Source organism: Flavobacterium omnivorum, assembly GCF_900099915.1.
Taxonomy (GTDB): domain Bacteria; phylum Bacteroidota; class Bacteroidia; order Flavobacteriales; family Flavobacteriaceae; genus Flavobacterium; species Flavobacterium omnivorum.
Genome location: NZ_FNDB01000020.1, coordinates 1 through 57,671 on the forward strand (window position 1 = coordinate 1; position 57,671 = coordinate 57,671).

52 protein-coding genes and 1 pseudogene (1 of these 53 running past the window's edge) are annotated in these 57,671 nt (G+C 34.8%); 15 read left to right on the forward strand and 38 right to left on the reverse strand.

Going from position 1 to position 57,671, the window contains the following annotated elements; translation table 11 throughout:
• The 5 genes from BLS90_RS14445 to BLS90_RS14470 form a co-directional block, all read left to right on the forward strand.
• Window positions 1–298, forward strand: a 298-nt coding sequence (locus BLS90_RS14445; RefSeq protein ID WP_139171439.1) for an IS30 family transposase, incomplete at its 5' end; no start/stop codon positions are given.
• Between the two features lie 35 nt (window positions 299–333).
• Window positions 334–576 (forward strand): transposase, encoded by a 243-nt coding sequence (locus BLS90_RS14450; protein WP_220083884.1) that lies wholly within the window; start codon window positions 334–336, stop codon window positions 574–576.
• 929 nt (window positions 577–1,505) lie between these two features.
• On the forward strand, window positions 1,506–2,261 hold the full coding sequence (locus BLS90_RS14460; protein ID WP_091258881.1) for a hypothetical protein: 756 nt from the start codon (window positions 1,506–1,508) through the stop codon (window positions 2,259–2,261).
• A 1-nt stretch (window position 2,262) separates the two neighbouring features.
• The gene (locus BLS90_RS14465) at window positions 2,263–2,658 is read left to right on the forward strand and encodes a DUF5675 family protein (protein ID WP_091258884.1); all 396 of its coding nucleotides are present in this window, start codon (window positions 2,263–2,265) and stop codon (window positions 2,656–2,658) included.
• 10 nt (window positions 2,659–2,668) lie between these two features.
• Entirely contained in the window at window positions 2,669–2,893 is a 225-nt protein-coding gene (locus BLS90_RS14470) for a hypothetical protein (protein WP_091258984.1), read from the forward strand.
• On the opposite strand, the gene BLS90_RS16935 is transcribed toward BLS90_RS14470, so the two are convergent.
• The 11 genes and pseudogenes from BLS90_RS16935 to dinB form a co-directional block, all read right to left on the reverse strand.
• Window positions 2,894–3,121: a hypothetical protein gene (locus tag BLS90_RS16935; RefSeq protein WP_175455498.1), complete on the reverse strand. Its 228-nt coding sequence runs from the start codon at window positions 3,119–3,121 to the stop codon at window positions 2,894–2,896.
• Between the two features lie 28 nt (window positions 3,122–3,149).
• A complete protein-coding gene (locus tag BLS90_RS14480; protein WP_091258886.1) occupies window positions 3,150–3,671 on the reverse strand; it encodes a 3'-5' exonuclease in 522 nt (173 codons plus the stop codon).
• 226 nt (window positions 3,672–3,897) lie between these two features.
• Window positions 3,898–4,152 (reverse strand): annotated as a pseudogene (gene rhuM / locus BLS90_RS17375) (RhuM family protein); the annotation flags it as partial.
• 108 nt (window positions 4,153–4,260) lie between these two features.
• Window positions 4,261–4,683, reverse strand: a complete 423-nt coding sequence (locus tag BLS90_RS14490; RefSeq protein WP_091258891.1) for a DUF6943 family protein — start codon at window positions 4,681–4,683, stop codon at window positions 4,261–4,263.
• A 1,274-nt stretch (window positions 4,684–5,957) separates the two neighbouring features.
• Window positions 5,958–6,908, reverse strand: a complete 951-nt coding sequence (locus BLS90_RS14500; RefSeq protein WP_091258894.1) for a nucleotidyl transferase AbiEii/AbiGii toxin family protein — start codon at window positions 6,906–6,908, stop codon at window positions 5,958–5,960.
• Window position 6,909: 1 nt separating this feature from the next.
• Window positions 6,910–7,485 (reverse strand): hypothetical protein, encoded by a 576-nt coding sequence (locus tag BLS90_RS14505; protein WP_091258896.1) that lies wholly within the window; start codon window positions 7,483–7,485, stop codon window positions 6,910–6,912.
• Window positions 7,486–7,656: 171 nt separating this feature from the next.
• Window positions 7,657–8,415 carry a metallophosphoesterase gene (locus BLS90_RS14510; protein ID WP_091258898.1) on the reverse strand — a complete coding sequence of 253 codons (759 nt, stop codon included), beginning with the start codon at window positions 8,413–8,415 and terminating at the stop codon, window positions 7,657–7,659.
• Window positions 8,416–8,590: 175 nt separating this feature from the next.
• Window positions 8,591–9,031, reverse strand: a complete 441-nt coding sequence (locus BLS90_RS14515) for a DUF1810 domain-containing protein (protein WP_091258900.1) — start codon at window positions 9,029–9,031, stop codon at window positions 8,591–8,593.
• A 320-nt stretch (window positions 9,032–9,351) separates the two neighbouring features.
• Window positions 9,352–9,978 carry an alpha-ketoglutarate-dependent dioxygenase AlkB family protein gene (locus tag BLS90_RS14520; RefSeq protein ID WP_091258902.1) on the reverse strand — a complete coding sequence of 209 codons (627 nt, stop codon included), beginning with the start codon at window positions 9,976–9,978 and terminating at the stop codon, window positions 9,352–9,354.
• 308 nt (window positions 9,979–10,286) lie between these two features.
• The gene (locus BLS90_RS14525; protein ID WP_091258906.1) at window positions 10,287–13,343 is read right to left on the reverse strand and encodes a DNA polymerase III subunit alpha; all 3,057 of its coding nucleotides are present in this window, start codon (window positions 13,341–13,343) and stop codon (window positions 10,287–10,289) included.
• A 4-nt stretch (window positions 13,344–13,347) separates the two neighbouring features.
• The gene (gene dinB / locus BLS90_RS14530) at window positions 13,348–14,529 is read right to left on the reverse strand and encodes a DNA polymerase IV (RefSeq protein WP_091258908.1); all 1,182 of its coding nucleotides are present in this window, start codon (window positions 14,527–14,529) and stop codon (window positions 13,348–13,350) included.
• Window positions 14,530–14,617: 88 nt separating this feature from the next.
• Between dinB and BLS90_RS14535 the strand changes: the two genes are divergently transcribed.
• On the forward strand, window positions 14,618–15,382 hold the full coding sequence (locus tag BLS90_RS14535) for an XRE family transcriptional regulator (protein ID WP_091258988.1): 765 nt from the start codon (window positions 14,618–14,620) through the stop codon (window positions 15,380–15,382).
• On the opposite strand, the gene BLS90_RS14540 is transcribed toward BLS90_RS14535, so the two are convergent.
• From BLS90_RS14540 to BLS90_RS14660, 24 genes are all read right to left on the reverse strand, one after another.
• Window positions 15,379–15,603, reverse strand: a complete 225-nt coding sequence (locus BLS90_RS14540) for a metallophosphoesterase family protein (RefSeq protein WP_091258910.1) — start codon at window positions 15,601–15,603, stop codon at window positions 15,379–15,381. The two genes, BLS90_RS14535 and BLS90_RS14540, sit on opposite strands and share 4 nt — an antisense overlap.
• A gap of 71 nt (window positions 15,604–15,674) precedes the next feature.
• Window positions 15,675–15,962, reverse strand: a complete 288-nt coding sequence (locus BLS90_RS14545) for a DUF6922 domain-containing protein (protein WP_091258912.1) — start codon at window positions 15,960–15,962, stop codon at window positions 15,675–15,677.
• A gap of 246 nt (window positions 15,963–16,208) precedes the next feature.
• Window positions 16,209–16,814, reverse strand: a complete 606-nt coding sequence (locus tag BLS90_RS14550; protein ID WP_139171440.1) for a hypothetical protein — start codon at window positions 16,812–16,814, stop codon at window positions 16,209–16,211.
• Between the two features lie 185 nt (window positions 16,815–16,999).
• A complete protein-coding gene (locus tag BLS90_RS14555; RefSeq protein WP_091258916.1) occupies window positions 17,000–17,845 on the reverse strand; it encodes an SMODS-associated NUDIX domain-containing protein in 846 nt (281 codons plus the stop codon).
• Window positions 17,842–18,726, reverse strand: coding sequence for an ATP-binding protein (locus tag BLS90_RS14560; RefSeq protein ID WP_091258918.1), 885 nt, complete (start codon window positions 18,724–18,726; stop codon window positions 17,842–17,844). The genes BLS90_RS14555 and BLS90_RS14560 overlap by 4 nt, the downstream gene beginning before the upstream one ends.
• On the reverse strand, window positions 18,726–19,241 hold the full coding sequence (locus BLS90_RS14565) for an HORMA-1 domain-containing protein (RefSeq protein ID WP_091258920.1): 516 nt from the start codon (window positions 19,239–19,241) through the stop codon (window positions 18,726–18,728). Before BLS90_RS14565 ends, BLS90_RS14560 begins: the two co-directional genes overlap by 1 nt.
• 1 nt (window position 19,242) lies before the next feature.
• A complete protein-coding gene (locus BLS90_RS14570) occupies window positions 19,243–20,223 on the reverse strand; it encodes a CBASS oligonucleotide cyclase (RefSeq protein ID WP_091258922.1) in 981 nt (326 codons plus the stop codon).
• A 111-nt stretch (window positions 20,224–20,334) separates the two neighbouring features.
• Window positions 20,335–23,829, reverse strand: coding sequence for a DEAD/DEAH box helicase family protein (locus tag BLS90_RS14575; RefSeq protein ID WP_091258925.1), 3,495 nt, complete (start codon window positions 23,827–23,829; stop codon window positions 20,335–20,337).
• Between the two features lie 100 nt (window positions 23,830–23,929).
• Window positions 23,930–24,478, reverse strand: coding sequence for a GIY-YIG nuclease family protein (locus BLS90_RS14580; RefSeq protein WP_091258927.1), 549 nt, complete (start codon window positions 24,476–24,478; stop codon window positions 23,930–23,932).
• Complete coding sequence (locus BLS90_RS14585; RefSeq protein ID WP_091258929.1) at window positions 24,478–25,764, reverse strand: hypothetical protein; 1,287 nt, start codon at window positions 25,762–25,764, stop codon at window positions 24,478–24,480. Before BLS90_RS14585 ends, BLS90_RS14580 begins: the two co-directional genes overlap by 1 nt.
• A gap of 30 nt (window positions 25,765–25,794) precedes the next feature.
• On the reverse strand, window positions 25,795–26,397 hold the full coding sequence (locus BLS90_RS14590) for a hypothetical protein (protein ID WP_091258931.1): 603 nt from the start codon (window positions 26,395–26,397) through the stop codon (window positions 25,795–25,797).
• Complete coding sequence (locus BLS90_RS14595) at window positions 26,394–27,590, reverse strand: restriction endonuclease subunit S (RefSeq protein WP_317039424.1); 1,197 nt, start codon at window positions 27,588–27,590, stop codon at window positions 26,394–26,396. The genes BLS90_RS14590 and BLS90_RS14595 overlap by 4 nt, the downstream gene beginning before the upstream one ends.
• Entirely contained in the window at window positions 27,569–29,227 is a 1,659-nt protein-coding gene (locus tag BLS90_RS14600; protein WP_091258935.1) for a type I restriction-modification system subunit M, read from the reverse strand. The genes BLS90_RS14595 and BLS90_RS14600 overlap by 22 nt, the downstream gene beginning before the upstream one ends.
• 71 nt (window positions 29,228–29,298) lie before the next feature.
• A complete protein-coding gene (locus tag BLS90_RS14605; RefSeq protein WP_091258937.1) occupies window positions 29,299–30,480 on the reverse strand; it encodes a hypothetical protein in 1,182 nt (393 codons plus the stop codon).
• 1 nt (window position 30,481) lies between these two features.
• Window positions 30,482–32,974 carry an N-6 DNA methylase gene (locus BLS90_RS14610; RefSeq protein WP_091258939.1) on the reverse strand — a complete coding sequence of 831 codons (2,493 nt, stop codon included), beginning with the start codon at window positions 32,972–32,974 and terminating at the stop codon, window positions 30,482–30,484.
• Between the two features lie 66 nt (window positions 32,975–33,040).
• Entirely contained in the window at window positions 33,041–34,051 is a 1,011-nt protein-coding gene (locus BLS90_RS14615; RefSeq protein ID WP_091258941.1) for a helix-turn-helix transcriptional regulator, read from the reverse strand.
• A gap of 431 nt (window positions 34,052–34,482) precedes the next feature.
• A complete protein-coding gene (locus tag BLS90_RS14625; RefSeq protein WP_091258945.1) occupies window positions 34,483–35,106 on the reverse strand; it encodes a P-loop NTPase family protein in 624 nt (207 codons plus the stop codon).
• Between the two features lie 129 nt (window positions 35,107–35,235).
• Entirely contained in the window at window positions 35,236–36,069 is an 834-nt protein-coding gene (locus BLS90_RS14630) for a transcriptional regulator (RefSeq protein ID WP_091258947.1), read from the reverse strand.
• A gap of 115 nt (window positions 36,070–36,184) precedes the next feature.
• Entirely contained in the window at window positions 36,185–36,475 is a 291-nt protein-coding gene (locus BLS90_RS14635; RefSeq protein ID WP_091258948.1) for a helix-turn-helix domain-containing protein, read from the reverse strand.
• 320 nt (window positions 36,476–36,795) lie between these two features.
• Window positions 36,796–37,014, reverse strand: a complete 219-nt coding sequence (locus BLS90_RS14640) for a hypothetical protein (protein WP_091258950.1) — start codon at window positions 37,012–37,014, stop codon at window positions 36,796–36,798.
• 165 nt (window positions 37,015–37,179) lie between these two features.
• Window positions 37,180–37,551 carry a hypothetical protein gene (locus BLS90_RS14645; RefSeq protein WP_091258953.1) on the reverse strand — a complete coding sequence of 124 codons (372 nt, stop codon included), beginning with the start codon at window positions 37,549–37,551 and terminating at the stop codon, window positions 37,180–37,182.
• A 362-nt stretch (window positions 37,552–37,913) separates the two neighbouring features.
• Window positions 37,914–38,744 carry an RteC domain-containing protein gene (locus tag BLS90_RS14650; RefSeq protein ID WP_091258955.1) on the reverse strand — a complete coding sequence of 277 codons (831 nt, stop codon included), beginning with the start codon at window positions 38,742–38,744 and terminating at the stop codon, window positions 37,914–37,916.
• A gap of 70 nt (window positions 38,745–38,814) precedes the next feature.
• Window positions 38,815–39,006 (reverse strand): hypothetical protein, encoded by a 192-nt coding sequence (locus tag BLS90_RS14655; RefSeq protein WP_091258957.1) that lies wholly within the window; start codon window positions 39,004–39,006, stop codon window positions 38,815–38,817.
• Entirely contained in the window at window positions 38,987–41,410 is a 2,424-nt protein-coding gene (locus BLS90_RS14660; protein ID WP_091258959.1) for an aminotransferase class I/II-fold pyridoxal phosphate-dependent enzyme, read from the reverse strand. The genes BLS90_RS14655 and BLS90_RS14660 overlap by 20 nt, the downstream gene beginning before the upstream one ends.
• Window positions 41,411–41,655: 245 nt before the next feature.
• Between BLS90_RS14660 and BLS90_RS14665 the strand changes: the two genes are divergently transcribed.
• The 4 genes from BLS90_RS14665 to BLS90_RS16690 all read left to right on the forward strand — a co-directional run bounded on the left by BLS90_RS14665 (window position 41,656) and on the right by BLS90_RS16690 (window position 45,037).
• Window positions 41,656–42,033 carry a DUF7793 family protein gene (locus BLS90_RS14665; RefSeq protein WP_091258961.1) on the forward strand — a complete coding sequence of 126 codons (378 nt, stop codon included), beginning with the start codon at window positions 41,656–41,658 and terminating at the stop codon, window positions 42,031–42,033.
• A 51-nt stretch (window positions 42,034–42,084) separates the two neighbouring features.
• Entirely contained in the window at window positions 42,085–43,002 is a 918-nt protein-coding gene (locus BLS90_RS14670; protein ID WP_091258963.1) for a helix-turn-helix domain-containing protein, read from the forward strand.
• Between the two features lie 183 nt (window positions 43,003–43,185).
• Window positions 43,186–44,688 (forward strand): MauE/DoxX family redox-associated membrane protein, encoded by a 1,503-nt coding sequence (locus tag BLS90_RS14675; protein ID WP_091258965.1) that lies wholly within the window; start codon window positions 43,186–43,188, stop codon window positions 44,686–44,688.
• Window positions 44,689–44,770: 82 nt separating this feature from the next.
• Complete coding sequence (locus BLS90_RS16690) at window positions 44,771–45,037, forward strand: DUF6520 family protein (RefSeq protein ID WP_262488582.1); 267 nt, start codon at window positions 44,771–44,773, stop codon at window positions 45,035–45,037.
• Between the two features lie 76 nt (window positions 45,038–45,113).
• On the opposite strand, the gene BLS90_RS14685 is transcribed toward BLS90_RS16690, so the two are convergent.
• The 3 genes from BLS90_RS14685 to BLS90_RS14695 are packed head-to-tail and all read right to left on the reverse strand — an operon-like array spanning window position 45,114 to window position 52,204.
• Complete coding sequence (locus tag BLS90_RS14685; protein WP_175455499.1) at window positions 45,114–47,741, reverse strand: S9 family peptidase; 2,628 nt, start codon at window positions 47,739–47,741, stop codon at window positions 45,114–45,116.
• Window positions 47,742–47,765: 24 nt separating this feature from the next.
• Window positions 47,766–49,160: a RagB/SusD family nutrient uptake outer membrane protein gene (locus BLS90_RS14690; RefSeq protein ID WP_245705122.1), complete on the reverse strand. Its 1,395-nt coding sequence runs from the start codon at window positions 49,158–49,160 to the stop codon at window positions 47,766–47,768.
• Between the two features lie 17 nt (window positions 49,161–49,177).
• The gene (locus tag BLS90_RS14695; protein WP_091258970.1) at window positions 49,178–52,204 is read right to left on the reverse strand and encodes a SusC/RagA family TonB-linked outer membrane protein; all 3,027 of its coding nucleotides are present in this window, start codon (window positions 52,202–52,204) and stop codon (window positions 49,178–49,180) included.
• Between the two features lie 1,291 nt (window positions 52,205–53,495).
• Between BLS90_RS14695 and BLS90_RS14700 the strand changes: the two genes are divergently transcribed.
• From BLS90_RS14700 to BLS90_RS14720, 5 genes are all read left to right on the forward strand, one after another.
• Window positions 53,496–53,726, forward strand: coding sequence for a helix-turn-helix transcriptional regulator (locus BLS90_RS14700; RefSeq protein ID WP_091258972.1), 231 nt, complete (start codon window positions 53,496–53,498; stop codon window positions 53,724–53,726).
• A gap of 531 nt (window positions 53,727–54,257) precedes the next feature.
• Window positions 54,258–55,193, forward strand: coding sequence for an ABC-three component system protein (locus BLS90_RS14705; protein ID WP_091258973.1), 936 nt, complete (start codon window positions 54,258–54,260; stop codon window positions 55,191–55,193).
• Window positions 55,190–55,432 (forward strand): ABC-three component system middle component 8, encoded by a 243-nt coding sequence (locus BLS90_RS17380; protein WP_091258975.1) that lies wholly within the window; start codon window positions 55,190–55,192, stop codon window positions 55,430–55,432. Before BLS90_RS14705 ends, BLS90_RS17380 begins: the two co-directional genes overlap by 4 nt.
• The gene (locus tag BLS90_RS14715) at window positions 55,419–57,233 is read left to right on the forward strand and encodes a DUF2326 domain-containing protein (protein ID WP_091258976.1); all 1,815 of its coding nucleotides are present in this window, start codon (window positions 55,419–55,421) and stop codon (window positions 57,231–57,233) included. Before BLS90_RS17380 ends, BLS90_RS14715 begins: the two co-directional genes overlap by 14 nt.
• A gap of 285 nt (window positions 57,234–57,518) precedes the next feature.
• Window positions 57,519–57,671: the 5' portion of a GNAT family N-acetyltransferase gene (locus BLS90_RS14720; RefSeq protein WP_091258978.1), read on the forward strand. It continues 666 nt past the right edge of the window; 153 of the gene's 819 nt are visible here — the first part of the coding sequence; it begins with the start codon at window positions 57,519–57,521; its stop codon lies off the right edge, out of view.

Consider the following 57,671-nt stretch of genomic DNA (forward strand, 5'->3'; position numbering starts at 1 on the left):
GTATTTGTTTACATTAACATCCGACAATGGAAAAGAGTTTGCAATGCATCAAGAAATCGCAACAGCATTAGAAATCGACTTCTATTTTGCAAATCCTTACAGTCCTTGGGAACGTGGGGCAAATGAAAATCTAAATGGACTTATAAGGCAGTATATACCCAAATCGACCTCTTTTGAAGAAATAACCATCGAAAGAATTATAGAAATACAAGAAAAATTAAATAACCGTCCGAGAAAAAGATTTAATTTTGAAACACCAAATTATATGTTTAACCAAAAAGTTGCATTAGTAACTTGAATCCAGCTAATTAAAAAAAAACAACGGATAAAATTATTGGACTTTCAAGACTAGCCAAATGGCATGAGAAAGTAAATCAAGCAGGGTTTAAATCTTTCAATACGATCTCCAGATCCATAATGAATCATTCCAAAACAATATTGAACTATTTTGATAATAGAAGCACAAATGCCTCAACGGAATCATTCAATGCAAAAATAAAAGCATTTAGAAGTCAATTCAGGGGTGTGAGAAACGTTGCATTTTTCCTTTTTAGGCTGACTAATATTTATGCGTAATTTTTGCTACTCCACAGGTTTTGGGATTGATCCGTACCAAATAGGGTATCTGTCGAATCCGATTTAAAGTGTAAAATGAAAATAGACTTCATTGAACAATTTAATAAGGTTTAACTCTTAGATGCAGAAAAATAAGGGATTTTGTAAATATAGGAAAGTACTGAAATGTAAAAAGCCCCTCTTTGAGGGGCTTTTGGCGGAGAAAGAGGGATTTGTTTCTCTTTCCTTATGCCAATGTCTATAAGGGTTTACGCTGTACTATGTTTCGATAGGGCTTTAAATAGGTCACTATCAAAAATGAATAAAGAACATTAAATTATATTCAATGTAAAAATAGTCATTAATTACTGATTATGCAATAGTTAGGATTATTATTTGAACTGCTTATTGAACAAGTATTGTTACATTATAGAGGTACATGAAGACTTTTAATTGCCTTAAATCCTATCCGACTATACAACGTAAAACATGTTCTATTTGAAGCCCTGAATATCCACAAAATTCCTCTATTGAAATTAATTGATGTGGCTCTTTATTCAAGTTGTCTTTAATCTTATTTAGATATAACCTTGCTTGTCTATATGTTTTACCAGTAATACGTTGTACATCTTTTGGATAAATACATACCCTGATGTTACTTGCTATCACCTTTTTATTTTTAATACATTATCTATACCGATGCTATGCCTTTGAGATACCTCATCTTAGGATCTAATTACCATATCCTTTCACAAAGTTATGAAAACTACTTACTTAATAAGTGATTAAAATGGGTAATTATATACCCTTTAGTACCACTATTGACATTTACTTTTTGAAATGTGCTTTAATTGATGGAAACTTTGTTTGAAATCATTCGAGATTTAGTTGCAACGAATATTCGGGATGGAGGAGTAGTTAGATTATTTCAAACTTAAATTTTAGAAATTATGGCAAGACAGAAAGGTATAATTAAATTGAAAGGTACTATCGGGGATATTACTTTTTACAAAACCAAAGATGGCCACTTGGCGCGTGAGAAAGGCGGCGTCGATGCGAGCAGAATTGCGAACGATCCGGCATTCCAGAGAACGCGTGAGAATGGTTCCGAATTTGGAAGGGCAGGGAAGGCGGGAAAAACTTTGAGAACGGCATTGAGAACCTTGCTTTTAAATTCTGCTGACAACAGAATGGTGAGCCGACTTACCCAAGCCATGGTCAAAGTGATCCAAGCGGATTTGGTTAATGAACGTGGATTGCGTAATGTGATTGATGGTGAAGCGGAATTACTTGTGGGCTTTGAGTTCAACATCGGTGGAAAATTGGGAACCAGTTTGTTTGCTCCTTTTGTGGGAGCGATTGACAGAGTTACAGGGGAAATCTCCGTTGATTTGGCTTCATTTGTTCCAGCAAATATGATTGCAGCCCCAAGTGGAACTACTCATTTTAAAATTATTTCAGCTGGAGCTGAAATTAATTTTGAAGCAGAAACTTTCGTTGTTGCCAGTTCAGAAACTGCCATTCTCCCATGGGATTTTGCGCCAACGGTTGCCATCAACCATTTGAATACGGTAACACCAAACAGCGTAAGTCCTTTGTTTTTGGCTCTTGGAGTTGAGTATTATCAAGAGGTCAATGGTAGGATGTATCCTTTGAAAAATGGTTCATATAATCCATTATCATTGGTTCAAGTAAGCGGATTGTAGGATGGTTTTGGTACTATCTAGAACTTATTTCCCCGATGGAACTAACGGAAAACTCGAATGTGAGGGCAAATTCATCTGTTGTACAATTGAATTACCCTGGATAAATAATGAGAAAAGGGTTTCCTGCATTCCGGAAGGGAAATATTTATTGAAAAAGCGTTACAGTCGGAAATTTCAATGGCATATTGAGGTGGTTGCTGTAAAAAACAGAAGTTTTATTTTGTTTCATCCTGCCAATAATGCTCAAAAAGAATTAAATGGTTGTATTGCTCCCGTAACTAAATTCTCCGGGCCGGGTTTAGGTCTTCAATCGCGACAAGCTTTTGTTAAATTGAAAAATTTAGTTTACAAAACTCTGGAGCGAGAAGAAAAGGTTTTATTAATTGTTCAATCTTAAAATTCTAATTATGAATATAGTAAAAAGAGCAAAAGCTCCAACTCCGAAATTTTTTAAAGTGCTTCGAAATATAGGATTGGCATTGGCTGCAGTTGGCGGAACTATTTTGGCCGCGCCAATTGCTTTGCCAATTGTTGTTAGTTCAATAGGAGGATATTTGGCTGTTGCTGGTGGCGTATTATCGGCTGTAAGTCAATTGACTACAACTCAGGAAAAAAGTAATGCAAGCAGGTAATCATACATTAATAGGTACCGCTGGCGGTACATTTTTAAGTGTATTGCCGAATTTGCATTCGGAAGATGTTATAAAAACGGTTGTACTAGCATCTGTTGGTGCGTTTGTTAGTTTTACAATATCTTTAGTACTCAAATTTTTCATTAAGAAGCACAAAAAATAGTCTAATTCCAGTTGTTGTGACCTAGGATTAGACATTAAAATGCCCATTCCGATTGGATTGGGCATTTTTTATAAAAGTCTCGTTCCTTTGTTATTATTTTAAAGATATTTTAAGTCCCATCTCATTTCTCAAATGAAGTAATACCTCTGCGTTCCCTTTCGCATCATCTATTGGATTGTGAGTGGGTGCCGTTTTTCTTAAATGTTTCCATTGTGCAAAAGTGTCTTTTACTAATCCACAATATAAATCTGAAATTCTTCTTGATGAATAACCAAATGGATTTCTTTTGATAAAGTGATGAAAATACCAACATATAAACATCCAATCAAATCCGTTATTATCACTAATAAAGATTGGTTTTCCTTTGGAATTATTTTGAATCCATTCTTCAAACTCCAGCATCACATTAACGGGGTCGTTGAATTCTAAGGTCTCATTTCTGCTAAATCCTGAAATTGCTAGCGCATCAGGATTAAAATTCTCGGAAATTGGTTTTAACTTACCATAAAAGGTTTTGTCTAGATTTTCATCAACTATAACAGCTCCAAAGCAAATCATCGAATAATCTCCTGGTATTGGTCCGTCTGCTTCTATATCAACTACAATATAACTCATGTTTTTTTTCTTTTATTAAACTTATTGAAAGCCATATTTTACTTAGTTTTATGATAATTTCAGAAGCTTATAATTTACCTTTTAAATCCAAAATTAAGATTTTCAGAGAGACCAAAAATAACAAAATGTCTTTATTATTTTTATGTGGGTAGTTTTATTTTTTAATTATTTTTTGCAATATCGGAGCAAAACAACTCTTCTCATTTCATTTATTAGGGCAATATCTTCAATAATTATTTTCAGTCCATTCCCTTTTATTTTTAATCATTTCAGATATTTGCATAATATAATAACATACGCACAGCGTAATATGATAGTCAACAATTTTTCCTTTTTGGTATTTAATAATTCTGGTATTTACAGCATATCCTTTTATTAAATAGATCTTTAGCTGTCTGTTGGTCCATTTTCTAAATCCAATACCTATAGGGGACTTAACTCTATATCTTATAGAAATTATCATATCCAAATTTACGTTGCCGTTTTTCTTTCTACCGCGCTTCTTCCTTCAAGCTGAACTTGGCGGAATTGTCGCCAAGTTGATTTTTTGTCTGATTATCCGTCATTATAAATAATGTAAATTGTATATTTATTTGCCACAATACCGTTTCAAAATCACTTTCTTCATTTCGTTTATAAGGACAATATTCTGATGCAATTGATCTTCTTTTTGTTCCAACAACCTCAACGCCTGAACTTGTTTTTTGTGCAGTTCGTGTTCCTCCAGCATTTTATTTACTTTTGAATTAAACCCTTTTTTAAAATCATAAATACGTAAAAAAGGAATTACGGATCCGATCAGAGATTGGTGCCAGAATTTTGCTTTCCAAAGACTGTAGGCCAACCAATACACTGTTTCTGTATCTTCTGGATTTGAAAATTGGATTACAAAGCTGTTCGTAAATGGCTCTTTTTGAGGTTTTCCGCTATTCATCCCTTTATTGAGAATAAAGATGTGGTTTCCTCTGTAAACAGTGTCTTTTTGGTGGGTTTTGATAATGAAACTTAGCATGGTTTCGGAATTTAAAAGTTAGTTTTTCTTCTGTTTTTCCGTTTTTTATGAATGCTGAATTTGTAGAAACCGCCTTTCCTAAAATATTTCAAAAAAGAAAAAAGAAAAAAAGAAAGTCGTCACTCAAGTAGAGGTTTTTAAAAAATCTAGTTTTTTAGAAAAAATACTACCCGACTTATAATCGAAAAAGTGTTGAGAATCGGAGATTGGTTTATAAAAAAGAACCTGAAATGAATTCAGGTTAAAGGGTGGAGATTTTTTCTAAAACCCGGAGGGCTTGAACTTGCATTTTTTATAAAACCGGAACTTACCTTTACTTTCTTTTTTTATTTTTTTTCGAAGACTGATGTTGTTGTTACCCCTTTTTCGGGAGAGTTGTTTTGGAAACGGGAATCAAACACCCCCAAGCACCGCAGAAAATAATGATTGTAGCGATAGCGGAAATTATTATTTTTCGAGGAGCGCAGTGGCGGGGTTGCGGCAATCGAACAGCCACCGCAGGACGGGAACGAAGCGTAGTCCCGCTTTTTCTGCGGGATGAAGTGGAGAGAAGTACTGCGAGCGTGAAACGGCGGGAAAAAAATAAAAATCAACCGCCTTTTCGGCGGAGTTCCTTGATTTAGGGCAAAGCGACCGAATTAATTATGAATTGTGAATTATGAGTTATGATTTTTTGGAATGGTATTGTAAGACGCAGAGAGAAGGGAGCGGAGCCAACCCCGATGGCTGTGCGAAGGAGCAACCGCTGAAACAACCAGGGGCGACAGACATAATACGGCTGGAATGCAGTGGAACGTACCCGCCGCGGCGGGGGAGCGAAACGGAATGAAGCGGTATTGTGGATGTAGTAGCCCCGCCGAACGTAGGGTAGAGAACGTGTGAAGATGAGGAACGAAGCGGCGCAATAAAAATAGCTGCTTATTTTCAAGCTGCTATTTTTATTGTGCTGCGTAGTGTCTGCGGAATGGAGAGAGGACCCGCCGCGGCGGGGACGACTGACTGGAGCTGCCGAACGGAACAAAGAGAACGACCGAAGTGAGACCGCTAGATTGCCCGTGATTTTAAATACTTAATACTCTTTTGAACACTACTATAATAATATTGAATTCATTTAGACTGTATCCAATAGGTTTATAAAAATTAATAATCCATTTAAATAAACATTATTAAAATCCGAAGCACCTCTTGCTTATTGCTTATTCCACTTTGTATTTACCGCAAAAATGCGGTGATAAATCGAAATAATCACCGCATCTTAGTCTTGAAATTTTTAGCTATAACTTCCCAACCCATTTACCAATCTCAGCCAGTAGGTCATTAAAGTCGGGTTGACCTTTGTAATACAGTGCTGCGGTCTTTTTATATCGTTCTCTAAATCGTTTCCTAAGTTCTGGGTTATTTAGTAAGAACGCTTCGTTATTGGCAATGGGTATCTCATAGTCTTTGGGTGGAAAGCGTGCTACTTTGTGTTTTTGATATTCGTCTGTGCCAATGAATGCTTTTACTTTGTCCTCTTTTAGTAGGCTAAAGACATCATAGTACTGACGCATCAAATTTTGTCGCTCTTCCTTATCCTCTTGTTCTTGCCTGAATTTGGTTGCTATTGTTTGTAATTTTTCGACAAAAGTGTAGCCAATATGGTAACAGGCAATGTCTATTGCCCGATTGTCAACTATATCTACTTTTTGTTGTATTGCTTTGTCGTATGCCCAAGATGCTATTGTTAGAGGGTTGTTCGGCGTTACTGTATCAAATCCAACTTCCAATAAAATCCCTTCTTTGACACCTTCAACAGCTTCAGATTTACTTTCATAATGTAACCTTATACCACCGCTACGGTATTGTCTTACATCATCAAAAGTTTTATCGCGTGTTACAGATATTATTCCGTTTATTTTTATATCCTTTGCTAACCCATCGTAAAAGTCTTTTCTTTTTTGAATATTGCGTGGCTTATTATTGTTTGGGTTTTCATTTATTTCCATTTCTGCTGGTGGCTTGATATGGATGTCAATGTCTTCAGAAAAACGGTGTATTATTCCGTAGCCCTTGGAAAGGGAAGTACCTCCTTTGAGTTCGAATTGATATCCCTGCTTTTTTAAACCATGTAAAGTATGCATGATCCAATAGTCTTTTTCTATCAGTCCTGGCTCGATGTTTAATTCTGTTCCTACAATACGCAATAACGCAGCAAAGTCTTTATGGTTGTGTAAATAATCTTTCATATCAGGTTGTTACAACTGGTTCTAGTAGTTTTTTTGCTTTTGCACTACCATATTCTTGTAGTGATTTTTTTAGCTTTCTTTGATCCATTGTTTTTGCCCTAAAGCACACTTTGGAGACTACTTCCTTCGGGTCTTCTGCAAGTTGGTCTAGGTTGTTAAGCAGATCAACTAATAGAAACTCCAATGTAGCTTTACGTGGAAAATGTGGTTTTACTCTAAAAGAAAATGTTTTTCCGCCCAGATTGAAATCGCCATGACGTTTGTGGTTGTAAACGGTTTTCTGATTGTAAAGTTGTGTTGTTCCAACGCCAAGTGCATTGTAAGCGTTAAAAGAAGTAAGCAAAAAACGAGAGTCTTTGAGAAAGGAACGTACCAAAACTTCTTCTTCAGGTGGTGCTTCTCCAAAAACCGTTACTTCTGGGTAAAAGTATAAGCCTTGAGAAAGTTTTTGTAAAGTACCTTCTTTAACCAGTTCGTCAAGATGGCGGTCAACGGAAGTTGACCACTTGGACAAATCAGCCCTGCGGTAAACCTTACCTCGTTTTAGGTGTTTTTTTAGTTCTTGTAACTTATTCATGAGGCAAAGTTAGTAAATATTATTTTATTGAATATATTTTTATTGAAAATTCATGCAAAACATATTTCATATACCATATGCACTTGTCTTTAATTCAGTATAATAGATGACTTTCTGTTTTATGCAATGGGAGACTTCGAAGACCAGATTATTATATTGTTTTTTAGTAGTTTATATTGAAATCACACAACTGTTATTAAAGTTTTCGTTCTCCTTGTATTTTACATATCCCAATTGATTGGTAATTAATTTTGTATTGCCAATGCTGAAATCTTCTACATTACAATGATGATGGCCATATATCCAATAATCTATTTCATTATTTTCGATAACTGATGCCATTTCTGTTCCAAAAGCTTCATTTATGTCGCTATGGGCATATTTCTCTGGATAATTGATAAAAGTTGGTGGGTGGTGGGTTACAACAATAGTTGGATCATTTGTTTTGGTTTGGAATGTTTCTTCCAAAAACAATCTGCTTTCCAGATGGAGTTGGTTATAATCTTCAACAGTTAGTCTTTTTTCATTTTTTCGAATTACTCGGAAATCCGAAAGGCTTTGTTCAATAATAAATTGTTTTGCTACCGAAACGTGTGACCATAAGGTTGAAAATACTAGTCTTGCTCCATTGATGGTTTTTACCATATTATTCAGTAAAGTTACATTGTCTCTGATTTTTTCCTCAAAAGAACCACTTCTTTTAGAAATATCCGAATTATAATATTCGTGATTGCCAGGAATCCAATAGGTATGTTCAAAATGATTGGAAACATAATCAAAGAATTTTTGATGTTGGTGTATTTCTTTAAAAAGCACAATGTCTCCCGCCAAAATTAGAATGTCTCCTTTGGGGATAATAGGATTTACCAAAACCCATTTACGGTTGTCTAAAAATTCTAAGTGAAGGTCGGAGCAGTATTGGATTTTCATAGTTAATTAAAAAAATGTTTGTCTTGATTTTAGTACTTTTATTGCTTTCTAGAAAGTAGATTGGGAGTTTTGGTAATCGATTTATTAGATTTTATTTTTCCGTAGATACTTGCAAAACTGGACATTAATAAAGCCAATCTATAAAAGCAAGTCATTCCTCCATTATGGAATTCCATCATTCCTTTCGAGTTATCATGTTTAGCAATTGTAGTGTAAGTTCATCAGATAATCCATTGAAATATTTTTCCAATACCTTCTGAAATACCGGATTGGCATTTTCAACGTTTGTGAATAATGTCATGCACGATCGTAATTTCATGTCGTCAGGTGTTCCAAATATCTGTGTTGCCGTTTTTCCTTTGAGGTTCAATACTCCCTCAGTAATTTCAACCAGATGCTTACCTAGGATGGGATGTTGTAAATAGGCATTAGCTTCATTTAAATCTTTGATTCCGTAATATTGTGCAGTCTCACTGGAACCGAGTCCTTTAATTTGAGGAAAGATATACCACATCCAATGGGTTTCTTTTTTACCATTTTTTATTTCCGATAGTGCCTGTAGATACACTTGATTTTGTGCGTCTAAAAATTTGATTAATTCGTTGTTATCAGTCATTTTTCTATTTTAGGTGCTACAGTATACCGTATCACTAAATTAATAATTTATTTAGAATTCATCCAAGGTGTATATTAATAATTTGTTCGAGTTACTTACTTAAAAACCAATATTAAGTCTAATAAACTCAGACTTTGTTGCAATTATTAACGACTGTGAATACTTTAGAGTAGGTTTAAAAAATGAAAAATTTGTATTTTAACAAAAACACACCCCTAACCTCCCGTCTTAAAAACGGGACAGGCTCTCTCAAGAGGGGAATTCGACCCCGCTAACATTTAACCTTTAGTTGTTTATTAAGTAAATAAGTCGATAATTTGTTATAACTGACGCTTAACTTGCCTGAAAGTGAGGTTAATGCGCGGCAGAATATCTTTTGCTGTTTTTGGTACTTGATGCTGCCAAAAGCTTTGCGTTGTTCCTGCCATCAATAAAAGCGAACCGTGATGCAAGGGGATTTCTACCTGAGGAATCTCTTTCCTGAATTTATGGCGTAATCGAAACATACGGGTTTCGCCGAAACTTACGGATGCAATAATTGCATCGGTACCAAAATTCTGTTCGCGATCGCTGTGCCATGCCACACCATCCTTGCCATTGCGGTACAGGTTTAGCAAAACACTGTTGAATTTAACCTGTGTTTCTTTTTCCACTCTTTCTCTTATGGATAGTAATTCGGGTGTCCAGTCAGGCTTGGTCCCATCGGCACCTAGATTGTCGCTGTCCTCATACCACGAAATCATTCTTGGTACTGTAACTGTTTTATCGTAAATTTCCATAGCATATTCCTGCCATGGCGTGTTGTTGAGTAGGGTAGTGTAATAGTTGTCGGATTCTTCTTTGGTGAAAAAATTGTCGTATAGCATGAGTTCGGTATCCGGAAGGTCAAATTTTTTTTTTCCGCCACTGCCTGATGTAAATATTTCTGTGTCATTGAAAAGTATCATTTTGAATAAGGGTATTAAGCTGTTGGGTGAAATGGTTATTGATGCTGTTTTTTTGTTCTCGATACGATTTTCTATTGAAACTGAGGAAAAATTTATCTTCTAAAGGTTCTCGTCCCGATAGCTATCGGGACATTTTTTGTTCCGTTTCACTCCACAAAAAACACTCGAACTGACGTTTTTTATTATGTAGCCCTTCGACTGCGCTCAGGGTGACATAAATGTCATTTTATTGCTTTTTTTGGTAAAAAAATTCTACCGTCGTACTGACGGTTTGCTTAATTAGAGCCATGGGTAAGGTTTATTCGTTATCATGTATTCATTTTTTGCCTTGGTAAATTAATTTCATGTTCCTGTGGATACGGTGCCCGATGGGTCATGCTTACATCTTCCCGAATCTGTTCATGCACTTTATATTGTCTGTCCGAAGTGTTGGAATACCGTGGATCTGGGAGAAACGGCATTTTCGCCATTTTGGTAATTGTAATGGTAGGAAAATGATAGTCCACTTCAACAGTTCCCAGAAGCAGGTAACAGCCACCGCCTTGGAACGGATATTTTTCAAGACTTTTTGTAAAATGTGCGGTATCGAAATATTCGCCCTCTATGTCTACCCAAGTTCCAAAATACATGGCTCCCATTTTGGTAGGCACGTGCTTTCTGGAAATGAGGTAGGCCAGCATCTTTACCGTTTTTTTATGGTGCTTTAATAAATCTTTCGCCATTACGTCCCCCCGATATTTGGTCTGCAATAAATCGAATGGGGTACAGGAGACCGGAAAACTCAGCAGCTCGATTTCATCAAAAGCATCTTCAAAAGGAGAGCGTTCGAGTATGGGCAGTTCATATTCTTTTATTGGTTCCTGTAAAAGCATCCCATTTCTGTTCTCGGGTTTGAAATTGACCAGAATGAGTCGGGCAATCACCAGCAATTGGTTTTTTGTTTTTCCCGTAAAACGGAAGGCTCCGATAAAAATCAAAATTTGGATGCCTTCAATGCCTATTGGAATGCGGTTGATGAAATCTTCCAATGATTTGAATTTCCCCTTTTCTTCCCGCTCTTTAACTATAAAATGTGCTAACTTACTTTCCAACCCTTCCAGATGCATAAAACCCAAATAAACATCGATGCCGTATACCGTAGTTTCATAGTCGCTTTTGTTTACACAGGAATTCTGTATGGTTGCTCCCGACATTTTGGCTTCATGCACATACACTTCGGTACGGTAAAAACCACCCTGATTATTGATCACTGCTACCATAAATTCAATAGGGTAGTAGACCTTGAGGTACAGACTTTGGTAACTTTCTACCGCATAGGAAGCCGAATGCGCTTTACAAAAAGAATAGCCAGCGAAGGATTCGATTTGTCGGTATATTTCTTCACTCAACTTTAGGGGATGTCCTTTTTGGGCACAGCAGGCAAAGTAATTGTCTTTCACTTTTTGCAATGCTGCTTTGGAACGTCCTTTACCACTCATGGCACGGCGCAGAATATCCCCATCGGCTGCGGGAAGCCCTGCATAATGTAACGCAATCTTAATTACGTCTTCCTGATAGACCATCACCCCATAGGTTTCTCCGAGCTGTTCTTTGAACACCTCATGAAAATATTCGAACTTATCGGGATGGTTGTGTCGGAAAATGTATTCCTTCATCATACCGGATTGGGCTACGCCCGGGCGGATAATGGAGGAGGCTGCTACTAAGGTTTTGTAGTTATCGCATTTTAGACGGCGCAATAAGCCGCGCATTGCCGGGCTTTCGATATAAAAGCATCCAATTGTTTTTCCATGGCTTAGAAAATGATTCGCCTTGGCCTCATTTTTTGATATAGCAGTATCCCGGATATCGACTTTGATTCCCCTGTTTTTCTCAATCAACTTCACACTGTCATCGATATGACCAATTCCCCTTTGGCTCAGAATATCAAACTTTTCAAAACCAATGTCTTCGGCAATGTGCATGTCGAACAATACGATTGGAAACCCTTTTGGAGGCATTTCCAAAGGTGTGTAATTGGTAATGGGTTCTTCGGAAATCAGGATTCCACAGGAATGCATGCTGCGTTGATTGGGGTATTTTTCGAGCAGCATCCCGTATTCCTGCACTAGCTTCACGATTTTATTAGTATCATGCAATTGCATTGGGTTTTTAGCCAATGCATCCAATTCTTCCTTTGGCAAACCGAAAACCTTACCCACTTCCCGGAAGATGGAGCGGTATTTAAATTCGACATTTGTTCCACAGAAGGCAACATGATCCGCACCGTATTTATCAAAAATGTATCGGAGTATGGTATCGCGTTCTTTCCAGGACCAGTCAATGTCAAAATCGGGGGGACTCTTGCGGTTCACATTGAGGAAGCGTTCAAAATACAAATCGAGTTCAATAGGGCAGATGTCCGTGATGCCGAGGCAATAGCTCACAATGCTGTTGGCACCGCTGCCCCGACCAATGTGCAAAAAGCCCTGACTCATGCTAAATTGAATGATGTCCCACGTGATCAGGAAATAGCCACTGAATTCCAATTGGTGAATCACCTTTAATTCTTTTTCCACTCTTGCTGTTGCTTGCGGATTATCGGCACCGTACTTTTTGAATAAACCTTCCTGAGCCAGTTTAGTCAAAAGTTGCCTATCATTTTCCCGACTCCCGGAATAATACTTTTTATTTTTGGGTGTTTTGAAGTCGAATTCAAAATGGCACTGATCCATCAGTTTTTGGGTGTTTTCGATAATTTGCGGATACTCCCCAAATTTTACGAGCAATTCTTCCAAAGGAATCATTACTTCGGACGTCTTGCAATAATCAGCATCAGTCAATTTTGATAAAATAACATTGGTATCAATAGCTCTCAGTATTTTATGCAGGTTGAATTCTCTTTTAGTCCGAAAGGTGACGGATTGTAAAACCACCATTTTGTTAAGCCAAGCATTCCATTCCGGAAGAAATAATTTCGGAAGCTGATCGGGAGTAATGCCTACATATTCATGGTCTTTTAATTCCGTTGGCTTATTTTCGAAAGGATAAATAATACAGACGTTACTAAATGAAGGTGTTGCCAATGGTAAGGCAGTGCCTTCAAAATTATGTTTGGTCAGAAAGCGATTCATTTCGGCTAGCCCACCGGCATTTTTAGCCAAGCCGATATAACGCAGTTGATGGTTGCAACGAAATTCTATTCCGACGAGTGGTTTGATATTTACTTCTTCACAGCTTTTTATGAAATCATAGATGCCAGTAACGGTATTGATATCGGTTAATGCCATTGTTTTTACCCCACAAACAACAGCCTGCTGGACGAGATCCAACAGCGGGATGGTGCCATAATGCAGGGAATGAAAGGAATGACAGTTGAGGTACATTATGTTATAATTTGCGTTTTAAAATTTCCGACTTGTTATTTGGTTTGAAGCTTGCTCCGGCACACCGCATCACGGCATCAAAACCATACCGGCTTTTCATTTTATCCATGGCTTGGTATAGCGACAGCATTTCTTCGGTATCTTCAAATAAATTGATTTGATAGGTTCCACGAACCAACCCACTGAAACGAATTCCGATTAAACGGAGTCTCATGCGACGCTGGTATACTTTATTAAATAAGTCGGTAACGGTTTTGGTAAGCATGTGATCGGCGGAGGTATAGGCTATTTTGCATTGTTTAGTTTCGGTGTCGAAATTAGAATAGCGTATTTTGATGACCACAGTGGAAGTCAACCATTCTTCCGAACGCAGCTGAAAAGCTAATTTTTCCACCATTCCGATAAGTATCGATTTTAGTTTTGGAATGTCAATGGTATCCTGACTAAAAGTATGCTCCGTTGAAATAGATTTCCGTTCCGTATAGGGTTCCACCGGATTGTTATCGATGCCATTGGCTTTTTTCCAAATGTCGATGCCGTTTTTACCGATCATCCGTTGCAATACTTCTGCAGGCATTTCTGAAAGTGTCTGAATCGTGCGGATTCCAATCCGGGATAACAGTTGAAAAGTCACATCGCCCACCATGGGTATTTTTTGAATTGAAAGCGGATTTAAGAAAGACCGTACCATATTCTCGGGTATTTCTAAGTTTCCTTTGGGTTTGGCTTCGCCGGTACCAATTTTAGAAACCGTTTTGTTTATCGATAGTGCAAAGCTTATGGGTAACCCTGTTTCTTTAGTAATGGATTGTGCCAGTTCGTTGGTCCATTTGTAGCCCCCATAAAATTTATCCATACCCGTAATATCGAGGTAAAATTCATCGATGCTGGCTTTTTCAACAATTGGTGCTTTTTCTTGAATGACTTCGGTTACGTCATGTGATAATTTGGAGTACAATTCCATATCACCTTTCATCACTTTAGCCTGCGGACAGAGGCGGAGTGCCATTTTAATAGGCATAGCGGAACGCACTCCAAAAGTCCGGGCTTCATAGGAACAAGAAGCCACCACACCACGATCTCCGCCACCAATAATCAAAGGGATTCCCTCCAGTTTTGAATTCCCCAGTCTCTCGCAGGACACAAAAAAAGTATCCAAATCCATGTGTACAATTGTTCTTTCCATCTTCTTTTCTTTTTTATACGTTACAAAATTAGTACAGATGATAACAAATTTGATTATATTTGTTGTTACAAATTATAACAAAATACCTATGTCTTTATTTTCCGACAACATCAGGAACCTTAGGGTGCAACAAAAGATTTCGCAGGAAAAGCTGGCGGAGGCATTAGCGATAACCAGGGGCAGGTATGTCAAATATGAAGACGGAACCTCGGAAGCCCCGTATGAAATACTGAAGAAAATTGCCCATTATTATCACATCAGTATTGACCTGTTGCTTTCCGTGGATATTCGAAAAATTCCGATGGATGATTTGTTACAATTGGAAAATAATAGATTGGTACTGCCGATCACTGTTGATAAAGATGGGGAGAATTTTATTGAAGTCGTTACACAAAAAGTAAAAGCCGGGTATTTGAATGGTTATGCCGATCCTGAGTATATAGAAAGCCTGCAACACATTTCTCTACCGTTTTTGGGACCGGGAAAGCACAGGGGTTTTCCGGTGGAAGGAGATTCCATGCCTCCTCATGAGGATGGTTCCATCATCGTTGGGCGTTATATTGAAAAGTTGGGAGATGTAATGGATGGAAAGACTTATATATTTATAACCAAAAATGAGGGTATGGTTTATAAACGATTGAATAAAAACAAAAAGAATGCACTCGTTGTAGCATCAGACAATAGTTTTTATCCCGCTTATGAAGTTAAGGCTTCGGATATTCTTGAGATTTGGGAATATGAGTGTAGTATTGGGCGAAATGACAGGAAGCCCGAAATCTCTGAAACTGCAAGTGTAAAAGATTTATTTTTGGAATTGAAAAGAGAGATTCAGGATTTAAAAATTAAGCATTAGATGTAAATGAAGCTATCCTTATAAAGGAATACCGAATTCTGGAGACTTCGGAGAGCGGGGAATTTTTGATGTTGGTGTATTTCTCTAAAAAGTACAATGTCACCCGCCAAAATAAGAATATCTCCTTTTGGAATAATCGGATTTTCCAAAACCCATTTTCGGTTGTCTAAAAATTCTAAGTGGAGGTCTGAACAGTATTGAATTTTGATATTATTTTCCATTAGTGGGACTCTAAGTTTAATAAATGGATTTTATTTTCCACTAAAACATGATTTTTAGAGAATATTTTCCATTATAATTTGAAGCGTGCAAAAGTTTCAACGTCATATCTTTTGGCGACAAGCTCACATACTTTATTACTAATACGTTCTTTAGTGTTTTTTAGGTGCTTTAGAATGTCCGATTTGGAGTAGAATTGTTCTAACTTTTCGATATCAGTAATAAAAGTTTCTGTGGTAGTTGCAAACAAAGCTCTTGGAATTATAATATCCTTATCTCTGGAAAGATTTAGTTTACTATGGTCCATATCCCAAAATAAGTGTTTTGGAAAAATAGTTGCTATGTTTACTTTTTCTTTCATATGCTTCAACTGTGTTTATATCGAATTCCTTTATGCTCATTTCGTAATACGAAAATATGATTTGATTCTAGTGTTTGAAAAATTGAGTGTTTTTTTGTTCACTTTGTTTGCATGTTCACGTTTACGTGAACAGTGTTTTTTTATGAACATAAATAAGTATAATTGAGGTTGCCTGTGTTATTCTAATTAAGGTTTGATTTCTAACGGGAATATTTCGGGACTTTAAATAACAGACTATTGTTATTTCTAATTATTATTTTCAAATTTTTCTTTTAGGCGGAGATATTCTCTATATTCTTTTTCCTCGTGCTTCTTTTGGGAAAATGTTTCAAATGCTTCGTATTCCGGGGAATCATAATTCATGAAATCTGGGATTTTTATTATTGCCCAGTCTTTTGCAATATCTTTCCAAGTTTTGGCTGCATTTGCGATTGTATTTCTCCAATCCTCATCGGAATTTCTTTGTATTGTGTAATCGTAGTCAACCGAATGTGGTAATACTATTCGAGCCTGTGAATGCCACCATCCGTGAAAGGGATTCACATAAAATTTATCTAATACCTCTTTTAGAGGATGAAAAAGTGCTTGAGATTGATGGTATTTCATATAAGCAAGAATTTTATAGGCTGCAATTAATTCTTGGTCTTTGTCTTTAAGTGTAACTGACAAATGCCTTGCAGTCTCTTTTAAAGGTGTTTCCTGAAAATATTGCTGACGATTTTCTTTTAGATCATACCAAGGTGAATTGATTGTATTTTCTCCTATTATAAAATCCCTAATTTGCACTTCAGGCACATTTAAGCCTTTCCAATAATTATAGATCTGATTCCACTGTGTCATATAGCTTTTCATAAAATTCAAATTTAGTAATATATTTCAATTATTAAATTTATAATATAATGAGTATGCAAATAATTCCTATTTAATAAACCAAAATATGCATAATAAAGTTGATTGGTTTATTATGCATATTTAAGTTTACTGTGTTGTATTTTAGTATATTATAAAAACATTCAATTTATAAATGATAAATTATATTATTCTTTACTCCATTTCATGTTTAAAGCCCACTTTGTATGTTGACCAATATCATAGAGTTTCTTCTTAGTTCTTTTATCGTGCCCTAAACAGTCAATTAGTTCTCTATCTGCCCACTTTATGTACTCTGTATCTCCTTGATTCTTCAATGCCAAAAGTTCTTTGCGTTGTTCTACGTTTGGTAAAAGTTCTAAAATATCATACTGCAATATTTCGGGACAATTCCAACCAGCTGTTCTTTTTACGGGTGTCGTAACTCTACCAAGTAGATTGTAGTTGACATATGGGAAGTTCTCTTTTGATAATAACTCGGCCTTGCCTTCTATAAGTTCTTCGTAAAATTCTCTCCAATGGTTAATTTCACGGTTCTGACCCTCATTAAACCAATCTAGAAATTTGATAGCATTTTTAGCTGGAATAAAGATGGCAAAATCATCCTTCATTAAATCTTTATTCGGAAGTTTGAGATCATCTATTGCCTCAAATTTTTCTTTTAGTAAGCTTTGTGTACCTTCTAATCGTTTGTACTTTCCGCCAACCAATTGGTAATGTCCATAATTTGAATTTTTCACTAATAAGTATTCATCGTCTATTTTAATAATATATAAATAAGACATTGAAAATCTGATTTTTTCACCTTTCAACGCGAGAAAATATATTTGCAATAATAGATAGAGTCTTTTGTGATTTATAAAAATATGTTCAATGAGAAGCTCCATTAAAGTAGCTAAACCTATTACACCAAAAATTACAACGTCTTTTTGGTATTCCGAACCAGACATTTGGAAATAGCCATAGATTATAAAACCAATGGCTATTATTGTTTGAATTATTCTTCTTATCATATTATCTCAGGACTAGGTTGAATTGATATAATTGTTTCTTTGATAATCTCAAAGGTTAATGGTTTATCAGGATATGCCTTGGCAACAGCTTCCGGCAAGACTTTCAATCTTATATCAGAAAATGAATATCCTATTTTGGTGGTGTCTTTTTTTAGAGACAACTCTGCTAATTCGTTTAATTGTTCTACAGTAAAGGTAATTCCTTTTAAACTCTTTTGATAAAGTTCAACACATTCCTCTTTGGTTGGTCTCTTAAATTCAAGGACTACAGCTGCACGTCTTAAAATTGCTTCATCTATAAAATGAAGGCGGTTAGTGGACATAAACACAATGGCACGACCATTTAATTCTCTTATTACGTCAATTTTTTGAATTAATGTATTGACTGCGGCTTTTTCTTCCTGATGCATTTGACTTGTCGATCTTGTGGTCGCAATTGCATCTGCTTCGTCAATTAGAAGAAAGGCTATTCTTTTCTTTCCGGCTTGTTCTTTAAGTTGTGAAAATGCATCATTAACTAGTTTACCCATTTCGCCATGCAAACCTTCGCCACGAACACGAGTGCTCAACTTGAGAAAAAATCCTTCTTTACCTAATTCACGAGTCATCCTATCAGCAATTGAAATCGCAGATATCGTTTTGCCAGTACCGGCATCACCCGCTAGAATAATAAGAGGATATTTATCCTTTAACTGCTGTATTATGGGTAACTCAACTTTATGGTGTTTGTTACTCCAATCGGTAAGGCTGCCCTGGTCTAAAAGCAGTTTTAGATTATTGTAAATTCTTTCGAATTTGTTTTCAAAACCAATTAAGGAATCGGTCTGGGTTTGAACTTCTTTACTTGGAAGTTCCATTATGTTATCAAATATTGCAGCCATTATTTAAAATTTGTTTTTTGAAGTTCGTATCCTTTACTTGAGTATAGTTGTGCATTTCCGGAACTAAGATGTGAAAATGAAGTGTCATCAGTAGTCGCTGACCAGCTAAGTCGAAAATAATTGTTGGTTTGAAAATCCTTCTTTTGTTGTTCAGATAGACCGTGCCATTTGGAGGAGTAAGAGAGATACAATGTTAGATACGTATTGTCAATATTCTCCCAATCATTATTCTGTCCAGGTCTTGCGCTATCTGTTGCATTACCATCTGCATTAATAGAAAATTTTGTTGCTCTTAAAGTATGGTCATTTGAGTTTTGTTTCAATGCAATAGAAACAGTATCCAAGTAATTATTCTCGGCTAATTTAATTATGTCGTGCATAATTTTATCAACATACTCAGTTGACCATTTATTGGTTCTTCTAGCTATTGTTCTAATGTCTGCTTCACAATTTTCAAATGTTTTACGAATATCGATAACCGTATACGTATTAGTACTTGTCTTAGTATTGTACATATTAGTTGATATTAAAAGTTGGACCAAATACTCGTTTCCATTCCTCAATCGTAGCACCTTCATTATTCTTTGATTGGGCATAATTTAAGCAGTCAAAAGCATCTTCGGCTTGCTCAATAATTTCTTGCCACACCGTACTGTCAATTTTTTTCGAGGCATTATTTTCATTGTTCGTATCATCGGCAATGTAAATTGGAGTGGAATAAGTAGGGATCTTATTTATGGCGTGATCAAATTTGATATTTGGAAAATTGGATCCACTAACAAATTGGAAAAAACGAATAATTGCTTCTTCAATGTTAGTTTCTACACCTAATGTTTCGTCTAAATAGGCAACAATCAATTCAATTGCAAAGGATGTGATTCCTGGTTCGGTATCTGTTGGCCTAAGCTCCTTGTAATTTTTCCACCATTTTAAAGACCTTACAATAGCGGTGTAACTTGGATTATTCTTGCGCAAACTGATTGAGAAATCAATGTGATTTTCTATACTGGTTATGTATTTTCCACCACCGCCTCTTTGTGGCTGCCAAACATAACGCTCGGGATTACTTATTGAAACCACTGGAACAATATCAACTTCTAGTCCAGAACCGGAAAAACGAATGGTTATTGATTTTGTATTTCCTTCAGGATCTACATCTCGATTGATATCCTTTTGGGGATATATTTCTTGTAAATATTTTACAATGAAGTCGTGCAGTTTTTTTAAATCATTTTGAATATTATCACCACCACCCACAAAAAGAATTAAATCTATGTCGATTGGATTGTCTCCTGTTAGTTTTAGAATGGTGTGTTTTTTCCACGAACCTGCCAATAGGTATTTGGTAACTTTGAGACCGTTACTTTCGTCATTCTTGATTTTGTCTTCTAACTTTGTTTTGAGATTGTTTATTTGATCTCGGTACTTCTGCATGTTGTCCTTCTGTAGTTTTATTTTATCTACAAAGTACAATAGTTGATTGTTTTCTAATTTCATTTTACAGTATTAAAGATTAACACTGCAAATATTAGCATGAACTATGCATTATATGTGCACAGTAAAAATGAGAAAAATACTGGTTTTTGTAAGGGGTTTAAAAACAGTGTTTTAAGTTCCGGATTGATTGTTGTTGAAGTCTTGAATGATTTTGAAAATGTAGTCAGCTTGTTGTTCGTTGAATACACCATCAATGCCTAAGCTATGAAACTTTTTAAATGGGGAGTCATATAGTTTTGTAGGATCTATTTTTCCGTTTTTGGTTAAGAAAAGTTTAATCGTATCCAGAAATTGTATTTGTACCGCACTCAGTTGGTAATCGTTTATAAATTTAGCGAAAGCGGCATCCACACAATCAGCAGATAAGCCAATTAGTGATATAATGAATTGGACTAGGTTCAGTTTTACGCCTAATTCCTGTTCGATATGGTCTTTTTTGATGCCTTTTTTAAAGAGTATTGTTTCTAAGGATTCTAATTCTTGGGCTGTTATCGTTTCCCCTTTCTGGATCCTATTAATGGTTATGTTGTCTTTGTTTTTTCTGATAATTTCTTCCAGACGGTGAATATTACTGGTGAATGGTGATGGATAGGATTCCTGTTTTTCATTAACAAAATCGGTAGTAACCACCTCATCTTCATTTAAAAAATCTTCAAAATCGGTAGTCACGTATCTTTGGTCTATTGGATCGATATACTTTACAAGATCTCTGATTCCGGAACGTATTTTTTCAAGGTGTTGAATGCCATCGGTTTCCCAGAATTTTTCCTCTAATGGTAATTTGATTAGCCCTTCTTTCTCTTTTACGTCTGGAATGGTGGTTTTCTTGAGTAATTTTTTTGATAAAATGGCTACTTTTGTAATAGGAATAGTTAAGCTACCCACAAACTCGGGAGTGTTTGGTGTTTCCAATCGCTTAATCATAAGTGCATACAACAGCTTATCATAAAACCTTGCTAAGTCTGTATCCCCCTTGGTTGGTCGGACCAATGGTGCTAGAATTTCCTGTATTGTTTGAACGTCTTTCTTTGATAAATGGTTCCATAGTTCCCGGTTTTCGCTGCCATATTCTAACACGGCCTGCATTTTCATTTTAACATCAAATCGGTGCTTATCCAGTTTTGCTATTTCTGAATGAAGTTCGTTTAGTAAAGTATTGCGATAGGCTGTTAGATAGGCATCGCATTGGAATTTATCTTCCTTTAAATATTGTGCCAATTGTAATTTTAGACCAAAGACCACTTCTGATAAACTTTTTTGAGAGCTGGTTTCAAAACCCTTTGGGTTTTCTTTGAAGAACTCAAAGTTACCGCAGAGATCGAATATTAGAAATCGTTTTTTGTCTTTTCCTACACCAAATAGATCAGGTCGTAATCGTGAACCACGGCCTATCATTTGCCAGAATTTAGAATAGGATTTTACGGGTTTGTAGAATACTAAATTGACACAACTAGGCGCGTCAATACCCGTATCCATCATATCTACAGATATTGCGATTTGAGGTAATCTTTCTTTTTCTTCGTCACAGAAACGCAGTATGAATTCTTCGGCTTTTGGTTCTCCGTGCGTAATCACTTTTACATAGTCATTACCAAATTGTTCCTTGTCCAATTCCATAAAGATGTCTTTTAGGAACTGTGCATGTTTTTTATTTCGGGCAAAGATGATGGTTTTACCCAATTCTTCGTCACCCCGTTTTTTGATACCGTTTTTGATTACAAATTGGAGTGTTTTTCGGGCGGTGTCTTTATTAAAAAGCCATTCGTCTAGTTCTTTGGATTGTATCCATTCGTTACCAGACGCTTCTTCACCGTCCAGAATTTCCTCTTCAAATTCTTCTTTTTCTTCGTCTGACAGTTCATCATATTTGATGCCCTCTCTCAAGAATTTGGTGGGTACTTCTATAGAGCGATATGGTGATAAATGTTTATTGGCTACTGCTTCATCAAAGGTATATGCATCTGTGGGAGACTTATCAGCCAAACCAAATATGGAATAGGTGTTTTTATCAATGCTGTTTTTTGGCGTTGCCGTAAGCCCTAAGTATAGTGCATCAAAATAGTCGAAAATAGCTTGGTACTTTTTGTAAATGGATCGGTGTGCCTCATCAATGATGATTAGATCAAAATGACCTACGCCATAAAATCGTTTATCATCCACTTTTGAACCATCTATTAAACCCATCATCGTTTGATAGGTCGAAAAAGCAAAGCGTGCATCGGGATTGTCTTTTTCTTTTAAGAGATTCACACTAGAATGTTCGGGCAATAACTTTACAAAATTACCTTTGGCTTGACTTACCAAACTTTTTCTATCGGCCAGAAATAATATTCGTTTTGCCCAATTGGCTTCCAGTAATAATTTAGACAGCGCAATACTGGTTCTGGTTTTTCCGGTACCGGTTGCCAATACCAATAAAGCGCCTCTGCTGGTTCCAATGAGTTTTCCTGTGGATTTATCGTTACCTGCAAAATGTTCTGCAATACTTTTGATGGAACGCAACTGGTAGCCTCTTCCGGCTATATTAGTGTCTATAACCGCGGTTCTAATGTCGGCACGGTTCTGACGGCGGTACATGAGTGTTTGCAACTCTTTCTTGGTGTAAAAACCATGAACTAATCGAGCCGATTTATAAAACTGGTCGTCCCACAAGAAGGTTTCAAAACCATTACTGTAATACATTACTGGGCGACGGCCGTACATTTTTTCTAAACTATCGGCATACAGTTGGGCTTGGTTTTCGCCTTTGCTCGCACTTTCTAATGTTTTTTTGGCCTCTACTAATGCTAAAGGCAAACCATCATCATCCCACAATACATAATCTACATAACCCGTTTCAGAGGCATTGGTTGATGAAGGCATGTATTGTACTTTGAATTCCCGGTCTTTTATACCCGCCAAATCCCATCCTGCTTCACGCAAGGAGACGTCTATAAAATACTTTCGTGTTTCATATTCGTTGCGCGGGTGGTGTACGGCATCATCGGTATTGGCTTCTTGTTTGTTGGCTTCTATTTGGGTTTGTAAAGCTTCAATTTGCTTTTTGAATAGCTCATTTTCTTGCTCTAACAGCTTATTTTTATCGGAAGCTTCTTTGAGTTGCGTTTTAAAAGTAGTTAACTCTTTGTCAAACTGCGTTTGAACACTTTTTAATTGCTTTTGTGAAAGGGTATCATGTCCTTCTGTAGGCACCAATTCCCAATCGAACATTTCTAATGGACCTAGATCGTTTACTGAATAAGATTTTGCAAACCATTTGCTGAAATAAAACAGATTGGATATAATTTGCTCTGCATCAGTATCCGAAACAGGTTTGTTGTGTATGGCCAGATTCCCCACTTTGCGGATGAGGTCTATTTCATTATACAACTTATGCGGAAATTGTTCTTTGAATTCGTGATGCTTCATTAATGAATTTAATGAAGTGTCAAAAGGGAGGTGTAGTTCGGAATCGTTATTGAACATCCAGTTGATAGCCAGTTCCAACGCCATACGCGCGTAGGTCAGCGAAGTACGTGGATCTGTAATGGCGTATTGTTCTGCTTTTTGGCTTCTTTCGAAAAAGGCAGACCATTCTTGTGCTAAAAACTGAAAGTTTGTTTTCATTTGTCGTTACGATTTGTTCTTTATGGTCAAATGTAATTTGCTTCATTTATGTGCTCTCAGCATCATACTTCTGGAAAGCACATTTCATACGACTAAGATACTAATGTGTTCTGAAACTATTCCATTTTGTTTTGAATTTTCCTGCTAATACTACTTCTAAAAAATATAAATCGTAATCTTTTGGTACTGAATGCAAAACGACTTTGTAATTTTGAATTACCTTTTTTGCTGGGGTCATATCCTCGTTTGTGATACTTGCTCTATCTGTTATTTTACCTTCTTTCTTCCATTTGTCTCTGGTTTTCAAGTAAGCTAGGGTACATTCATTGTGGTTTTTGCCCCATGCGTGTTGTCGTAATCTTCTAAAAACGGTGCGACTAATGCCAACATAAACTGGAATAACACGACCGTCTTTTTCTTCTCCAAAAATATACAATCCTTTGAATTCATTAGACTCATTTGCTGTATAGCCCAATTCGTCAAACTCCTTTTTGTTTCTTGTTGTTTTACCGTTGACTATATCATACAAATCACCAACTCTTTTACAGTTTAGTGCGTTTAATTTCTCCACAATACTGATTGCGGCCTTATCTGCATCTTTCAGTAAACTGTCTAAACCTTCTGGATATTTTTCTTGGACGTAATTCATTACTTTATTAAAACTGATTCAAATTCATTTTTGATATTTTCCAAGAATGTAATCAACGGTTTTAAGTCGTTTTTATCTCGGTCAATATTTTGGATTATGCTATATGGAATTGAAATTTTTAATTCATAACCCAAAGACAAATCAAATTGTGTCTTACCTGATTTTAAAACCTTATTGTTCCAATCACAATATTTTTTCCAATCATAATGAGTTTCAAAATGATTATCGAAAAATACTTCAATTTTATTCCAATCTTTGTTTTTTATACGCCCTGAAATAGTATTAAAGTTTGTACGGGTATAAAAAGAATTCTTTATGTCCTTTTCAGCTGCCCATAAGCCCGTAAAGTATCTTTTCCAACTGGTAAACTTGATATGATAGGATTTGATTACTTCATAGTTAATGCCATCTAATTCTAATTGCTTTTTAAAAATAGGTTCTCCCGTCTGAGGAAAAATATGATATCCTTGTCCTTTTGTGTTTCCGGGATAAATTCTAGCTTCAAATGTCTCGTTAGTACTATCAAAATCGAAAAGAATTTCATCTGCCCAATGCACATCGCATTCAAAACCTAACCTTCCGTTTATTTTTTTAAATTCCGAATTGGTTATTGCCGTTTCGATTCTATCTTTTATTCTGTTACTATCTCCTTTTATACTTAGTGCATGTAAAGCGGTTTGAGGTAGCCAACGGTAATTATGAATTTGTATAAATTGAATAAAATCTGTCACAAAGCGAGAAGGTTTAGCTATCGCTTTTTCAAAATTGGCTACTCTTAGTGTGATTTCCATTAATTTGTTCCAGTTTAAATCGACTGGAGTTACATTTTCAGGAGAAATAGATTGGTTTAAGGCATTAAAAGCCTGATTGTATAGTTGAGCCGTACAATTTTGATTGTTTGGTTTCACTTCTATAATAATGGTGACATTATCAATACTAATTACCAGATCAGTTATGGGATCATAATTTTTATCATAATTTCGATTAAAAAAATGCTCTAAATCCATTGGATAATCACTTAAACTGACGGCAAATAAATGTTCAAAATCATTTAAATGTGTAACTCGTTTTTGAATATCAATTGTTATGGGTTGCTTTCCTGAAAAGTCGTCAAATAAACTATGATAGCAATCCTTTTTATGTTCTAAAATATATTTAAGCACATCGTGTAAAAAGAGATTGTCTTCCAGTAAGGTGACAGCAAATGCTCTGGTTAGGTCGTTTTCTAATTGATAGTTTCTATCTTCTTTTGTATAAGTTTTGAATAAGTTGAGGTGTCTGTTCATAATATCAATTCTCCTTTAAATACTTTTATGTTACAATCCTGCAGCCTCTACTGGTTGTTCAATTAGAATTAAATTATTCTGTTCTACGACTTCTAATCCTTTTATCTCAATTAATAAAACCTCTCTTTCCTTTTCAAAACCTTCTAATTCACTTAGAATATGTATGTGCTTTCTTTTAAGACGATTTCTAGATTTTTCTTTTATTTCTTTTACCAATATATCAGGACTTCCATAAATAATAAAACCAAAAAAAGTATACACTAACGCAATAGCTCCATTTAAATTCAAATGACTCCCTAAATCAAATATCCAATTTGAGTAAAATAAATAGCCTAAGTTGATGCCAATAAATCCAACTGCTATTATAATTCTAGACCATAAGTGGATTTTCTTTTCAGTGTTATCTAATTGATTACGACGTGGACTTAACACTTCAATATTTGTTTCCACTTCATTTAATCTTCTTTTCTTTTTATCAATGCTCTTCTCCGGTATGGTATCTATTTCTTTTGTTTTTGACTCCTTGCTTTTTTCAAATAGTTCGCCAATGAAAAATATAATTCCAATAACAGCAAAGACCCCTATAATAATATCAATTATTGATAAATATTCTTGTTGCTTCTTTTTACTCATACCAACTCTCCTTTAAACGCTTTTTGTAACAAGCAATTAAACAAATCTTCGCTTTCTTTGAGCTCTTGTTTGGCCAATTCTTTTTGCTTTTCAATTAAGGCTATTTTCTCTGCGAATTGGTTTTGCAGTTCAATAGGTGGATGTAAAATCATAATATTTTGTAATTCTTGGGCATTGATATTAGCCATACCAACAATACTCTTGCACATATTTCTTAAAACCAACTTGCCATATTTGGAATTTAGATAAGCTCTTACAAAGAATGGATTTGCTTTTTGATTAAACCTAACTCTTATAAGATACCCCGCAATAACCATAGGTTCTGAAGAATCAAAAATTGATGTTTTGCCAACAAGATCTTTACTATTAGTTCTGTTGAATAATAAATCTCCTTTTTCTACTAAATATTTATGTAAATCTTTATCAGGAATATTAACATACTTCATACTTGAATAATCCATATACCCTGCATAAGTTAAATTATTCATTCTAAGATATTGATATTGTCCCTCGTCACCTGCTTTTTCACTAGTTCCATATTTAGCTTCTTTTACCAAATCTCTTATGGTTCCTTTTGGAAATCTAAATTTATTTGTAACTGGATCGCCAAACATATCTAAAAATATGGATTGAGCTAAAACATCATATTCTTTTATTAATAGCTCTGTTTTATTACGCAAAGCTGCTGCATCATCTAGAATTTGAGCGATTTTATTTTGAATTTCTGGTGAGGGAAGTGGAATTTTAAAGTTGTTTATATGTTCATTTTTAATGTTGTTTATATTTGAACCATTTACAACATTTTGTATGTAACTAAAATATTGAGGAGATTGAAACAAATGTTTTAAATATGAGCTATGCACATTTTTGGCTCTAACTACCTTACAAAACGCACCAAAAGAAGCATTTATATTTTCCTCACAAAATGCATTTTTACCAATAATTTTTATACTACCTGTTGATGCTGTAATGAGTATATCACCTTTAAGTAAAAATTGTTTTTTATTTACTTTATTCGCCTTAACATATACTAAATCGTCAAGATCGATAGAAGCTTTTTTAATATTATTAGACCTCAAAATTGGAATGTAGCCATCAACAGGAATTTCTGAAACATCAGATTTTCCATAAGTTACACCTCTTATTTGCTCTATGTAATCTGAAATAGGAATTAGATTTTTGATAATAATAATTTTTTAAGTTCAACTCTTTTTTCATCCATTTCATTAATCCTTTGCAGGATTACTTTAGGTTCGTCATATTTCACTTCCTCGTAAAAAATTTCTTTATAACGGTTTATCGATAAATCCCAATCATTTTCTTTGATTTCGTTGAATGGTACTATAAAACTTTGAGACGTTCTATCGCTATAATCGTGGGTTAGTGTTTCTCCCATAAAATGGTTGAAAGCTAGGTTCTCAGGTACATCATTAACTTGTAATAGTTCACCGTTTTTACCGTGCATTTTTTTGAAATAATCACTTTTGTAATAGCGGTAATGGTCGAGTATTTGAGGTAAATTGAATTTATTGTGTACACTACGTTTTAGTTCCTCATCTGCATTTTCTAATGAATTACCAAAGGCAAAATCCATAAACAAATCTTCATCAACTAAAAGATTTCGTTTTACGTCAAGTGATTTACCATCAGCCAACATATCATAGAACCAAACATTATCTGTACCACCAGAACCAGTTTTGGTAAAAATAATAATAGCTGTGCTTACAGGTGTATAAGGGTTAAAAACACCATTAGGCATTGATATAACTGCTTCTAATTTGTTATTTTCAATAATTTCTTTACGAATACTTTTATGTGCATTACTATTATTAAAAAGTACTCCATCTGGCACAATTACTGCTGCGCGACCTCCTTTTTTGAGTTGGCGAAGCATTAGTGCTAAAAACAATAATTCTGTTTTTGAGGTATCAGTAACATTTTTTAATCCTGCTGAAATACTTTCTTTATCTATAGTTCCTTTGAATGGAGGATTTGCTAACATTAGGGTATAAGCATTAGAAACTGTATTGTCTTTAGAGACTGCATCCACATCTACAATATTAGGTTCTTCTATACCGTGCAGGTATAAATTCATTGATGCAATACGAAGCATAGTGGCATCAAACTCCGTCCCGTTGAACATGGTTTTGTTGATATGCTCGGATTTCTTGTCGAGTTCCGTCATTTCATTGTGCTTGTCTATGTATTCTTTGGCGGCAACCAGAAAACCCGCAGTACCGGCAGATGGATCACAAATAGTATCCTCTAATGAAGGTTGCATTAATTCTACCATCAACTTAATGATATGGCGTGGAGTTCGGAATTGTCCGGCAGTTCCACCGCCTTCTAATTTAGAAAGCAGGTATTCGTAAATATCTCCTTTTGTATCCTGATTAGTCATATCGATACGTTCCAGTTTTTCCATGACCTGGTCTAATACCGAAGGTTTAGAAATGCCAAAAGTAGCTCCTTTCATATAGGTACTAAATAGACTTTGATCTTTACCCAAAGAACGGATGAACGGGAAAACACCGTCAACAGTGTTACTGAAAATATTATGGCGTGCATTTACATCCATTTCTTTCAGGTTTTTCCAACGGAAATTTTGTTGGTTTACTTCATCTTTCTCCCCTTTGTATACTGCAAAAAGTGGGGTGTATTTAAAACCGCGCAATGCTTTACGCTCGTTACGGGTTTCGGTTTCATCAAGATCTTTGATAAAGATAAGGTAGGTGAGTTGCTCTACTATGGTAATGGTATTGGAAATTCCTCCTGTCCAGAAAGTGTTCCAGATGCCATCTATTTGTGTTTTTAATTCTCCGGTGATCATTTATTCGTGTTTGTTATTTTGGGATGTAAAGGTAATGTTTGAGTAGCAATATGAGGGTGTTGTAAATTGGTTTAAATAATTTCTATTTCTCGAGCTTGTAGTTTTTCGTCTATTATAAATTTGATACGACTTTTTTCTTTTAATGATAGTTGAATAACAGTGTCTTTAAAAACACTTATGTTTTTATTAAGTCTTTCGCAATTAACAGTTGCCCAACCATTCATGGCAATTTTTACTATTTCACCCGTTTCAAATTTATTATTGTTTTCGTCAAATTCTATTCCTTCCCAAAGTTTTTTATTGGCATTTATGTCAGAATTTTGCTGAGAGTATTCTTCGAACCAAGTCAAGATATCTATCAATTGATAGGTTAAGCTGTATAGTAAGTAAGGGGTTTTTAACTTTTTTCTATACTCTTGTACATCTATGTTTTGATTTATATCAACGTTTGATGTATGAGAAGCAGCACCTGTAATAAATATAATGTTCTTTACATTTTCTGCAATGATTTTCGGGAAGTGTATGTTTTTACATCGTACTTTAAGATGCTTAGTATCTAAGCCAGATAGAAATAAACTTGCCTCGGTTAAATTAACTTGGTTGCCGCTTTTTTGCACACATACATCATGTAAAAGACCTATATCGTTTGCTTTTCGGAAAATATGTTCTAAAATTATTCTAATTTGTGTGAAGTATAATTCATCATCAAAGTTAGATGCTCCATTTTTTACTCCAACTAAAATTTTGAGAATAGTTTTTGAAACCTCAGTATCATAATTTTTTAAGATTTCAAATATTATATGGTTCTCATGCCTAATTTGAGTGTCTAATTGATTATTAGCTGCTTCGATAATGTCATCTAATAGCTGTTTGACATCTTGTGGACTCTTTTTATTGTAGCATTTTATCTCGTTAGCTTCTAGAATTGGATTGGTTTCCTCAGTAAAGTTTGTTTGGCCGGAAAGCACAAAATACGGAAAGACTTTCCTTGACTTCAATTCATTAATTTTTCTTATTGCATTACCTAAACCAACTGAGTTCACAGTTTCGGATGTCTTGTCTTTAAAAAACAAAGCGTCTAATAAAATAACATCATAATGATTTAGTCTGCTTTCTAGTTCTTGAAATCCTTCTTCAAATGATGCAAAACCATCAATCAAAATCCCTTTTGTTTCTGCTTGAATTAGAAAAGGTTCAAATGCTACATCATCATGATCATCATCAATCCATAATATATTGTAAGTCTTACTCATATTAATTAATTTGTATTATTGGTAATAAGAACGAGATGGTTGTATTGTATTCTGAATCAACATCAGCAGAAAATATATTTAAGGCCTTTCTGCCGTTATTATGTGATTTTATAATCTCATTGATTTCGTAGCCACCAAGTCCTTTATTTTTAGTGTTTCCAGCACCGAAATTTTTTCGAATATAGTCTTCTAATTTAAAATCTTTTGGGGAAGGTTTTCCATTATTAGATATTTTAACTTCTATATAAGATTCAGATTCTAGAATATCATAATTGAGTTTTTCGGCCACTTCTACAGTTTCTGTAAATGGAACTAGTTCAATACTAATTTTGTAATTTTTATTAGTATCAAGAAAACCGTGATGTTTTGCATTGTCAATAATGTTATTTAACACCATTGTAAGTTTTTGTTCATTGGCATTTACCATAATCTTTTTTCCGAATTGTTCCAGAACATCATTGTGAATGTCAAGAATAATTTGAACATTGTCTTTAGAACTATTACTTGCGTTTTTAGTATAATTCTTTATAAATGTCAACAAATTGATATCTGTAATCTCGAAATGAGAAATGTTAATTATCGATTTATTTTCATCAACCAAAGATTGAATGAAATCTAAATTTTTACTTATAGATGTAAAAGCATCTTCAAGCGTGAATTTTTTTCTTTCACTTACCATAACCTGTTTCCAGTTTATGTCAACTTTTGCCAATGCATCTTGTATGATATCTAAAGACGAACCTATACTTAAAAGCGGTTTTCCTAAAATATGACTTAGGGAAGTGGAACTTTCTACTTCTTGCTTGTCAATTCCTTTTAAAATTTGCTCCTTATCCCTCTGTAATTTTTTGATTTGTTCAGAGAGTTCCAAAATCCCACTAACTTTCGCTTTCTGTTCTTGTATTGAAAGCAATTGTATTCTAACATTGAACAAGTCCTCTTTTTTAATAATAGGAATTACACCGGTGGTTCTGTAGCTTCCCATTTGCTCTCCGACATAATCTGCATGTAATTCATTGATGAGATAGTAGATGTCTACTTTAGTTTCATCGATTTTGAGAGCAATTATGTCGTTTGCAATGTAAATTGGTTCCCCTTCAAATTCGAAAAAGGTAGGCTTGAGTGTTTTCCACCTTGTTGCAAGTAATAGGCAAGATTCTTCAATTTTTCTGATTCCGTGAAGATGAAGCTCTTTTTTTTCAATACTTTCCAAATTTAAAATACAATCAACGACATCATCCTTTAAATCACGAATACGTATGAACTTTCCATATTCTCCTTTTGAAGCACTTGTTCCTCTAAAAAATTCAGCTATTTCTGGAACTAATACAACACCATGGAATTCTTTCGCAAAGTAACGTTGTACATTCAGATTGTAATCTGCGTTACAAATTTTATCAATGGAAACAAATTTTACAAATTCATTTTCACTATCCTGAGCTATCATTTTACTCAATTTGATATCCTCCAAACGTTTGTCACGTGGGCCTTTAGAAATAACAAAATCGTTTGCATTGACAATACGAATGAAACCATTATGAGATTGAGATTTCTTGAATACCACAATGCATGTCGGAATACCTGTATGCTTCAGTAATCCTGAAGGAAGGGAAATGATCGTGTCTATTAGGCCATTTTTGACTAATTCTTCTCTAAATCTTTGTTCTTTTCCGCCTCTAAACAAGAAACCTTGTGATACAACACAGATGAGTTTACCATTTTTAGGGAGCCTGTTAAGACTACGCTCAATTATATATCTTTCAAGAGTTAAACCATTTTCGTTAGATAAATGATTAGGGATTTTCATGCCAAAAGGTGGGGTAGAAACGATTAAATCAAATTCGCCAAAATTATTCCAATGTTCAATTGAATCATCCAAACTAAAATTTGAATCATCGAGTTCATGCGCCATTAAACGAAGTTTTCCTAAAGCCCAAGTTCTAGGATTGATTTCTTGTCCGTAATAGCGTTGGCTTTTATTTAGGAAAGTACCAAATGATGCTAAACCGGCAAATGGATTATATACAGTAGCATTGTCTGGTAAGTCAGCCAAATTCATAATAAATCGACTTATCTCTACTGGTTGGATAAATTCACCAGAAGATTTTCCTTGTGCAGCTGAAAAACGATACAATAAATTATCAAAAATTTCAGAGAAATGCTCTTTGATTTCATTTTGATTTAGACCAATCAGAAAATCAAGAATTTGTTCTAATTTTTGCGAAGGCATCGACTTAATAATTGGGCCATACACCTCAATTAATCTTTTGTAATTGTCATTTCTATATATACAATCAATTACGTCATAATTGATATCGCCAATATATTCGCTATTTCTTGCTTCAACCAACAAATTATCTTTATGCGCAGATAAAAAAAAGAAAATAACAATAAAATCTTCTGTGGAAATTGAACCTCTTAGGATATCAAAAATTCCCCAAACTTGATTTGAAATTTCATTTACTTCTTTAATATTAAAATTCTGCTCTCTCATAACTTAATTATTTATTATTACTCTGCAAAATTCATGACTAACTGTGCAAAAGTAGTGCACAGTGAATTAATACCTTTCTTTTAGCAGTTTTATTCTGTTAGAAATTGTTGTTACCAAATCTTCAGGCGCTATCACTTTTACTTTTTCACCAAAAGAAAGAATTCTCATTTCCAGTTCATAGTTTAGCATTACCTTGATTCTTACTTCTAAAGAACCATCTTCAAGTAATTTTGTTTTTTGAGACCAGTGCAGCGGTTTAGTATCGATATAAGGTGCTTGCTCTTTGCTAAATATCAATTTCACTTCTTCTAATTGTTTATTTAGGTCTTTAGAAACTCCAATTATATCGTCAAAGAAATCTACCCAATCGGTAGTGTCTTCTCTATATTTTTCATTAGTCTTTTCGATGTCTCCATTAATTCTGTCTAATGCCAGGTTCCAATGTTGGTTTTGATTGAACTCGTTATATCCGAAAACAAACCACCTGTTATTGTACTGTTTTAAGAAGTATGGATGAAAAGTTACAGTGTATTCTGGTGTATTGAAAGGTTCGTATTTTACCTTAATTACACTCTTGTTAATTATCGCATTAAATAATGGTGTTATGTGTTTATATCCTTTGTAATCGATATTCGACTCTAAAGACATTACTTTTTGATCTTGATTTTTCAATCCGAATTTGTCATTCAATAACGGCGCTATTTCATTTACCCATTCGAATTCCGGGCTGCCTTCAAATCTTTGTAAAATGGAAACTGCATTTTTTAATTGCTGAGCTTCTGTATCATTTAATGGACTGCTATTGATAGAGAAACTTTTATCAGAATAACGATAGTAATTTATGCCATTTGAACCTTTAATGGTTTCAATAGGCGCATTATATCCTGATTCACTTCGCATGAAACTAATGTCTTTTCTCAAAGTTCTGATTTCAACTCCAGAACTTTTTGAATCAAATTCTATGATAGATTCATTTACAGCATCAAGCAGGTCGTCGATACTGTATTCTTTACCGAGGTTTTGAAAACATCTGTCGAGCTTATTGTATCTTACTATTTGATGCTTGGTTGTGAACATTTTACTTTTCTAATTAAATTGAATTTTAACCAAAAGGTGTTATTTCAATCAACTTGTAAAACTAAAAATTTCAACTCATATAACCTATTCATTTTTTGTACTGGTTATCAATATTGTAAGGGACTCTTTGTGCTTGATTTATACAATTTCACTTTTTTTTTTGAAAACGTAAGGTTTCGATTTAATGTATTTAATAGTGTTATCTATTGGATTAATTTTTATGATTGAAAGTATCAATATAGCTTTGTAAATCATACAAATGAATCAATTCCTCATTGTTATCCGGCATTTGTGCCAGCTGTACAAAATTGATGTTTTGATTGTAAATCAACACAGAATCTATCGGAATCCTCTGAAGAAAAAACCTTTTTCAGAGCTATCGGAATACGCATAGGGATACAACGGCTTACTTCACGGCGTTCGCAATGACGTTAGCGCTTGTCTTTTATATCCTTATCATAAGCTATGAGGTTTATCATTTCCCTTAATCTGCTTCTTACACGATTACCATACTGATTTTCGATTTCGGTTGCGGATAGATTGGTGGTGATATGGGTTTGTAGTTTTTTGTTTGTGAATAATTCGTAACGGCTTAATAGGATTTCTGCCATTACGTTGCATTCGTTTCCGAAATATTTTAGGTTGTTTTCTGTACCTAAATCGTCAAAACAAATTGTTTTTGGTTCGGATTGGTAGAGTTTTCCTTTGCTGTATTTGTGGATGATTTCATAGCCGTCCTGGATAAATTCGAAACTGATGTCCCGGCACGGTTTAACGAAAAATTTGTGCTCGGTGGGAGTTAGGTATTTCATTAAATTTAATAATGATGTTTTTCCACAGCCGACTGGGCCAGATAGCATAATTCCTTTGTTGAGGTTGATATTGAATTGAAAACAAGTTGGCTCGTCTTTTAGAAAATAGGCAATGAGTCTGAAAATAATGGGATGGTCATTTTCAAGGATTTTGAAATGGTTTCCGTAGAGTTCAATGCCTTTCTTTTCGAGCCAGATGATTACTTCTTCGTAATTGTAATGGGATTTTATTTCTGTTTGCATTTGTGGTGTTTTTAAATTATTTAGTGAGCTTCACGAAATAATTTTTAAGGAAAAAACTTAAAAATCATTCGAAGTGAGGCTTCAAGTTTTACCACCCCGCCTTTCAGGCACCCCTCCGGAGGAGGGGAATTAAAGAGGTTCTGCATAGTTTTTTTCTGTTGAAGTATTGAGGTGTTTTGCTCTGTTTGGTTTTTCATTGGTGTTGAATTTATTTGCGTTCAGCATCCAGTTTTGTGCAGCTGCTGTCCAGTCAATCATTGGGGTTTTGCCACCAACGAGCCAACCGTTGCTGGAGAAATAATTGAAGAATTTTTGTGCTTCGAGTTCCGGGAAGTTTTGTTTGAGAAAATATGCTTTGACGTCTTCGATTGTTGGCTTCTCGACTGCGCTCGAAGTGACAAAACCTTCTTTTTCTTTTTTCGCGGAACTTTTTTCTTTTTGATTTTTATCATTTTGAATTTTTAAATCGGAATTGTCATTTTCAAAATTTTGGGATTGCTCACCCAAGTTTAAATCATTTGAAATGTTTGTTTTGTTTATATAGTTTATAGAAGGTACTAGCGCTTGTTCAGTGCCTGTCTCATTACTTGTTCCTCTCTTGTTCACTACCTGTTCAGTATTTGGTAAAATTTTTTCGTTTTTGCTTGCTCTTTTTTGAACGGGTTTTAAGTCTTCTGAAAAATTGAAAAGTATGACCATACTGCCTTTATATGGATTGAATGAGGGTTCATATTTGAGATACCCTTTGTCGTTTAATTCCCTCATGCACTTGTGATAGGTTGCTTTGGAACAAATCTTACTGATGCGCATCACCTCATCTCTGGTTATGCTTATTGGATTTTTAAAACGGTTTATATTCCAGAATTGGAATAATGCAATGTATAAACTGATATGAGTAGGGTTGAGGTTTCGATCGTGGACTATGCGGTCGAAGAATCCGGTTAGGTGTTTTATGTAATTCATTTTATTAGTGAATAGTGAGTAGTGAAAAGTGTCCTTCGACAAGCTCAGGATGACAGTGAGTGGTGAATGGTGAAAAGTAAAACGGAATTAGATTGCTTTGCTCCTCATAATGACTTTACTTGAAAAGGACAGGAAGGGCATTCACTTTATTTCCGTTTAGAAGTTTTTCAATATCAGTGTGGTCATAATACATAGTTCCGCCGATTTTCGTGTAGGAAAGTGTTCCGTTAATGCGGAGGTTTTGAAGTGTTCCTGGAGAAATGTTTAGGAGCTCCCGTACTTCAGCAGATTTTAACCATTTTTTGTTTTGGGTTGTGGTTTGCGATTCAAAGATTTTTTTGATTTCCTCTAAAAGCTCTTTTTTGAATTCGATCAAATCTTCTGTTGTGATAATTGTTGCTGCCATTTTAATGTGTTTTTAAGTTGTTAATTTTCTAGCGCTATTGTGTTACAAAATTGTTTGCTTTTATTTATTTTTTATCCCCATGGCTTTCGTAGTACCGAAGTAATTTAACATTTCGGCATTTTTAAAAGCGTGTTTTGGGGCTTGTTTAGTTTTATTTTTTTCTTTCTGTGTTTACAGTTTCGTATTTCAAGAGTATATATTTCTAAAAAAGAATGCATCAATATGTATATCCGATCAATTTAAAACTGCTAAAACTGCTTGATTGGTTGTTCCTTCCGTCAGAAATAGTAATTAATTCTGTTGAACCATCTTCTTTTTGTTTATAGTTTATCAATCTCTTGTTTTACTTGGTTCCAGTATTTTTTTGTTTGTAAATCATTAAATGCATTTTCCTCGTTGTAAAGAGTCAATAAACTTAAAATTTCATCAACTGCTATTTTGGCACATTCTTTAGCTTCTCTAAATTCTTTTGCATCGGCTCTCCATTGATGTTTATACATCTGTTTTACCAATTCTTTTGCTTTTGTTTTTGCACTCATAATATTTATCGTTCATAACCACATCTGATAACAGCTAAGGTTTTACAAAATATGGGTTGTATTTTGGGATTTAAAAATTAGTGATTTTTTGTAATTATTGGTGCTTTATAAAAGTTGTGACCTATTTAATTTCTACTTCTTGAAGCTCCTTTCCGTTAGCGATTATTACAAGAGAATTGAATTCACTATAGATGAACTTTTGATATACTCTGGGTTTACAAATTTGTTTTTTGAAGTGCAGTATCTTTCGTTAAATCTAAAACATTCTATTACTTGTGCTTTACCATCGTGAAAACAACTGACTAAATATTGATTTTTAGGATTGAAACGTGCGTAAAAATAACGGCAGTTTTCATTCTCTAAATCCAATTTTGGACTAATCCATTCAAATAATCGTAGGCGTTCCTCTTTGGTCATTTTATGATAATGTTTGTCGCTTACATCATCGAAAAACATTGACCTTGCGATTGGTCTTGGAGGAATACAAGCTTCTACGAGAAAAGCTAGTTCGAAAAAATCTATTGTAAAATTTGACATATTATAAAATTTTAAAGGCTAATAAATAGAGCAATCACCTATATACCATTTAAGCCTAGCATTTACCGTAATAAAACATTCTTTTTCCCTTTCTTATTCAAAATAAAAATAAACCGTAGCCCAGCTATGCTTAATTTTTCTTTTTCTAATAAAGAAAAAAATCTCTATTTTATTTTACAGTAAATCCTAAACTTAAATGGTATAATAGCACATTTGTAAAATGGCTTTTAAAGGCGTTGCTTAGTTGATGTTTTGTGTTTGTAAAATTATCTGAAGGTGCTGTGGTGGACTTTTATGCCCAATGAGATAACAGTTTTCGATTGCTTTAGTTTTCGGAGTTCCGATTGGGTTCCGACTTTTCATCATTCGTCTTCTTTGTGAATTTTTTGCTGTAGATTCAGCATCAATTCTTCCAAAAATTTTGTTTTACTGCTTTTTCTATCTTTAATTTCTGAGTAGGTTTTGTAGATATTGTCTATTTTGATGTTGAAGAAATCTTCAAATGAAGAAGCTATTGTATTTATGTCGGCCGCTCCATGGTTTAATGCTCCATTGGAGTAAAGGGCATAGATTAATTCGGCTAGCGCCGTTTTGGGCGCTGTCCATAGTAATACTTTGTGTTTTTTTTCTTCAAATAGTGTGGCATTTCCAGCATTGAGTTTTTGCATTGCTTCCCGGATATAATGGATGAAGCGGTACATTGCTTTTACTTTCGCCCAGAGCATATCATGTGAGGAGGAGAATTCGGGATACTGGTAATAATCGGTCATAGGAGTGAAAGGAAAGCTATTGCCAGGGTTTCTTGTGAAAAACTGATGATCGATATAGGTGTATCCTTGCTCCATATAATTTACAAAATCTAAATTGCGGGAAAAGAACTTATTGATTTTTCGCATTTCTTTCTCCAGAAACTCGATTTGGTAGGATGTTCCCGCTTTAGGTTTGCGTAGTTCACAAGAATGGACTTCGGTAAAATAGATGAGATAACTCATTGGAAGCGGTTTGGTGTTTTTGAAAAAATCAATCTCGTCGGGTGTTGTTTCGAAATCGTTTTGCTCGACTTTTTCTTTCAGGTTTGCTAAGGTTTTGTTGCATAAATTAATGCCATCAGTTGCTTTTTTGAGATGGTTTTCTTCGGAATTAATGATCGAGTTTATTTTATAATTAAAATCTTCAATAGTGTTTTTGAACATAGTAGGGTTTTTATCCTCTCCCCAGCCCTCTCCGAAGGAGAGGGAGCGAAGGCTTGATTCGTTTATCTTTTTATGATGTTTGTTGTTTTAATGGCAAAGGTTTGACTGATGTGATCCCTCTTTCGTCGGGACAAAACAGTGAAGAACTAAAGCGGTTCTCGATACATTTTCCATTCCATTTTGTTCCATGAAAAACACTCGAACTGACGACTGTATTTTTAGACTTTATTTCCTGTATTGTTTTAACGTGTTTTGTCTTCATTTTGAAGTGTGCCCATTAATTCCATTGAAAAGTTATCTCTTGTCTGAAGGTAGGCGACTTTTGGAATTATTGTAGCGCCGAGTTTTCTTTTTTCGAAAGTTGCCGATACTCCAAAATCAATTTTGTTTAAGTTTAGTTCTCGAGCTCGTTTGATAGCCTGAAAAAGGAGTTGGCGGTAGAGCTGGAATTCTTTGGCGTAGGTATAATCCATTCCTATTAAAGCTGGTACAAAGGTGGAGTCCATATTTTTATAACAAAATAGAATTCCGACTAATGGGGTTGAAATTTCTTCTTTTAAATATAGAAGTATGAATTCCCATTGGGGATGGTTCTCCATTTTTTGGAATACTTCTATGGGGTAGGTAAATGTATTTATGGCGTGATTGTTATTTTTTACATTTTCATACAATTTATATGCCTGCTCTAATTCTTCGTTTGTTAATTGATTTTTTATTACAATATCAAAAGCCTGTTCAAAAGGAAGTACCTCTTTCAAAAAATGTTTTCTAGAACGGGAAGAAAGAGAAGCCGAAAATTCCTCGATACTATTCCATTCGTTATTTTGTATGATGCAGGTTTCGGGCATGTTTATTTTTAAGAAACCCTGATTGTGGAATATACGATTCAATTGTTCGTCTTCTTCGAAATCTCTTAAAACGAGTATATCTGCGTTTAATTGATGGTACAATGTTTCCACTTGTTCCAGTAAAAGCATTATGGCTTCTTCTGCTAATGGGTGTGTTTTATTGATGTAACAATGATTGCCCTCTGTAAATAAGGAGCCCATTCCCAAGACTTTTGAAGTCAGGTATAATGGATTTTGTTTTCTTTTTTCTTCCAGTTGAAGCGAAATGGATTCTGAAGCTAACATATCGTCTTTCCAGAGTCCGAAAGTAAAAAAAGTTGCCAGTATGGGAATTCCATTTTTGTCTGTGATTACATAATAATGAAAGTCCCAGTTGTTTTCCGGGCAATCTGTATTTGTAAAAGCATTTTCCAAGAAACATAAACCTTCCCAGTCAAAAGTGCTTTGTCCGCCTAAAAGTTCATTCCAATTTTGCTTGTTTATTTTTTCTATGGAAGTTTCATACTGTAATTTTAAGTCTGTTTTTGGCTGTAAATTTCCAATAGTAGAAATCGTTTCTACTACGCCAAAAGCTTTATTTACTTTGTGTTGCGAATTACCCGATTCTTCCAATGCTTTTGGGAAATGGTATTCCATTGCTTTCACTAATGCTTTTATTTCTTCTTTTTGGTTGTGTCTCGAAAGGGTAATGCGAATACCTGTATTTTTGATTGGAACTGCGGGGTATATTGCGGGATTTACATAAAAACCTTCGTCAAATAGTCGTTGTACCATTTTGTAAGCTGTCAAAGGCATAGCGGTTCCCAAGAAAAATACCGGAGAATTGTTTAAGGCAATCATTGGAAGCGTGGTATTTTCCAATAATGATTTGAAATATTCTATTTTATTGGATAAATCGGATTGTAATACTGTGATTTCGGGAGAAAGATGAATATCTGCGGATGCAATTGCAGCTGCTACTGAAGCCGGTTCCAATTGTGCTGAAAAAGTAAGAGGTCCACCAAAGTTTTTGATTTTGTCACGTAATTTTTCATTGATACACAATAATGTCGCTCCGCTAGCACCAAATGTTTTGCTCAAAGTTCCAAATAGTAATACATTTTCAGGTAAATCTTTTAAAATGTCCAAGACATATCCAGTTCCATTTTTTCCTCGCCAACTCATACCATGTACATCGTCAAAATAAAGGTGTAGTTGCGGGTATTTTTTGGATAGTTGCATCAAATCTGTTATGGGTGCGAAATCGCCAAACATAGAATATACACCGTCTGCCATATACCATATTTTATTGCATCGCGTAGTAAGTTGTTTTATTTTGTCTTCCAGCATATTCAAATTACAGTGTCGGATCATTTCAACTGGTATACCTCTTATTTTGAGTAATTGACAGGCATTTTGTACACTCCAATGCACCTGATGGTCTAGAATCACCCCGTCTTCATCCCTTACTACTGTTGGGATTACTGCTAGATGACCAAGCGTACTGTTCTTGGTTATAATGGGAGGTATTCCATACATTTTCTCGATTTTTGATTCCAGCTCATTATATAACGGATTAGAAATATAGGTTTTGGAAAGGGGGAATTGTGTTCCATACTGTTGGATGGCTGCTATTGCTGCTTCTTTTAATCGGATGTCTTGTTCGAGTCCCAGGTATCCTGTTGTACCAAAATGAAACATTTTTTTGCCTTTTATTTGTAGCGTTCGTCCATTCAATATTTGATCTTCGGCATACAAATGGAGTACTCCTTCTTTTTTTGCTCCTGAGATTACTTCATCGACTGTATCAATGAAATTGTTGTGTTTGATTTTTGCCATTTGTTTGAGGGATGTGGTTATTTGATATTAATTTTTAGGAGTACTATTTTTAGGTAAAAATCTGAATAAATAATAAAACTAATGTCTTCTGATTACACAATAATCCTTATGAGATAACTTATAATCCCGATTAGATAATTTTTTGTCTATTTATGGCTAATTGTATTGTTTTGTGTTTGTTTTGTATGATTTTTAATATTTTTTTTGGTAAATTGTGCCGTTTTTATTTTTAAATCTATATAAAAATGATAGATAATTATCATGAGAATGAGTTTGCTCTATTCTGGATTCAGAATGATATTTTTTATTTTGAGTATAAGCCTAATGTTGTCATTAATTTAAAAGCTGCTCAACTTGTAGTAGCCGATCGAATACTAGTACAAAATGAAAAAGCATATCCAGTCTTATGTGATATTCGTGGAATAATGGATTCTGACAAAGCTGCCAGAGATTATTTGGCCCAATCTGGTTCTGTGTTAACCAAAGCTGTTAGTTTAATAGGAAACGATACTGTCTTATTGAGCATTATGTCTTTTTATATCACAATCAACAAACCACGGGTTCCCACAAAATTTTTCACTGAAGAATTGGCTGCGCTGGCATTTCTCGAAATGTACACTTAGATCCTGTTCTCAACTATTGGACTACTGTTTTATCACTAATTTGAATTTGTTATGCATCAAGAAATTAATCAGAGGCGTATTCATAATATGTCACAAATGCAACTTGAAATGGCGAGGGGCAATTTTTCAGTTCGGGTTCCAAGAAGTGGGCAAAATGATGAATTGGAGGGATTAGCAGTACTTATGAATATGGCAGCCGAAGAAATGAAGGAAGCCGTTTTTCATTCTGGTTTTGTTAATCCTCATTATAACTACAAATACATGGTGCAATCCTCATTTTTATTGGATGCCGATTTTATAATTAAAACTTACAATGCAGACTCCTCAGCTGTTTTAGGATTCTCTTCTGATTTTTTACTCCGTAAAACTTTTAGTAGTTTGCTTGCGGAGGAGTCCTTATCCTTATGGAAAACAATAGAACAAAAAATAGTACTAGATTCGAATTATCATACTACAGTGGAGCTTGTGTATATTACAGAAAATAAATTGTTGTCGCCCGCTTTATGCACTGTTTATGGACTTCCCCATACTTCTGAAATTTTAATTACTACTGTGTCGACTGTTGTTGAAGAAAATGTCTTAAAATATGTATTGGCAACTTCAAAACATATTACCCAACGTATAGGATTTAGCCGCTCTTCTGACGTACAAATGATTCAAGATGTGTATGATTATATTTTAGATCATTTGGATACACCATTACCTTCCATGCAAGAGCTAGCCCGTATTTTTGGGACTAATGACTTTAAATTAAAGTTTGGATTTAAGCTATTATTCAAAAAAAGTATTTATCAATTTTATAATACGGAGCGATTGAAAAAAGCCCATTTTTTGATTCAACAGACCACAATTCCTTTGAAAACGATTGCTTTTATGAGTGCATTTGCAACTTATCCCAATTTTTCAAAGAATTTTAAAAAAGAGTTCGGTTATACCCCGATGGATATTAAGAGGAGTTTAAGGGTTTAAGGGTTTTGAAGTTTAAGAGTTTAAGGGGTTAAGGGTTTAAAGGTTTAATAAGAAGGGAAGTTAGATATTGATCGGTCCATTATAAAAAAAATCCTTTTTAGACAATTTAAGATCCTGATTTGACAACACTTATGGTTTTATATTTTGGAATTTTATATCGTAATAAATTAATAGTTTATCGATATGAAATTAAGTGTCCAAAATAGCCGTATTGTTCTAAGTATTATTTGTCAGCTCTATATTCTATTATTTGTTTATGCAGCAGTCAGTAAATTATTGGATTTTGAAAATTTTCAGGTGCAACTGGGACAATCTCCACTACTAAGCAGCTTCGCAGGTTCGGTAGCTTATGTAGTTCCTACTTTGGAATTGATTATATGTGGCTTTTTACTATCATCACGATGGCGAATAATTGGATTATTTGCAGCGTATGGACTTATGGTCATGTTTACAGCGTACATCTATATTATCCTCAATTACAGTTCATTTATTCCCTGTTCATGTGGTGGTATTTTGGAAGATTTGTCATGGAACCAGCACATGTTTTTTAATGGCGTTTTTATAGTGCTTTCAGTTATGGCAATTTTGCTTAACAATCCTGAACAAAATGGAAAGAAATACATTCTTCTAGGAATTGGAGGTTTTTTCAGTATAGGTTTGATCGCTACGTTATTCTATATGTCCGAAAACATTATGCATCATCATAATAATTTTACCCGAAGGTTTCCTCATTTTCCTGCGGTCATGGATAAAGAAATGGATCTTCAATCTGATTCCTATTACTTTGCAGGAAGTGATAGCGGTAAAATATACCTTGGCAATTATACTGCACCGCTTCAGATTCTGGAAATTGACAGCACTTTAAAAACCAAGACGATTCATAGAATAAAGCTCGATAGAATGAATCTACCCTTTACTGCGATTCAGATAAAAATTCTTGCACCCTATTTTTATGTTGTTGATGGCAATGTGCCGTGTGTTTTCAAAGGAAAAATATCCAATTGGAAAGCTTCTTATGTTATGCGTGGCGATCCCTATTTTTCACAGTTTGTACCAACTGATTCTTCAAAAATAGCATTCCGTACAATATTAAAAAAGACCAAAACAAATACTTTGGGCTTGTTTAATCTTAAGGACACTACAGTTATAAAATTTGAACCGAAATTAATTCAAAAGCAGATTGATGGAGTTTTCGACACCGATGGGCAAACGCTTTATGATAACCAATCAAAAAGACTTGTGTATGTGTACACCTACCGGAACCAATTCATTGTAACGGATGTAAATCTGAAATTTCAGTACCGAGGAAATACGATAGACACAACGGCTCATGCCAAATTGAAAGTAGTAACTATTTCAAGTTCTGGTGAAACCAAATTAGCAGCGCCACCTTTACTGGTAAACAAAACCAGTGCAGTACACAACAATCTGTTATTTGTTGCTTCCAATTTACCGGGTAAATACGAAAGTTTAGTAATGTGGAAAAAGGCAAGTATTATCGACTTATATAATCTTGACAATCGTGCTTACCTGTTGAGTTTTTATATATATGACAACGATAATAAAAAAATGAGAAGTTTTTGCCTTGAAGGGAACTATCTATACGCATTAATTGGCGAAAAATTAATATCCTATAAGCTACGGAAGTCAGTTACCAAGAATTACCAAAATGAAATTATTTTATAATCAAGATATACCGGCCGGTATCAGGGATAAGATTGAAAACCTGTACAAAAGAGTAAATCATAACTTTTTAAATTTTACTATTATGAAAATCAAATTTTTTAAATTGATTCTACCAATGGCAGTCGTTGCCTTTGGTATTGCTGGTGCCATGCATACCAATGCGATGAGCAAAAAAGCAACTACTTTGGTTAACAAATGGGGGTACACTCACATCGAAGGTGAAAATTGTGTACTAACAAACCAGATGTGTAGAACGGAGCCAGGGCCATCTTGTAAACTTGCCGGAGAGCAGCTTTATGATTTTGTGAGCACAACAAGTTGCCCAACCCCATTAAACAAAATTCAATAGTTTTTTGGGTTTAAAAGAGTAATGCAGTTCCCCGCGGAACTGCATTATCATTATATCTAAATTGGTTTTGCTGTAACTATAATCCTTTTACCATCCATTCTTTTTGCGTTGTACCCTTAAGATAGTGATCAAACCATTCTCTAATTTTCTGTGCCAAATCTACCTGTTTATCAGGGTTTTCCAAACTATGGTCTTCATTTGGATACCTCAACATAGTTACATTTTTACCAAGTCTTCTCATTGCAAGATACAATTCCATAGATTGTGTGGCTGCAACATGTTTGTCTTTTTCGCCTGTCCACAATAATAACGGAGTTGTTATATCCGGTGCTTTATATACAGGCGAATTATACAAATAGCCCTCAAAATCGGCAAACAATGGTTTTACCATCCGATTGGTGAAATACTCATACCTCCAAAATTCTGCCCTTTTATAATTTTCACTTACCGTAAAATACCCACTTAGGTAATCCGTTTGGGCAGCTCCTGCGACAGCAGTTGCAAAGAGATTGCTTTTCGTAATAATATAAGTCGTTTCAAAACCACCAAATGAATGGCCAATCAATCCAACCCTTTTAGGATTAACATCGCCTTTCGACAACACATTATTAACTGCTGCCGTTACACAAAATACTGCAGAATCACCCGGAGTGCCGATAATGTACTCAATATCTGGTAGTAACACAAAATATCCCTGTGTAACAAAATTAGTCACATTAAATCCATCTTCAAGAAACCCTGATGGGTTAATGTAATTATAAATGTTTTGCGCCTGCTTTTGGTAAACATGTACTATCATTGGGTACGCTGTTCCCTTTTTATAATCTGAAGGGTAATAAAGCAGCCCTTTCAGCGGCACACCCGTCTCGCTGGCATAGTTTATTGTTGTAATTTTTCCCCAAAAGTAATCAGAATGTTGTGTATTACCCTGATAAATACTTTTTGGCTTATCGTCTTTTCCTTTTCTAACCTGCAAACTTGTTGGGTGCTCGTAATCTTCCTGAAGAAAAATATAAACATCAGCACCTGAAGCCTTTTTTAGGTCATTGATACGATGAGGGCTAAATTGCAATGGTGTTACTTTACCATGGTCAAAAATGTAATATCCCTGCATACTATTGTCAGTAAGCGAAGCTTTAAGTACCAATGCAGTATTCAAATCGATAACATTGCTATCATTAACACTAAGAAATGGTGATTGTTTAGCTGAATTCGTTTTCGTGATGCGATAGCAAATATTCCTTTCCCTACCATTGGTCAGCCGTTTTGCACTTGTTCCGTCTGTAGGAACTTGCCAAATATCAAACTGATCGTAAATGACGATAGATTTATCGTTTGCAGTCCAGCCAGCAAAACCATAAGTATCCGGCTTGTCACCAATGTCATTAGCCTCGTCATAAAAAGCAACACCTAAACCGCTGGTCAAGTTTTTATGCTCCCCTGTTGCAAGAGTATACATATACCAATGCCCGTCCATAAAATAAGTAATGTATTTACCTGAAGGTGACATAATGGTATGATGCATTTCAGGCGAATGGCATTGCAACCACAATTTACGTTCTTTGGTAGCTAAGTTGGTTAGATAATAGTCCCTGTCAGGTGCATACTTAAATTGGAGTTCACATGGCTCTAAGCTAGAGGTTAAGGCAAATTGTTGGTCTCCCGATAACATCATATGCGTTTCCTGCGGCATAAACTCAAAAACCTCATTTGCATCGGTATACCATACTGCTGTTTTTGCCCATTCGTCTAAGTGTCCATAAAGCTTTTGTTCGCTGTATATGATTTTATCGTCGCCATGCCATACCTCAACCAGTGGAGTATCAAATGAGTTAGTAGGTATATCAGGCAACACCTGAAAAAAAATTCTCTTGCCATCATCGGAAATTTTAAGATTGCTTGAGCTGTTTGATTCAATGTGTTTATCTTTTGGAAAACTATTTATACCTTTGGGTTCTAACACCAGCAGTTGACTATTTGCAAAACGGTATTGCGCCAGCTTAGTTGCTGTTAAATTTGGTTTCTTTAACTCATTCAAAGTTTGAAGTACAAAAACAAGCGAGGCACTATTTTTTTGCCATACTATAGCACTTCCAACATTACCCTCAAATGGTAATTCAGCAATTGATTGAATAGTATCTTTAATTGATACAACTTTTCCCTGACTATCTATACCATTTTGCACGCAATAAGCTAATAGCGTATTGTTATTATTAAAAGCCCAACTACTTGTATTTTCAATCTTTTGCGTTACACCATTGGTTAAATTTCTAATCATAAGTGTTTTTCTACCCTCCTGTGCTTTAGAAACCGCAACAAGGTACTTTCCATTACTGCTAAATTCATAATCATTCACATCCTCTATGATCTCCTGTTTTCCATTTTTTAAATGGGTCAGCTTAAGCATCCTTTTTGCTACAATACAGGCGTACCATTGGTCTCCACTGAATTTGCCTTTTCTACCCAGCGGATAAGAATAGGTTTTTTTAGTATCTGCTTTTTTAACAAATAAGGTATCCTTATCCGATTCATAGCGCAATGAATAACTAACCCACAAACCTGTACTTGAAATATCCGAAATGTCCAGCGTACTCCATAAATGATAATCTGCAGCCGTCAGCTGCTTTTTTGGTTTAGCCTGCCCCATAACGGAGCAGGAAACTAAAATAAAAAAAATAAAACATGACGTTTTACGAATGTTCAAATTGTAAATTGATTTATACATAGCTTAATATCCAGGATTTTGAGGATTCAGGTTTGGGTTTAATAATAGTTCAGATGCTGGTAATGGCAATAATTTATCATCATCATTCCAACCTGGTTTCACTGAGCTTAAAACAGTAGTAAGATTGTTGGTTCTCTTTAAGTCAAAAAAACGATGGCCATGTTCTGTAAACAATTCAAAGCGTCGCTCTTGTAATACAGCCGCAATAATTTCTTGTGCTGTTACTGCTGCAGTGTCTGCAAGACCTGCTCGGGTTCTCACCCTGTTCAAATCTTCTTTTGCCCCTATAAGGTCGCCTTGGTGCGCTCTTGCTTCAGCTCGTATTAAATATTGTTCCTCAAGTCTAAAAACAATAGAATGCTCCATCGAGCCACCTTCAGTCAAAGTATTTTTGTATTTGTTAGGATAATACCATGTCGAAACCCCATCAGTAATAACACCTATCCAATGGGTTCTTCGCAGGTCGCTTGGCAAAAAACTGTTAACTAAGTCGGTGGTTAAAGCTGACATTGGCGGTGGTCCCGACGTAAAAAGAAAAGTACTTCCTTCTTCTGTATTTGTATCGCTCAACGCAGGGCTAAACTGCCATATAGTCGAAGGGCTGTCTTTTAAAAAAACAGCATCTATGTTGGGTTCCAGTGCATATAAATCAATAACATTAATAACTGCCGAAGCATCGTTCGAAGCTTCATCCCATGAACCTTGATAAAGGTTTAAACGAGCCAACAGCGCACGAACAGTATATTTATTTGGTCGTACCCGATTTGGACTCACATAACTTTCTGGCAGTAAATCCAGGGCGACAATAAGGTCTGCTTTAACAGCACTATATACTGTTGCAACTGGCATTCGCGATACTGTACTGTTAAGTGCATAATCGGTCGTGGTAATATACGGAACATCACCATAAAGATTCGCCAGATAAAAATGCAACAATGCCCTGATAAATAAGGCTTCGCCTTTAAGTTGATTGCGATTAGCTGTTGAAAGTAGTATTGAATTTTCTGCGCCATATACAACAGCATTGGCATCATAAATTTGATTGTATGTATTGGTCCATAAATTCTTCATACTGCTCTCGACAGCAGACAACGAATTCGTGTAAAAATAATCCGTACTGGTTTGTGGCGATCCATAGAAGTCTAGTTCATCGCAATAATTTCCTAATTGGTGTGATAATCCTGCTGGCGAGCCACTAAGCAGCCCATTGTCACGCATTTTCGAGTAAATACTAGTCAAAGCAGCATTGGCTGTAGCCATGTCTTCAAAAACAGTAGGAGCGGTCAGTTGTGAATTAGGCAGCTCAACATCTACAAAATTATCGCAACTGCTAAATAAGAGCATCAAGCACATGATAGGCAAAAGCCCTTTTTTTATAAATGATATAATGGTTCTCATAATATAATGTTTAAAGATTAAAAAGTAAATTGCAAACCTGCCGTCACCACTTTTAGCGGAGGGAGATAGTCATAAATCTTGAACTCCGGATCGGCTCCTTTATAATTAGTAAACGTTAAAAGGTTCTGTCCGGTAAGTGATAAACGGCAGCGCACCTTGTTCAGCCACTTTTGAGGAACATCATAGGTAAAGGCAATATTTTTAAGTCGTATATACGAGGCATCACTTATGCTCGCATCACTTTCCGTATAATTAAAGTAAGCTGTACGCACTACACCATTAGTGGCAGAATACATTTGATGGGGCGACACATCACCTGCATTTTGCCAATGGTTTGTTGTAGAAGCCAATTGGTTACTTCGTGTACCCGGCATATTAAATGTGGTATTGGCGTTGTAGTTTTCTTGCCTCACAAACTGAAAAAGAAAATCAAACTGAAATTGCTTGTACTTCAATTGATTTTGCAGACCTCCAAAGAATTTCGGATTCAAATCTTTTACCGTTTGTTTATCATCCGTTTCATTTATTTCACCATCACCGTTCACATCCTCAAATTGGTAAATTCCAGTGGCTGGGTCAACTTTCGTAAAATGATATACCTTTACTATATTAAGAGGCTGTCCAATCACAAACTGATTGCGGTACGTAGATGCCTCTAAACCCGGAAACGACACCAGTTTATTTTTTGAACTAGAAAAGTTCAAATTGGTCGTCCATGTAAAGTCGTTATTCTGAAAATTAACGGTTCGCAAGGTAAGCTCCAAACCACGGTTCTCCACAGTAGCATCCAAGTTGGCTTGCACAGAAGTAAATCCTGTAGTGCCTGGCAACGGAATCCCTACCAGCTGATTAGAAGAACGGTTACTGTACCATCCGGCAGTAAAAAATATCCGGTCTTTAAGGAATCCCGTTTCTAACGCTACTTCAAGTTTCTTATTCGTTTCCCAACCAAATGCCAGATTATAAAGGCGACTTGGCAGCAACCCCACTACACCGTCATACGCAACACCTGTAGTGGTGTAGGTGTCAAGAAACTGATAATCTCCTATCTGGTCATTCCCTGTTGTACCATAGCTGGCTCGCAGTTTTCCAAAACTCAAAATCCTGTTTTCTTTCAATACTTTTTCATTCGTAAATAACCATGCAGCTCCCACCGCACCAAAAGTGGTAAATTGTTTGCCGGGTCCAAAGCGACTGGAGCCATCGCGTCTGCCTGTTAGATTTAGGATATACCGATCGTCCCATGATAAGTTGGTTCGGCCAAAAAAGGCCTGATAACGATATTCCGACTCATCATTTTGAGTGATGGTAACGTTAGATGCCGCAGCAAGATTATAAATAAGGCTGTTACTGGGAAAACCCAATGCCTGATGTACTAGTTGGCTACCTGTTCTATTCTGGAATGTACCACCAGCAAGAACAGAAATTTTTGCCTTCCCATACAATTTGTTCCAGTTCAGCTGTGGCTCTACAATCCACGATTGGCGGTTGGTGGTATTTAAGAATAAAACAGAATTATCACTACCAATTCCCAACGACGGATTATAAATAGTCGAGGGAGCGGTGCTGCTCTCATCATGGCGTAAGTCTGTAAATCCAAAAGCCGATTTTATTTCAAGGTTAGGAAACAGATTGTAGGACAGAACAGTATTGGCGAGCAAATCATAAGTTAAGGCCTTGTATGTTCCATTCAAATGCCTTAACGGATTGGTAAATGTATTGTTCTGCCAGTTCAGGTTGCCCGCTACGTCATACAAAGAAGGCGCATTGGGCGCTAACAATCTCGATTCTCTGGTAAGGTCAAGATAAGGCTGGTTGTTGTCTTGTACCGTATAACCACCCGAAAAAGAAATACGGAACTTTTTGTTATCCGATTCGTGATTGGCAGTCACATGTATATTACCTTTCTTATACCTAAAATCACCCGGAAAAACTGTCGTTTGTTTCGAAAAATTTCCACTCATCAAAAACTGTGTAGCACTATTGCCTCCCGAAACGCTGGTATTAAGATCAGTATATTCAGCTGTTCCACCTGTCAATTCTTCCTGCCAGTCGGTGTATCGGTTTTGATCCCATGCTCCATTAAGGTCATAGGCACTCCTTGGATAAGTCGTTATGCCGTCATTGGCATAAGCTTCCCTACGCATGGCAAGATATTGTTCGGTATTCATCAAATCCATAAATCGGGTTACGCTACCTGTTCCTTTGGAGTAATTGGCAGTAAAATGCGTTTTCCCAATCTTACCCTTCTTTGTTGTAATCAGCACAACACCGTTAGAACCACGGGAACCATAAATCGCAGTGGCATCAGCATCCTTCAACACCTCGACACTTTCAATAGTATCAGGATTAAGGCTGTTCAACGGACTCGTTAAGCCACCCAAAAGACTGGCAGTAGAACTTGAACCAGTAGATTCTGATGAATAAGGAATACCATCAATGATATATAACGGATCATTGCCTGTGCTGCGCAAGCTGTTTTGCCCTCTAATCTGTATGGCAAAACCACCACCGGGCACACCTGTAGTTTGGGTGATATTTACACCAGCCATACGACCCTGCATAGCAGCAAGCACATTTGTTACAGGTTGTTTTTCAATGTCCTTTGATGTTATTTTAGCAATGCTTCCGGTGCGTTCCTTTTCTTTCACAGAATAGTAGCCAGCATTGATTTTGACCTCCTGTAGTGTGGTCGCATCTTCCTGCATCCGAATATTAATTATGGATCGACCATCAACAGGCATTGTAACGGTCTTAAAGCCCATGTAAGTAAAAATGAGGATGTCACTGGGTGATACTATTATAGTAAATTTCCCATCGAAGTCAGAGACTACCGTTTTTTGCTGACCTTTTACAGTAATTGTAACGCCGGTTAAAGGGTATGTACCATCAGTGATGGTGCCGCTTATTTGACTTTGCTGGGGTAAGGATTGTATTTGCCTCAGTAGCTTGTTGGCTAGAATAGGGGTGTGGCTTAGGGAGAACCCAATAATAATCAGGCACCAAAAAGTCGAACTACCCTTGTAAAATGAAATAATTTTCATAATATTGGTTTAGTTAAATGAAATGTGAGTTTTGTTTTGCTATGGTCCTCTAGTTTAGCTTGCCGGCGATTTAGGGGACTTTTTTTGTTTAGTCTTAAAGTCTCAAGTCGAATGTCTTAAAGTCTTTAGGCATGGTGTTTTTTACTATATCATAGGTGTTTTTAGTTATGAGTTATGAGTTGATGTTGCGGCTAAATAACCTGTATCTCAACCATAAAGCCACATGCACATCGTTGCTATAAAAAGTATAATTATTCCTATTTGTATTTGTTTGTAGTATTTCATAGGCATTTTTTTTAGTTATTGGTTAAGGGTTTTGGGTTATGAGTTGCTGTTGCTGCTAAATAACCTGCACCTTTTATTAACAAATTCAAATTAAATTAACTAGGTGTTTTTATTCAAAGGACCTTTCGGTGCAGGTGTTTTTAGTTTTGGGTCATGGGTTTTGGGTTATTGGTTTAAAGTTGGGCATAGGAATCTTGTGCCGGTTAAGAAAAGGGTGTTTTCCTAACTTGGATTTATGAATAATGGGTTTAGGGTTTAAAAAACTCCTTTTGCTCTCCTTTCTGAAACGAAATTTAAAATTTTAATATACCATTTGGAAAATAGAAATAAAGGCAATACTTTTAAAGTGCGAGTTTAAAGAGAAAAAGCCTAAATCTAAGTGCCAAAAGCATTTTAGGTTTGGGTTGAGGTTTGATATAGAGGGGATTGTTATTTTATATGATTCCCTTTTTTTATATATCAAGGTAGAGTTAAACACATCAGGACTAAAATTCTGATGGGAGAAGAGTCTCTGATAAGAGTGCTTCTCGGTGTTTTCCTATCCTAACGCAATGTTTATTTCAGTTTTGGGATAACAAAAGGCAGCTTGCTTTTAGCAGGTAGTTAAGGTGGTTTGGTAACGGTTGTACATAAAAAAATCGTTCTCATAATTTATAAGTTTATGGTTATGGAACGATGTATTTCGGGTATGAAGGGTACTTGCAGAAAAAAGCAAGGAGCGGTTTCACACTTTAGACTCATGGGCGACCAAACCCGTCTTCTAAATCTTTCGATTTAAAAGTTACCATCTAAAGCTTACGTGAGAACCGCTCGCATGCCATTTGCAAAAGTAAGAAACTTTTTGACATGGAGCGACTTCACGATACTCTCGAAGGTAAAATTGGTCGTTTTGAGTCGAGAAAACATCGTTTTAATTATGACTTTAAAGTCTAATTATCAATTCGCTGTAACAAATGTAATATTATTTTTTAATGTGGCAATAAAACCACAAAATATTTTTTAAAAAATGCAAGGAAATTTTATCGAAATATACAAAAGGGTAGGGAATTCAATACGTAATAAGAGAAAAGAAAAAGGATTAACTCAACAACAATTAGCCGATAAAGACTCGAAACTAGATAGAGCAAAGATTAGCGATATAGAAAATGGTAAAGAAGACTTTCACTTCTTTACTCTTTTGAAAATCTGTGAAGCTCTTGATATGGATATTAAAGACGTTTTCATAGACAAGAAATAAATCTCAAAACTATCAATATCTTAAGCGTAAAAATTAATATAGATAAGTTTACTAAAGAGAATGCAAACCGGAAGTAAATTAAGTCGAACACTGACAGAAAACTGTAACGGATATAAAAAAGATGCATGGTCATCTTTTTTTGTTTTATAGTGATACCGAATAGTTGTCAATTCGGGATTAAAGCTTGTCGAAAACGGAGTAATTTATAATTTGTTGAAATTTTCTCATTGAAAAACGCTTTTTTTTAATATTAGTTTGTACTCGATATGAGTCAGGGCGGTACATTATGGGAGCAAACGACTGTGATTTATATTCATATAATTACTAAAAGTATGTAACTGAAAAAAGTCCTTTTGATTATTTGTAATAATATATTTATGGATGTTTTAAAAAAGTAATATATTATCCTTACTTTTAAAGTTGGATTTCCAAAGGATAGGGAATTAAATTTTACTAAGTTGAATTGTTTTTTAACCAAATATAATACTTGAGTGTTATATTTGATTTTTATTATCACTTATTTATTTGAACATGGATTATAGGTTGGAGTTATTAAATGAATCTCAATTTGAGAATTTAGTTAACAGAGTTTGTCAAGATATTTTGGGAATAGGTATGATATCATTTTCTGCGGGAAAAGATGGAGGTAGAGATGGAAAATTTACCGGAACAGCTAGTAAATATCCTTCTGGAATAGATTCTTGGAAAGGAAAATTTATAATACAAGCTAAACATACTGCCAATCCAATAGCTTCTTGCTCTGATTCGGATTTTAAAAAAACTATTGGAATTGAAATAGAGAAAGTAAAAACTTTAAAAATAGAAGGTGATATTGATTGCTACATGATTTTTACTAATAGAAAGTATTCAGGGATCGAAGGAGAACGTTTAGTAAGAAAAATTAATGATGAAACAGGTCTTGAAAATGTAGTAATTGTTGGTAAAGAAACATTGAATGATTTATATATAAATCCTAATAAACAAATTATAAGAGAGTTTCAATTAGATTTACATCATATTCCTTTCGATTTTTCTGAAGAAGAAATCAAAGATATTATTTTAGAGTTTCATAGTGAATTTCCAAAAATAAAATCAAGTTTGGAAACGGAAGTAAATAGAATACAATTTGATTTTGATAGAATAAAAATAGAAGAAAAAAACAAGAAAAATGAATTAGGTAAAGACTATTATGAAAATGAAATCTTAAATCACTCATTGCAAGATTTTGAAAAAATAGAATCATTTCTTGGTGATCCAAGAAATGAGGAATATAAGGAGCAGTATTTTGATACTGCATCTGAATTAAGAAACCTAATTCAAGTAAAAAGAGCTAACTTTGCAACGTTTGAAGAAATATTTATTTTTATATTCAAGCAAATTTCTGATGGAAATAAGATAAAAGGAAAGAGACATATTTTTACTTTATTGCATTATATGTATTATGAATGTTTAATAGGAGTTAAATGATTAAACCTGACAGACACACAAACCCCAAATATTCTATTTTGAATATTAGCACAATTATATTAACTGAGCTAAATGCTTTCTATGCTATCAAATACGATAATCTGTTAAATAAAATTATAATTATATTGGGGGATCAAGCTAAAGTTAATTTTCCATATGCCTTAAATTTTTTATATTTATTAGGTAAATTAAACTACGAACAAGAAACCGATTCTTTTAAAGCAAATGAAATTAAGTAAACTTTATAGTAATGATAGTCGATTTAAGAATATAACGTTTAATCTAAAAGGGTTAAATGTTATCTATGCAGATGTATTAACAGACTTAAAAGAGAAAAAAAATTCACATGATTTGGGAAAAACCAAATTAGCTGAGTTGATAGATTATTTATTAATAAAGCAAATAGACAAAAATCATTTTTTGCTAAAGATTAAAGACGAAAAGGGAAATTCTATTTTTATTAATCATATATTTTACTTGGAATTATATTTAAATGATGGTCGATTTCTAACAATAAAAAGATCAATAGAAAATCATTCGAAAGCATCATTTAGCATTAATAATCAAAAAGTCGAAGCATATATACCGCCATCTGTATGGCAGTTTGAAGATTTAGGAAATGATGCTGCTAAAAAGCAATTGTCAGAAATTATAAGATTTGATTTTTTTAAGAATAAAACCTATGATTATAGAAAAGCAATAAATTATTGCATTCGTATGCAACCAGATTACGAAGATGTATATCGATTGTCTAAATTTAAAGGCGGTAAAGATGTTGATTGGAAACCTTTTATGTTTGACTTATTAGGATTTGATGGAGAAGTATTGCGAAAGAAATATCAGAATGACACCCAACAAGAAAAAATAGAAACTGAAATAAAGCAATTAAAAAAAGATTTTTCAGTTAATGAAACAGATCGAGATGAAATAGTAGCCCAAATTAGTCTTCAAAAAAATAAAACTGAGGAAGCTGAACAGAGGATTGATCAATTAAATTTTTATGAAGAAGATCAGAGTTTAATTGAAGTTGGAATAGATGAAATAGAAAATAAAATATCAAAACTTAATACATTGTCTTATAATTTGAGTTTTGATATTAATAAGCTTCAGACATCAATTAAAAATAATTTTGCTTTTGATCTAGCTAAAGTTGAAAAAGTATTTTTAGAATCGAAAATTTATTTTGCAGATAGTTTAAAAAAAGACTACGAAGAACTTATTAGTTTTAACGAAGAACTTACAAAAGATAGAAATAGATTACTTAAAAAAACATTAAAAAGTAAAAATGAAGAATTAGAAAAGATTAATTTGGAGTTACAGGAGCTTAATAACAAAAAAGAAAATCTATTAAGTTTTTTAAAAGATACAAATACATTTAGAAAGTTAAAGGAATATCAAAAAGATCTAGCTAGGTTAGAATCTGACCTTATTCAATTACAAGAGCGTTTGAAAATTATTGATATGATTATCCATAAAGATGATTCAAAAGAAGTGCTTAAAAATGAAATTGAAGGTACTATAAAGTTGATTAGAAATTTTAGCAATAATACTGAAAGAAACGAAAAATATAAACAAATCCGTGATTTGTTTTCGAAATTTTTCTTAGCAATAATGAATGAGGATACATATATATCATGGTCTATCAATGCTAATAACAATGTGGATTTCAAGCCACCTATAATAAAAACAAAAGATCATTTATCAAAAGATACCGCTAAGGACGAAGGAAGGACATATAGAAAGATATTATGTGTAGTATTTGATCTTGCTGTTTTAGTTGCTTATAGCAAAGAATCTTATTTTCGTTTTGTGTACCATGATGATGTACTATCACAGCAAGATAATGGAATCAAATTAAGATTATTAGATTTAGTAGACAATGTAACAAAGAATAATGATATTCAATATATATTATCTGTAATTAAATCTGATTTACCAACAGATGTAAGTGATGAGTTTGTCTATTTTAAGAAAGATAATGTCGTTTTGGAACTAAATGATCGTGATGAAACAGGTACTTTGTTTGGTTTTGAATTTTAATTTAAAAGGTGTGTTGAACGGAACCGGAGGCAGTTTAAAAAATACTGTTTTTAAGCTGCTGATTTTGAAGACTGGAATTATACTATTTATGAAAAGATACTGATGAGGTGTCTTTTTTTTGTTTCATCTTTTTTAAGATAATGAGGGAAACCGTAAAGTATTGTGAAAATGGTTTTGTATGTTTGGGATTGTATAGTAGAAAACTATTGTATGCTACAAGGCAAATTGATTTAGGGGCATTGTGACCACTTTGTGGCTTGTAAAAACAAGTTAACTGATATTTTTATGATATACGAATTCGAGAACACAACAGATTTCATAATTGAAGTTGATAAAATTATAGCTGGTAAATACTTTGAACATTATTTTTTGATAGATGCTGTTTCAAGGATTGGACACTATCAACAAGAGTATTATGATTCATTTATAATTGGAGAT

What these genes read in the sequence shown, in the direction of transcription:
- BLS90_RS14580 (WP_091258927.1), bottom strand. Translation starts at nt 24,478, where the DNA reads ATGAATTACGTCCAAGAAAAATATCCAGAAGGTTTAGACAGTTTACTG.
- BLS90_RS14625 (WP_091258945.1), bottom strand. Translation starts at nt 35,106, where the DNA reads ATGCAAACAGAAATAAAATCCCATTACAATTACGAAGAAGTAATCATC.
- BLS90_RS14555 (WP_091258916.1), bottom strand. Translation starts at nt 17,845, where the DNA reads ATGATAAGAAGAATAATTCAAACAATAATAGCCATTGGTTTTATAATC.
- BLS90_RS14605 (WP_091258937.1), bottom strand. Translation starts at nt 30,480, where the DNA reads ATGAGTAAGACTTACAATATATTATGGATTGATGATGATCATGATGAT.
- BLS90_RS14705 (WP_091258973.1), top strand. Translation starts at nt 54,258, where the DNA reads ATGGATTATAGGTTGGAGTTATTAAATGAATCTCAATTTGAGAATTTA.
- BLS90_RS14570 (WP_091258922.1), bottom strand. Translation starts at nt 20,223, where the DNA reads ATGAAATTAGAAAACAATCAACTATTGTACTTTGTAGATAAAATAAAA.
- BLS90_RS14660 (WP_091258959.1), bottom strand. Translation starts at nt 41,410, where the DNA reads ATGGCAAAAATCAAACACAACAATTTCATTGATACAGTCGATGAAGTA.
- BLS90_RS14600 (WP_091258935.1), bottom strand. Translation starts at nt 29,227, where the DNA reads ATGATCACCGGAGAATTAAAAACACAAATAGATGGCATCTGGAACACT.
- BLS90_RS14550 (WP_139171440.1), bottom strand. Translation starts at nt 16,814, where the DNA reads ATGAAAAGCTATATGACACAGTGGAATCAGATCTATAATTATTGGAAA.
- BLS90_RS14575 (WP_091258925.1), bottom strand. Translation starts at nt 23,829, where the DNA reads ATGAAAACAAACTTTCAGTTTTTAGCACAAGAATGGTCTGCCTTTTTC.
- BLS90_RS14615 (WP_091258941.1), bottom strand. Translation starts at nt 34,051, where the DNA reads ATGTTCACAACCAAGCATCAAATAGTAAGATACAATAAGCTCGACAGA.
- BLS90_RS17380 (WP_091258975.1), top strand. Translation starts at nt 55,190, where the DNA reads ATGATTAAACCTGACAGACACACAAACCCCAAATATTCTATTTTGAAT.
- BLS90_RS16690 (WP_262488582.1), top strand. Translation starts at nt 44,771, where the DNA reads ATGAAAATCAAATTTTTTAAATTGATTCTACCAATGGCAGTCGTTGCC.
- BLS90_RS14565 (WP_091258920.1), bottom strand. Translation starts at nt 19,241, where the DNA reads ATGTACAATACTAAGACAAGTACTAATACGTATACGGTTATCGATATT.
- BLS90_RS14480 (WP_091258886.1), bottom strand. Translation starts at nt 3,671, where the DNA reads ATGAGTTATATTGTAGTTGATATAGAAGCAGACGGACCAATACCAGGA.
- BLS90_RS14645 (WP_091258953.1), bottom strand. Translation starts at nt 37,551, where the DNA reads ATGTCAAATTTTACAATAGATTTTTTCGAACTAGCTTTTCTCGTAGAA.
- BLS90_RS14525 (WP_091258906.1), bottom strand. Translation starts at nt 13,343, where the DNA reads ATGTACCTCAACTGTCATTCCTTTCATTCCCTGCATTATGGCACCATC.
- BLS90_RS14505 (WP_091258896.1), bottom strand. Translation starts at nt 7,485, where the DNA reads ATGAATAAGTTACAAGAACTAAAAAAACACCTAAAACGAGGTAAGGTT.
- BLS90_RS14585 (WP_091258929.1), bottom strand. Translation starts at nt 25,764, where the DNA reads ATGAACAGACACCTCAACTTATTCAAAACTTATACAAAAGAAGATAGA.
- BLS90_RS14695 (WP_091258970.1), bottom strand. Translation starts at nt 52,204, where the DNA reads ATGAAAATTATTTCATTTTACAAGGGTAGTTCGACTTTTTGGTGCCTG.
- BLS90_RS16935 (WP_175455498.1), bottom strand. Translation starts at nt 3,121, where the DNA reads ATGCCCAATCCAATCGGAATGGGCATTTTAATGTCTAATCCTAGGTCA.
- dinB (WP_091258908.1), bottom strand. Translation starts at nt 14,529, where the DNA reads ATGGAAAGAACAATTGTACACATGGATTTGGATACTTTTTTTGTGTCC.
- BLS90_RS14490 (WP_091258891.1), bottom strand. Translation starts at nt 4,683, where the DNA reads ATGCTAAGTTTCATTATCAAAACCCACCAAAAAGACACTGTTTACAGA.
- BLS90_RS14655 (WP_091258957.1), bottom strand. Translation starts at nt 39,006, where the DNA reads ATGAAGACAAAACACGTTAAAACAATACAGGAAATAAAGTCTAAAAAT.
- BLS90_RS14675 (WP_091258965.1), top strand. Translation starts at nt 43,186, where the DNA reads ATGAAATTAAGTGTCCAAAATAGCCGTATTGTTCTAAGTATTATTTGT.
- BLS90_RS14635 (WP_091258948.1), bottom strand. Translation starts at nt 36,475, where the DNA reads ATGGCAGCAACAATTATCACAACAGAAGATTTGATCGAATTCAAAAAA.
- BLS90_RS14590 (WP_091258931.1), bottom strand. Translation starts at nt 26,397, where the DNA reads ATGAGTAAAAAGAAGCAACAAGAATATTTATCAATAATTGATATTATT.
- BLS90_RS14630 (WP_091258947.1), bottom strand. Translation starts at nt 36,069, where the DNA reads ATGAATTACATAAAACACCTAACCGGATTCTTCGACCGCATAGTCCAC.
- BLS90_RS14465 (WP_091258884.1), top strand. Translation starts at nt 2,263, where the DNA reads ATGGTTTTGGTACTATCTAGAACTTATTTCCCCGATGGAACTAACGGA.
- BLS90_RS14665 (WP_091258961.1), top strand. Translation starts at nt 41,656, where the DNA reads ATGATAGATAATTATCATGAGAATGAGTTTGCTCTATTCTGGATTCAG.
- BLS90_RS14515 (WP_091258900.1), bottom strand. Translation starts at nt 9,031, where the DNA reads ATGACTGATAACAACGAATTAATCAAATTTTTAGACGCACAAAATCAA.
- BLS90_RS14650 (WP_091258955.1), bottom strand. Translation starts at nt 38,744, where the DNA reads ATGTTCAAAAACACTATTGAAGATTTTAATTATAAAATAAACTCGATC.
- BLS90_RS14520 (WP_091258902.1), bottom strand. Translation starts at nt 9,978, where the DNA reads ATGATACTTTTCAATGACACAGAAATATTTACATCAGGCAGTGGCGGA.
- BLS90_RS14715 (WP_091258976.1), top strand. Translation starts at nt 55,419, where the DNA reads ATGAAATTAAGTAAACTTTATAGTAATGATAGTCGATTTAAGAATATA.
- BLS90_RS14545 (WP_091258912.1), bottom strand. Translation starts at nt 15,962, where the DNA reads ATGAAAGAAAAAGTAAACATAGCAACTATTTTTCCAAAACACTTATTT.
- BLS90_RS14610 (WP_091258939.1), bottom strand. Translation starts at nt 32,974, where the DNA reads ATGAGAGAGCAGAATTTTAATATTAAAGAAGTAAATGAAATTTCAAAT.
- BLS90_RS14470 (WP_091258984.1), top strand. Translation starts at nt 2,669, where the DNA reads ATGAATATAGTAAAAAGAGCAAAAGCTCCAACTCCGAAATTTTTTAAA.
- BLS90_RS14560 (WP_091258918.1), bottom strand. Translation starts at nt 18,726, where the DNA reads ATGGCTGCAATATTTGATAACATAATGGAACTTCCAAGTAAAGAAGTT.
- BLS90_RS14690 (WP_245705122.1), bottom strand. Translation starts at nt 49,160, where the DNA reads ATGAGAACCATTATATCATTTATAAAAAAAGGGCTTTTGCCTATCATG.
- BLS90_RS14540 (WP_091258910.1), bottom strand. Translation starts at nt 15,603, where the DNA reads ATGGAAAATAATATCAAAATTCAATACTGTTCAGACCTCCACTTAGAA.
- BLS90_RS14460 (WP_091258881.1), top strand. Translation starts at nt 1,506, where the DNA reads ATGGCAAGACAGAAAGGTATAATTAAATTGAAAGGTACTATCGGGGAT.
- BLS90_RS14640 (WP_091258950.1), bottom strand. Translation starts at nt 37,014, where the DNA reads ATGAGTGCAAAAACAAAAGCAAAAGAATTGGTAAAACAGATGTATAAA.
- BLS90_RS14700 (WP_091258972.1), top strand. Translation starts at nt 53,496, where the DNA reads ATGCAAGGAAATTTTATCGAAATATACAAAAGGGTAGGGAATTCAATA.
- BLS90_RS14500 (WP_091258894.1), bottom strand. Translation starts at nt 6,908, where the DNA reads ATGAAAGATTATTTACACAACCATAAAGACTTTGCTGCGTTATTGCGT.
- BLS90_RS14535 (WP_091258988.1), top strand. Translation starts at nt 14,618, where the DNA reads ATGTCTTTATTTTCCGACAACATCAGGAACCTTAGGGTGCAACAAAAG.
- BLS90_RS14670 (WP_091258963.1), top strand. Translation starts at nt 42,085, where the DNA reads ATGCATCAAGAAATTAATCAGAGGCGTATTCATAATATGTCACAAATG.
- BLS90_RS14510 (WP_091258898.1), bottom strand. Translation starts at nt 8,415, where the DNA reads ATGAAAATCCAATACTGCTCCGACCTTCACTTAGAATTTTTAGACAAC.